We start from the raw sequence: 57,671 nt of genomic DNA on the forward strand, positions 1-57,671 counted from the left end.
CTTTGCCGTTCGTAACTCTGGAGCGAAGGTTGTTGTAGAAGGCGTGGGCGACCACGGCTGTGAATACATGACTGGAGGCCGTGTGGTTGTCCTTGGCGAAACAGGTCGTAACTTTGCGGCTGGGATGTCTGGCGGTATCGCTTATGTCTACGACCCAGATAGATCCTTCGTCGGCCGCTGCAATCTCGAAATGGTACTGCTCGAAAGAGTAGAAGAGCTTGAAGAGATCGAAGAGCTGCGTGGGCTGATTAGCCGTCATGTAGAGCTTACAGGCAGTGAGGCAGGAGCGCGGGTGCTGGATCAGTGGGCAGATAGCTTGCCGAAGTTTGTTCGTGTTATTCCGAAGGATTACAAGCGGATGATGGAGCAGATTCGCAAAGTGGAGCAAACCGGATTGACCGGAGAAGCTGCTTTGATGGCTGCATTTGAAGCGAATATGCGTGAGCTTGCACGCGTTGGTGGCTAATTAGTTGCTACTGAAATAACGAAATATTGAATGATGTGAGATAAGGGACTTGGTCTTTTCCGTTTGCGGGAGGCCAGGTCCTTTTTTTTCAAATCGAATCGAAGCCTCGGTTTAAACAACGTTAGACTGTTTCTTTTTTGTAATTTTCTGAAAAAAACGGTATGGTAAACTTGTTTGTAAATGAAAGGGAGTGATACTGTGTCAAATACAGAAATGATGTCTGAGCCTGTTGCACGTTTGCAGGGAGTTACCAAAAAAATAGGCTCTAAGACGCTTGTGAGCGATTTAACACTTGATATCCCACCGGGTCAAATATTCGGTTTTTTGGGACCAAACGGAGCAGGGAAGACGACAACAATACGGATGATGGTAGGATTAATTTCCATTAGCAGTGGGGACGTCCTGATCAGTGGTCATAGTATTAAAAATAATTATAAAGAGGCTATCGCAAGTGTTGGGGCTATTGTAGAAAATCCTGAAATGTACAAGTTTCTGTCCGGGTATCAGAATCTTAGACAATTTGCACGGATGGTACCGGGGGTCAGTAAGCAACGGATTGATGAAGTTGTGGAGCTGGTCGGGCTTGGTCAAAGGATTCATGACAAAGTAAAGACTTATTCCCTAGGGATGCGCCAGAGACTTGGAGTGGCTCAGGCGCTACTAAACCGGCCGAAGCTACTGGTTCTAGATGAGCCAACCAATGGGCTTGATCCACAAGGCATACGTGAGCTTCGTGACTATCTTCGCCTACTCTGTCGTGAAGAAGGAACAACTGTATTTGTCTCCAGCCATTTACTTTCCGAAATGGAGCTCATGTGTGACAGTGTAGCCATTATTCAGAATGGGCAACTGCTGGAGGTAAAACAACTAAAAGAGGTTGGCAATGTTACAATGCCTATCGGAGAAACCTTGTTTGAGGTTGACGATGCCGAAGCTGCACTTGCGCTCATTGGACAAGGAACATTAAAGAGCGGTGGGCTTGTAGTTGAGGCGGCACGTGAAGATATTGCTGAGTTTAATGCCAGACTAGTGGCTGGTGGGATTAAAGTGTACAGTATCAAATCACTTGCCCGTACGCTAGAGGATCAATTCTTAGAGGTTACAGGAGGTGAAGGAATTGAGTAATTTTACAGCGTTGATACATAATGAGAACATCAAGATATATAGTCGTGCCCGCACATGGGTGATGCTGATTATTCTAGCAGTGTTTAGTGCGTTTCTTCCGGCTCTTATGTATTTCACAACGGATAACCCAGCATCACGCTTAGGCGTTTGGGACAGCTTCCAAATGATAGTGAGTGTTGTATTCTTCCTGAATACGATCTTCGTTGTTGTTATAGCCGCTGACTCCGTAGCGGGCGAATTTACTTGGGGAACCATCAAAATGCTGCTGATTCGCCCGTGGAGTCGTTCCCAGATCTTGCTCTCAAAATACATTAGTGTTGTGCTCTTTAGCTTGCTTTGTACTGTGGTATTGATTGTTTTTGGTTTAGTTTCATCGTTTATTTTCGCCAACCCAGCTGGAGATGCACTGTCTTCAATTGTAACTTGGAGCCCTGCTGAGTATTCCTTTTTAGATCTCCTATGCCGCTACGTCACTCTTTTCTTGACGGTTACGCTTGCTTTTATGATTTCATCCGTATTCCGTGCAAGTGGATTGGCGATTGGTTTATCCATGTTTATCATGTTCGCCCAGAGCATTTTCGCGGCTTTGCTTAATCCTGATGTGTTCGAATGGGCCAGATACTTAATTTTCACTCATATGGATCTAAGGGTTTACATTGGATCTGATATTGGCCCAGGTGGTGCTACACTTGGCTTCTCTATTGGTATACTAGCAGTGTATTATGTTTTATTCTTGGCTGTTTCCTGGTTTGTCTTCCGTAAACGGGACGTTGCTGGATAAAAATAAACTTAACCGGCTTCAAGCGTTTCTTCTGCTTTGGAGGAACGTTTGGCTGTCTTGTCCTTTTTCGTATTACTTTTGAGCTCACCTGCTTGTTCAGAGGTGGGCTGTTCTTGCATGGCGATGGACCCATTAAGCAGGCTGCCCTCCATAATGCTGAGTGCTCCTGCAGAAATATTACCGTGTAGCTCGCCGGTACCAGTCATAATGAGCCTACGATCCGCAGTAACATCTCCATATACTTTACCAGCGATAACGATTTCTTCTGCTCTAATACTGGAGCGCACCGTGCCTTCCTCACCTACAGTGACTACACCACTGCATATAATTTCACCGCTAAAGGTACCTTCAATCCGCAGGTTCGTATCGCAATGCACTTTACCCTCGAGCGTACCCCCGTGCCCGATCAGAGAGTCAGTAGACTTGAAAGGGACTCGTTGCTGCCGCTTGTTCCACATGTATATATTCCTCCTAATCATATTGTTATGACATTAATGCTTAAGGTTTAACATAATTCAATGGATCCACAGTTTTATTCTGCTTCACTACTTGAAAATGAAGATGAGGTCCTGTGCTGCGGCCCGTGTTTCCAAGTAGCCCGATCTTCTGGCCTTTGCTAACCTTGTCCCCTGGAGATACAATCATTCCCTTCAGATGCATATACCAGGTTTCAAGACCGTTGGAATGCTTAATCACGATATATTTGCCTCTTGCGCCCATCTGCTCGGCGGTAACGACCTCTCCATCTAAGGCGGCATATACAGGATCGCCTAAGTTCCCGGCAATATCGACACCCGAATGGAACGCGGATAAGCCCTTAAAGGGATCTGTTCGATAGCCGAAGCTTGAGGAGATGACCCTGGAATCAGTAGGCCAGAGCACTGCTGCATTTAGTCTGGCTTGTTCTGCCTTAGCCTTTTTTGCTTGTTGATTTGCTTGTACGTTATTTTCATGCTCCGCTTGAGTGATGGTCTGCGTAATACTTTCCACCATTTCATCGAGCATACTGTGGATCTCTTCAAAGTCGTCTTTTGTTTCTTCCACCAGATTTAGCGATTCGTTCTGATAGGCCGCGATATATTCTCCGCCTACCTGTGGTGTTATTGCACTTTTAAAGGATGTTTCATTAGGTATGGGTATAGCATTACGGTTTGATAAGCCTAAGGTTGAATTTGAAGCGGTTGAATCAGTTTTTGATTCATTGGTTTCTGCGGCGGAGCCTTTGCTTTTGTTAATCAATGACTGCAGCTCCTGTTCCAGCGCGTTTACACTCTTCAGCTTGTCTTTAATACTGTCTGCCTCTTCTGATAGTTCGCTGACTTGATCACGTAGCTGCATAAGATCTTTATCCTTATCAGCGACCTTCATTTCCATGCGGAGATTGGTTAGTGATAGTGCGGCTGCCTCAGCTTCCAGTTGTGAGATCGACTGCGAGGCATGGAAATGCATAGAGGTGACCAGACTGGAGAGGGACAGAGCTGCTGCTGCCGGCAGGGCGAACGCAAGTGGCTTTGAGATCTGGAGTTGTTTGACGGGGCGCCCGGCATCCCTTACGACGAGCAGCGTAATCCGGTTATGATCTGGCTGACTCTTCATGGCTTCTCCTTTCTGCGGCATATGGCAGCCGCCTTACGATACACGAAGCTAACGACCTTACTTCCATTAGGCTCATCCCGAATTGTCTTACTACTCTATGTATTCCATATCTTTCGGGAACATGACAACGGTTTGTATGAATAAAGAAAGAGAGTTACGGCAAAACCTGTACTAGAGTCGTCGCAGCGAGTCTATTGCAACTGTTTTATTAATGGAGGAGGTAGTGAATTGAAGACCTTTGCGATAATTCTAAGTCTTTTTATTATACAGATCGCAGTAATTGTATTTATGGAGTTCCGTCGCCCACAAAGAGCTATGGCATGGCTGTTCATTTCATTCTGTTGTCCACCGCTTGGCCTTGCATTCTATTATTTTCTGGGCCGTGATTATAGACAGAATCGAAAATTAAATAAAAGATGTATTTCACTCTTTCGTGAAATTCGTTCGCATGTCTCTGGCAATATTAAGGTAGTAAAGGATGTTACTGAGAGTGGAAACGCTCAGTTTGAGAATAATAAAGGTCTATTGGATTTGCTCTCGAAAATCGCAGAAGGACCGATTACTGGTCACAATAAGAGCAGGGTATTATCTACTGCTAGAGAAGCATATGATGCTATGCTTGAAGCAATGGAAGAGGCGAAAGAACATATACACATGGAATTCTATATTTATCGGGATGATGAAATTGGGGAGCAGTTTCAAGATGTTATGATTCGGAAGGCGCGTCAGGGCGTTAAGGTGCGGTTACTTTGTGATGGTCTGGGCAGCCATCATTTAAGCCGAAGATTCATTCGTGTGTTGAGAAATGCGGGAGTAGAGTTTCACTTTTTTTTACCTCCGATTAGTTCTTTATTGGAGCGTCGTTTTAATTTCCGCAATCATCGGAAGATTCTGGTGGTGGATGGGCTCGTTGGTTTCACGGGTGGAATGAATATAGGGGATGATTATTTGGGGAAGGATCTCAAAATGGGATATTGGCGTGATACCCATCTGCGTCTAGAAGGAGACTCGGTATATTATATTCAGCATGTCTTCTTAAAGGATTGGAGATTGGCCTCTGGCGAAAGTATGAGCCATCCGCGTCTGTTCCCAAAACATGCTTGTGAGGCGCAAGAAGCCGTGCAGATTGTTGGGAGTGGCCCAGATGCTGCAATTGACGCTTCTCAAGAGATGTATTTTGCCGCTTTATGCGCAGCAAAACATCGGATTTGGATCACATCTCCGTATTTTATTCCTGATCCTTCCATCTGCCGGGCTTTGAAAAGCGCAGTACTTCGTGGAGTGGATGTAAGAATTATTATTCCGGCGAAGCCTGATAATATGCTTGTCTATCATGCTTCTTTGTCTTATTTAGAAAATTTACAAGACGCAGGGGTGAAATTCTACCGCTATACGAAAGGATTTATGCATGCCAAGATCATGATTATCGATGAGCTGATCGCTACGGTGGGGAGTGCAAATCTGGATATGCGCAGCTTTTATTCTAACTTTGAATTGACTGCTGTGCTTCTGCATCCGGATGCTATATCTCCACTTGTCAGAGGATTTGAGAAGGATCAAAAGCACAGTGAATTTATTGATCCTGTAAAGTTTAAGGAGAGAGGGAGAATTGTCAAACTCGGTGAAGGGCTGTGTCAGTTGTTATCTCCGCTATTATGACTGGAAAGGGGACTTAATCTGAATTTTTCGAAGGATATATCGTGTTCCATTCATTATTAGGGCTTATTTTGTGATATAATAATTGTATAAGAAGAAATGTAAGAAAGTATAGATAATAATTATACTTCCGAATGTTTCAAAACTATACTGTTAAATTGTAGGGGGAGTTCTATGAATGTGAGTCCACAAATGATTGCCAACGAGGAACAGAGCAAACTCCAGAAGACTGGAACACATAAAATGGCTAAGTTCGCCCAGCGAATGATCATGTTATCCATCGGGGCAGCAATGATGGCCGTTGCACTAGAAATATTCCTCGTACCGAATGAAATGATTGATGGTGGAATTACAGGTATCTCCATTATTTTATCATATCTTTTCGATATTCCTCTGGGGATTTTATTGACGCTGTTAAACCTTCCGTTCTTGTTAATTGGTTATAAGCAAATCGGTAAGACCTTTGCTTTATCTACCTTATATGCAATCATACTTATGTCTATTGGGACTTCATTGTTGCATCATGTGAGTGCCTTTACGGTTGAGCCCATGCTTGCTGCCGTGTTTGGCGGTATTATTCTTGGTGTTGGTGTAGGGTTAGTTGTACGTTTTGGCGGATCTTTAGACGGTACAGAAATCGTTGCTATTCTAGTAGCAAAGAAGCTTCCCTTCTCTGTAGGTGAAGTTGTTATGTTCTTCAACCTGTTCATCTTATCCGGAGCTGGATTTGTGTTCGGTTGGAATAATGCGATGTTCTCACTAATTGCTTATTACATTGCATTCAAGGTAATTGACATTACACTTGAGGGTCTCGATCAGTCGAAATCGGTATGGATTATCAGTGATAAATTCCGGGATATCGGTGAAGCTTTGACGGAGCGTCTTGGACGTGGTGTTACTTATTTAGATGGAGAAGGCGGATTTTCCGGGGAGAACAAAAAAGTGATCTTCGTGGTTATCACCCGTTTGGAAGAAGCTAAGCTTAAATCCATTGTTGAGGATTGGGATTCAGGTGCATTCATCGCAATAGGTAACATTCATGATGTTAAAGGCGGCCGCTTCAAGAAGAAAGCAATTCATTAGTTTAAATTATGTTAGCTTGGCACTTTAGTATTATTATCTGAAAGAAGGTATTTTTACGAATAATGGAGCAATAAATACGGTGAACAAGACTCGATATGCCGTATTCTTATACAATATACCTTCTGTCCTTGAGTGGGACGCCTGATAAGCCCGTAGCGTGAATTGATGCTGCGGGCTTATTGCTGTTTTTGGGGTTTATTATTTGTGGGGTTTTCCCCTATGGAAGCTTAGCGATGAGCTGTTGGACAGGCTGCGGCGGTACTTTTTCCAGAAGATCCCCCATACGTTGCAAGCGTTCCTCAATATTGAGCAAATGAAAATCAGTAGGGGATACGTTCTGCCGAACCTCCTCCCAGAGCAATGGTGTGGATACAGTAGCGAGCGGCCTAGCGCGTGGTGTATAAGGTGCAGCTAATGTTTTGCCACTGTAATGCTGGAGGTAGTCAAAATATATTTTATCTCCGCGATTTTTCTTCAGACGCTCTAAGGTGAATAAATTGGGGTGCTTCTCGGTGACATAACGACCGACAAAGTGTCCGATTTTTCGCAATCCGTCAAAAGTAACACCGGTCTCGATAGGGACTATGATCTGCACCCCCGTAGCGCCGGAGGTTTTGGGCACAGAAGATAAACCAAGAGAGGTTAAGACCGTCCCTACGATTGCAGTTGCTTCCATGATCCGGGGCTCGACTTCACGTGACGGGTCTAGATCAATCATCCACTCACAAGGCAGATCGCTGCCTACATAATGCAAAGAAGGGTGAAACTCCAGAGCAGCCAGATTTCCCAGCCAGATCAACTCAGCTAAACCTTGCAGCTTGATATAATTAATATTCTCGTGAACAGCGGTCTGGACAAAGGCAGGCAGAGGATCAGGGGCATTTTTCTGATAAAAGGACATTCCCGAGACACCGTGCGGATAACGAATAACGGTAAGCAGCCGATCGCGGCAATAGCGCAGCAGGTAGGGAGAGAGGGCGGCGAGCTTTTCCAGATAGATCCGTTTTGTAATTCCGCAATCCGGCCATAGCAGCTTCTCTGGGTTGGTGATGGTTATCTCTTGGCCGTCTACGGTAATTGTGCCTTTGATGGCTGCTGGCATCCGGAAACTCCTTTCTGTTATAGGAATGAGGGTATTATGTGCCAGTCTGTTTCTTTTCATGAAAAAAATATTTCCAAAGTGTCCCTTTTGGATGATCATAAGAGTTATAAGGTTATACGGTTATGTGAAAGGGGAGTTTGCTGATTTTGGACGGGATAGAACACACCGTCGTTCGGGTACAGGCAGGCGAGGTAGAGTCCTATGCCCTTATCGTCGAAGCTTTTCAAAAACCGATTTACCGCTATTGCAGCCGGCTGCTTGGGAGCCGCACGGAAGCGGAGGATGCGGTGCAGGATATTCTGGTGAAGGCATATCAGCATATAGGCACGTATCGTCCCATCGCGAGCTTTTCTTCCTGGTTATATAAAATTGCCTATCATCATTGCCTCAGCCTGATCCGCAAACGTCAAAGACATTTGAGACTTATGGCGCTTTTTCAACCAGATCCGCCTGCAGAAAGCCCGGAACAGTTGATGGACCGTTACATATTTAACGAACATCTGACTTTTGCCCTCGCGAAGCTGAAGACAGAGGAGCGAAACTTGTTAGTGCTGCGAATCTTTGAGGAACAGAGCTTCCCGGAAATTGCGGAGATCCTTGATAAGAATACGGATGCTGTGAAGAAGAAATACAGGCGTACGATTGCGAAGCTTGGCAAAACGATGAATGCTCAGAAAGGGGGGACGGAATGGTGGGGCAACGAAGCTGTGTTGAAGAGAAAATGATAAAGAAAATGGACGCATTGGGGAACTGCGACGAACTAGATGTAAAAGCAGCAGTTATGAATCGGGTAATGGCAATTCATGATCAACAGAAAACGATGGGCGGAGAAATGACGAATCTCAGAGACGAACGGGAGCCATTCTCAGAGACGGGAGATCCCGTTATGCAGAAGCAAGCGAAGATACTCCCGCATCCATCTAAATTTAGAAAAAGACTTCTCTCAGGGGTCTCCGCAGCTGTATTGCTGGGGATGCTCGGATTTGGTGCCCTTCAGCTGTCTGGACTTGGAGATTTAACGGAACATGGTAGCCAGTCTACAATTGATATCACGCAACCTCCGGATGGAGCTATTACGCTAGTGAACAGCGGAGGGAAGGCTATTGTACAGACGGTGCACTATAATACTCCTATTCCTTCGACCTCTCCTGCGATAGAGAAGTATCTGAGTTTATTGGCGACTTATAAAGAGCAGGTGCTTGCTCACTTGAATGCTGGAGAAATGGCTGCTTATTATGTGAATGATACTGAGTTTACTAAGTTGGCCAAAGGTTTAGGCTATGGAAATCAATTGCAGTTCGCTTTCAGTTCTCCGGTGTATTCTAATCATCAAGATTTCGTGAAAAAATTAAAAGGGACTGGGGATTTCTGGCCCGAGCTGCCTTCCATACTCGCTAATGGTTATGAATTTGAGTACGCCACTTTTAAAGCTGCTCCTCCTTACTGGCCGATAGACAAGGAATATAAAGAAATGCTTGAACAATTTCAAAAAAAAGCAAAGGTCGATAAAACAGGCCAAAAGCTATTTATAGAGAAGATAGCTGTGAATGCCATAGAGAGTGCTGAGCTTACCTACCATAAGGGGGATCAAACAATTGAACTATCCTTAAATCAGAGCGCCTATATGGGTGGTATATCGCAAGTGTCTATCTTGGAAGGTCAGACTGCCGAAAAATGGTCAATGACAGGTACTGGTAAAGAAGCAGTTTTTATCGCAGCGAGTACAGAGAAGGGGGAGCAGACTTGGTCTTCCCGGAATCTTTTGTATTGGTATGATGAAGCCAGCCAGACGATTCGTAGTCTAAATGATGGACTGAATGAGAGTTTAACCCGTGAACAATGGCAAGTGATTGCTAACAGTTTTATTCGCTAGCTACTGTTGTTCTATTCGTACAATATGAGAAGCTGTCTCAAAAGTAGTGAAATCTACTTGGGAGGCAGCTTTTTTTATGGAATAGGAAAAGTAATGGATTTTACTGTACCATGTGACAATATGCCACGCGTAGTGTTCTATGCTACTGGTTGGGGCGGTGGGCGATGTGCTATGTATGATTTACTTGCGGCTTGCAGTAGATGATTTGTGGATTACTGATATATGTGACGGTGGACTATGGGCGATACGTTCTGTGTCTATGCAATGTATAGAGTCCTTTAAATTAATTAGGGAAAAACTCCCTAAAAATAACCGATATTCGCTCTAAATGAACGGAATCAGGGAATTCCTCCCTAATAATCATAGGAATTTCTTTATTCGTTGCCGAATAGGCCAAATTTCAGGGAAGTTTTCCCTAATTATAAGTCCGATGAACAGAAATTTCTGAATTTTAGGGAGGAATTCCCAATTACTCTATAGGTGCTTCACATATTGCATCCCTTGGCGCGTCACTTGTAATGTTAAGAACAAAAAAAGAGGCTGTCCCAAAAGCCATGATGGTTGCTTGGAGCGGCTTCTTTTTTTTGTAAGAAAATGTCCCTTTTTCTCATGCTGGAGTGTTATAGAAGTGTAATTAGAAGGAGGTGATTTAGAAATTGAAGCTAAATGATGAACTCAAAAAAACACTGATCGTGCTCTCGGCAGCAACCTTGTTAGGAACAGGAGTAGTTGTGAGTGGGGGTGCGTCTGGCTTGTCCCTTTCGATCGCAGCTGCCTCTGGACAGCTGACTGCAGTACCAACCGATCAGAAGCTCCAGAAGGAACTGCAGACCCTGGTTGCAGGATTGAAGGAAGGTACGTACTTGGCCTACTACGTACGTGACAAAGTCTCTAACCCTCAGGATACGATCAGCTTCTCTGGCAAAGGATTTGTTTTTAAAGACTACAAATCCTTTGCTGCTAAATTCAAAGCGTTGAAGGGCCCGGCTACTCCACAGCCCGGAAATCTTCCTAAGGGCTTCGCTCTGGCGACAGCCATCATTTATCCACCGTCTGTAGCAAACGATTCAGAGCTGTATTTACAATTAGAGCAGGAACTAAAGGCAGCGGCGGCAGGTGATCCCAACAAACAGTTGTTTAGCAAGATCATCAGTTGGAGCCAAACGAACTTGTCTATGCAGCTGTATGCCAAAGGAAAAGCCAGTTTTAGCATTGTAACTGGAGTGCCGCCCGCCAAACTCCCCGAAGGAGCTGTGCCTTTTGTACGAGCTTCAGAAACTAAGAAAGAACTGACGGTCAACGGTAGGAAAGTAATTCTTACAACCGATTCGGCTAAAGATGCAAGCTTCAACACTAAGCTAGTGTGGCTGGATAAATCAGGCGCGATACAATATACCCTTTCAGACAATCGGGTCAGTAAACTGACGACAAATGAAATGTTGGCTGTAGCTAAAAGCATGATCAAGTAACCAAGGGGTTAAAGGAGGATATTATAAAGATGATTAAAAAAAGTGCGGCCATCACGGGTTTGAGCCTGCTAGTGTTAATGAGCGCGGTAAGTGGAACGGCAGGCGCAGTGCCTTCAGGGAGTAATAATAAAAGCAAAGCTACTGCACCCATTGAACAGAACACGCCGGTATCGCCAACGATTGAAGCTTTGATTGCCAAAGAAAATATAGTTCCCTTAAAAGCGGGCGAAGTTAAAGTCCTTTATGTAAACGACAAGAAATCTAATCCAGATGAAACCTTGAGTATAAGATATATGCCGTACAGATTCAGTTCTACAAATGAAGCTGCGCAGAAGTTATCCTCATTAAGCGGAAAGTCACTCTTGATACCAGCCTCACTCCCGGAGGATTATAAGCTGCAGGATGTCGTGTTAAATCCAGTGCTTCCGAAGTTTTTCAGTGCAGAGTATAAAGTCCTCAAAGATCAGGTAAAAGCTAAAGCACAAGCTGCTGGTAAAAAAGTGATTTCACAAAGTTTTAAGTGGAGTGATACAGAAACCTCTATCACTTATCTGCGAAATGGGGAAAGATTAAATTTAAAATCAGCTCCAGCATATACGCTTCCGGAAGGGGTTACTTTAGCGCAGCTGCCTGGTGACCAGGATGAAAATTTGACCATCAACGGGGTTGAAGCAGTCTACACGGTGTTTGGTCCTCACCATGGAGATCTAAAAGTTCAGCTTGTATGGTCCAGTGCGGATGGAAGTATCGATTATACGCTGACGAATACGAAAAATACAACGCAGACTAAAGCAGAGCTGGAGGCTATTGTGACGACTCTTACAGCGCAATAAGAAACGTCCTCTCGATAAGTGAAGTGCACCCCTTAGAATAGACATTGGAAAAAACCCCTGGTTTATCCGATGAAATTCTAGGGGGTGCATTTTTATGGCGATTAAAGGACAGAAGTTTAAAAATTACTCAGATGAGATTAAAAAAGAGGCCATTCGTTTACATGTGGAGGAAAGATGGACTTATCGGAAAATTACGGAGCATTTTGAGATACAAGATCAAGGACGGGTAAAGAGATGGATGAAGAAATACCGAGAGCTAGGGGAATTTGGGCTACTAGATCAACGGGGGCGTCGTATTGAATATATCGATCAAGATAGGTATGTTCAAAAGCTCAAACGGGAAAATGAAATGCTAAAAAAGTGTTTGGAAATCTGGATGCAGGAGGTGAAACGCACAAATATAGAGTCATTGAGAACGCTGCAAAAGAGTATGCCGTTAGCAACCTGTGTAAACTCTTTAGGGTCTCTAGAAGTGGATACTACGCTTTCATGAAGCGCAAAGGAACAGATCGGGATCAGGAAGCAAAGGCGCTCATTCAGAAGGTCTATGAAAGGTATGAAGGAGTCTACGGTTATCGCCAAATTCAATTGTTCTTGCTACAAGACCACGGGGTTTGGATGAATCATAAGAAGGTACTCAGAATTATGCAGGATTTAGGCATTCGTTCGAGGATCCGCCGAAAACATCGTTGTAATTATGCTACTTCTGAAGGAGACCGTGTGGCGAAAAATATTTTGAAACGGGATTTCAAAGCGGATGCTCCCAACCAAAAATGGGTGACAGACATTACGCAATATCGTGTAGGCGAAAAGTGGCTCTATCTTTCTGCGATTAAAGATTTATTCAATAACGAAATTATCGCTTATCAAATGAGCGCTAGGAACGACAACGAACTGGTTCTCCGGACCTTTGAGCAGGCGTGGAGTCAGCAAAAAGACGTGACTGGACTGATCGTTCACAGCGATCAGGGATTCCAATACACGTCTCATGCATACCACGACATGCTGCCAAAGGTTGGGGCCCGAATCAGCATGTCTCGCCGAGGCAATTGTTATGACAACGCCTCTATGGAGAGCTTCTTCTCGCATCTCAAAACGGAAGGACTCTATCCTTATGATATCCGAAATATGGATGAGGCACAAAGGAAAATTGAAGATTACATTCGATTTTATAACCAACATCGGCCACAACGAAGGTTAAATAAGCTGCCTCCGGTAGAGTACCGGAAACAGCTTATTGCCTAGGGTCTTTTTTCAGTGTCTATAAAATGGGGGCTTGACCATAAATTCGGGAGGACGTTTTTTTGGGAAGAGTTTATCCTTTTTGTTCCATGGTACATGATTCGGGAGGAAGATCTACCCTCGCTTGAGTAACCGGCTGACGAAGAGTGCCTGAGGTATTCCATTCCAAAAAATGAACTTTGAAGACAAGCTTCGGTTTTATCCAAAAAGCACCCTTCCCTCGCTGGGGATCAGCTGTAAAGGGCATTTGATCTATTTTTAAATGCTGTACCTCTGCAGTTAAGTCGCGTTTATCCTGTACAGTCAATTTGCCTGGCCCGGCATGTCCGATATAATGCAAATTCCCTTTATCATCATACAGCCCAAGAAGTAGCGCATTGACGATGCCGTCACGGAAGGTTACACCCCCGGCTACTGCCGTAATATCCGAAATGATTTTGCGTTTCTGCCAGCGCTTATCTTTTCCACCTGGAGCATAAGTACTGTTGATGTCCTTACAGACGATACCCTCCAAGCTCTGACTCTGAGCAGCCGCGAACAGTTCTGTAGGATCGGTATAACTGGGTACGGCCTGTACATGGGGGTGCGGCAGCAGAATATCGCTTAGTAGCTGCTGCCGCGAGAATAAAGGTTGATCCATCGTCGATTGACCATTGTAGAACAGAATATCAAAAATCATATAAATGACAGGAACCTGATGCCTAACGACGGAAATCGTGGAACCATTCTTTAAACTGTCCCTCCGCATTACTTCATGGAATGAGGGCTTGCCGTCTTTGAGTGCAATGATCTCACCATCAAGAATAACGGAATCAGCCTTGCAGTAAGCAGCTACATCAGTAAGCTCAGGATATTGCGTGGTACGGTAATTGCCACGTCTGTTAATTAGCTGAGCATTGCTTCCGTCGGAATAGGACAACATGCGCACGCCATCCCATTTAATTTGTGCGATCCACTGGTTGCCTGCTGGAAGCTGCTCAGCCAGTATGGGTTCAAAAGGAATAATGGGCTGAAGCTTCATGGGCAGAGCCTCCTACGATACGGTGGTTTTGCTTTTTGGACTGCGGCGTTTCGGTTTTGGGGTGATGACTGGAATTGGTCCGGAAGCTTCGTTTTGCTGATCGGCAGGCTCAGCTGCTGTCTTAGTCTTGGAAGTTTTTCTTTTGGCAGCCGGAGCCGCTTTAGTCTTGGTCTTCTTGGTACCTGCTAAGGAAGGTCCAGGATCTGTAGGGATATGCTGTACAGCCTGAATACTGGCCTGCAATGCAGCCATTAGATCAATCACATTGCTCTCCTGTTTAGCGGGAGCGATATGAAATTCCTCGCCTGCTATCTTATGTGAGATTAGATCAAGCATGCGCTGACGATAATCATCGGTATATTTTGCCGGATCAAAAGGCGTGGATAGCTGTGAAATGAGCAACTTGGCCATATCCAGCTCTTTATCATTCACCGTCCCTGCTTCGGGCAGGCCAGGCACTTGCGAGACCGGTCGCACTTCATCAGGATAAAAAATAGTCTCGATGGCGAGGCAATCCTCCAGCACACGAATAGCTGCCAGACTGCTCTTAGAGCGAATCGAAATTTTGGCGATGCCAATTTTACCAGTTTGACGCATGGCCTCCATAAGAAGGCGATAGGCATTTGTGCCTGCCTGATCGGGGGATAAGTAATAGGTTTTTTGAAAATAAATGGGATCGATCTCCGTCAGGTCAACAAAGTCGAGAATGGTAATGCTTTTGCTGCTTTCGTCAGTTAATTGATCCAGTTCCTCCTTGTCGAAGAGAACGAATTTCCCTTTTTCATACTCATAACCCTTGCCGATTTCTTCCCAAGCCACCTCTTTGTCACACACCGGACATTTACGTACATACGACAGTGGGCTGCCGCATTCCTTATGGATATAACGCAGAGAAATGTCCTTGTCTTCTGTAGCGGAGAACATCTTAACTGGAACATGCACTAGCCCGAAGCTGATGGCTCCTTTCCAAACGGTATGCATGAGTAACGCCTCCTGATCTAAGTTATTCTGCTTTGGGTTAGTATGAGGCAGGAAAGGCTTTTCTAGCCGGGTGCATTTTTTGAGAAGCATGGGAAAATATAAAATCAGGCCTTTAAAGCTGAGGAGGAGAATACAAAGGGATGGAACCAAGAGGTAATGATTGGAGCGATGCGCTGAGCGAGCAGGATATACCGGCAACAGTAGTGGATTGGGACAGCATAATTGCTCCCCCGGAGGCTAGTCAGGTATCCGATTCGGAGAAGCTGGATGCAGAGCGAACGATCGAAGATACATCACCCTTAGAATCGTAAACTTTGAGAACAATAAAGGAGGAGAACAGTGGTGGACGTCAAACGAGCACAGGATATTTATGCTTCAAAAGAGACGGTAAGTGTACATTTGGATGGAGAACCTGTATGGATTGAGCATGTGGATGCACAGAACGGAATGGCTACGGTGCAAGTAGGCTCAAGACCAACCAATACGCATACAGTAGGCGTGGAACGGTTAGAGGAGCAAGAACATTAACGAATGACTACTCAGAGTGTGTGAATAAGCGGAATCAAACCTGTATAAAAGAGACTCTTTATGCTTATTTTTGCGTAGAGGTCTCTTTTTCTATTGTAAGCATACTGACATGTAAGATTGAACAGGGACAGTTGTTGCGGTGGATGGAGCATACCGATATAATTAAATGTAATGGTTTTTGGCAGGTATATATTAAAAGGTGGTAGTTGTAGTTGGACAATACAGACGAAACGGTGTTCACTTACCGTTCATACAGCCTCCAGGATACAGAGTTGCTTGCAGCTGCTCTAGCTACTGCTTCGTCGCCTGGGATGGTTATAGGTTTGGATGGCGATCTGGGCGCAGGAAAAACGGCATTCTCGCAAGGGTACGCTCGGCATCTCGGCGTAAAGGGGATCGTAAACAGTCCTACTTTTACAATTATTAAAGAGTATGAGGGCCGTCTACCGCTATATCATATGGATGTATATCGGATTTCGCTTCAGGAAGCGGACGAGCTTGGACTAGATGAGTATTTCTACGGGCAAGGCGTCTGCTTGGTGGAATGGAGCAGTATTATTACGGATTTAATGCCGCCGCGGCATATGCACATATACATGGAAACAGTCGGGCCGGATGAAAGAATGATTACGGTGACCGGAATTGGGGAGCCGTATGGTGAGCTTTGCCGGAAGCTGATCCAGAAGTGGGGTTAAGGAAGATGACGAATCAGAATACAGAGCCGCGCAAGCGGCTTTTAGCGCTGGATACATCAACTGCAGTATTAGGCGTGGCAATTACAGAGAATGGGGAACTACTGCATGAAATTAATGCTTCCGGAGAACGGAATCATTCAGTACATTTACTGCCGATTATAGAGCAGGCGCTGCAAGCTACGGGAACTACTGCTGCAATGCTGGGAGGGATTTCTGTAGGTGTGGGTCCTGGATCGTATACGGGAACACGTATCGCAGTTACTGCAGCCAAAACGCTGGCATGGGCATGGAATGTCCCGGTAGTTGGTATTTCGAGTCTACATGCAGTGGCATGGGGCGGATATCAAACAGCCCTCAAGAATAAGGCGCAAGAAGAGTTAGGACAAGCTAATGAGAACAGTGGCTTCGGGCCTGATTGGATCATTCCACTGATGGATGCACGTCGAGGACAGGTATACACCGGACTTTTCGCAGCTGAGAGAAATAACGCTCCTAGCCGTCTTGAACCTGATGCCATCCGTCTGATGGCAGACTGGGTAGATTATTTAGCTGAACGTTTAGAACAGGCGTCAGTTGAGGGTAATAAGCCCGCTGTTCTTTGGTTTGTTGGGGAGACTGCTGTGCATGGCAGCGAGGAATCGCTTCGTCCATTGAAGGATCTTGGTGCTTCTATTGCAGTTCCTTATGAAATGGAAGGCCGCTGGACAGGATTTCTTGGAGAAGCGCGGATTCTGGTAGAGAATGATGATATCCATAGTTTGATCCCTAACTATACTCAGATTTCAGAAGCGGAGGCCAATCTGCGGTTAAGCAGAGAAGGAGGCTTAAAGAAACAATGACGGAAGCGGAATCAATGGGAGCTCAGGAGGCTGAACTTGTTTTTCGTTTGATGAAGTTGGAGGATATTCCTGACATTCTTATCATTGAACGGGAAGCCTTCACGATGCCTTGGACGGAGGAAGCTTTTCGAAACGAGTTGACACATAATCATTTTGCAAAATATATGGTTATGGAGCTGGCAGGTCATATTATCGGTTATGCCGGTATGTGGGCCATCGTGGATGAGGCGCATGTGACGAATATAGCCTTGCTCGAAGCCTATCGTGGACGTAAATGGGGCGAACGCCTGCTCGAAGAGCTTATGAAGACGGCGTCTTATGTGGGGATGAAATCGATTACGCTTGAAGTACGGGTATCGAACGAGGTAGCACAGAATTTATATCGTAAAAAAGGCTTTCGTTCTGCCGGCACACGCAAAGGATATTACTCCGATAATCGCGAGGATGCGCTCATTATGTGGGCGGATCTGCCAGAGTACGAGGAGCATGGCAATATGGAAGGAAGCGTGGAATTAAAATGAAGACAGAAACGGGCGCAGCTCAGCCTGTACTTATACTTGCTATTGAGACGAGTTGTGATGAAACGTCGGTCGCTGTGGTTAAAGATGGCTCTGAAGTGTTATCCAACATTATCTCGAGTCAGATTGAGACGCATCGCGCCTTCGGGGGCGTGGTACCAGAAGTAGCTTCCCGTAAACATGTGGAAGTGATTACGCTGGTGATAGAGGAAGCACTCGCTACAGCAGGGGTTACACCAGATCAATTGTCGGCGGTGGCAGTTACGCAAGGCCCGGGTTTGGTGGGGGCTTTACTTGTCGGGGTAGTAGCAGCCAAGAGTCTTGCTCTCGCATGGGGCAAGCCGCTGATTGGCACTCATCATATTGCAGGACATATTTATGCTAACCGTTTAGTGGCAGAGTTGCAGTATCCCTGCATGACACTAGTGGTATCCGGCGGACATACTGAATTGGTTCATATGGAGCGGGAAGGTCAGTTTCGAATTATCGGACGCACCCGTGATGATGCGGTAGGCGAAGCCTATGATAAAGTGGCACGGGCACTGGGATTCCCTTATCCTGGCGGACCTCATGTAGACCGTCTTGCACGAGAAGCGGCGGAGGTTGTAACGTTGCCAAGAGTATGGCTTGAGCCGGATTCTTATGATTTCAGCTTCAGTGGCCTAAAGTCGGCTGTGCTGAACGTTGTGAATCAGAGTAAGATGAAAGGTCTCACACCAGATGTGGCGGGTATTGCCCGCGGGTTCCAAGAATCTGTGGTTGAGGTTCTGGTTGAAAAAGCAGTACGTGCTGTTAAAGCTACTGGCTCCAAGCAGTTATTGCTGTGTGGAGGCGTTGCTGCTAATGCTGGACTCCGCTCGGCATTGATCTCGCGCTGTGAAGCGGAAGGCATTGAGCTAATTATTCCACCTCCGGTATACTGCACGGATAATGCAGCGATGATTGGAGCGGCTGCTTACGTTAAGTGGCAGCATGATGGCGGTACACCGCTGGATATGGTTGCAGACCCAGGGTTCTCACTGGAACAATGGTCTGTATCCGCCTATTGACATCATTTGGAGCTAGCGAGTATAATCAGTTCAATTATACAAGGAAACGCGATGAGCAGAAGTAGTAAGGATACTCTGGGATAAGAGAGCTGCGGGTAGGTGCAACGCAGTCGAAGGAGACCTGAACTCGTCTAGGAGCGGAGCGGTGGAAACATTGCCGGCAATTGTCGCCGGAACGTTCGTACACTGTTTACGGGTAACCTCCGTGAAAGGGTGGTCGAGTATCTAACATACTGGACCGTAGAGTGGATGTTCAATTGGGATCGGCAGTAATTTAACCGGTACAGAGCATCAACAAGAGTGGTACCGCGAAGGTTAACAGCCTGTCGTCTCTTGAATGAGATGGCAGGCTTTTTTGTATGGATTTAGAGTAGTGAGTAACTTATATACAACACGCTAGGAACGGGAGTAGTAGAGAAAGATGGTGAACAGAGAGCTGCGGGGTGGTGCGACGCAGTCACCGGATGTCTTGAATCTCGCCCGGGAGCGGAGCGGCGGAAAGAAGAGTACGCTGCCTACGGCTGTCCCCGTTATCGGACCTTTCCGGTCCATCCTGATATCCTCAGGATGGACCGGGAAGAAGAGCTGGACGCAGCTTAACGGCTTGAATTATTTTAATAGCCTATGCGTCAAAAAGAGTGGTACCGCGGAGGGGTAACCCGCCGTCTCTTTATTAGAGACGGCGGGTTTTTGCGTTCTTATAGAAGCGGTTCCGGTTACGGACTCAGGCGCTACATAAGACGCCAAGAGTGAACCCTCAGCACATTCCAAATTGTGCAGTGGATTCATTCGTATCAGCTGCCGGCAGCAGTGGGTGGGGAATTTAGCAGGACTACAAGTCGACGTGTGGATCTGCGCTGAAGCATAGGCTAGGGTAAGGAATCTAATAAGAGGAAAACAGGAGGAATTCAGATGATTATTCCAGTAAAGAAACGTATACAAATTTTCGATACGACTCTGCGAGACGGTGAACAGGCTCCGGGCGCAAGTCTGACCCCAGAGCAAAAAATACTGCTGGCCTATAAGCTCGCAGATCTGGGTGTTGATGTGATGGAACCTGGATTCCCGATATCGAGCCCTGGTGATTTTGCAGCAGTACAGACGATTTCACGTAAGGTGCGAAATGTGGAAATTTGCGGTTTTGCACGGGCGGTTAAAGGGGATATTGACGCGGCAGTCCGGGCAACCCAAGATGCTGAACGGCGGCGGATTCACCTGTTCATCTCCTCTTCTGATATTCATTTGCAGCATCAATTGCGTATGAGCAGAGCTGAAGTCGTAGCCAAAGCCCGCGAGATGACGGCTTACGCGCGTCAATTCTCTGATGTCGTTGAATTCACGGCGATGGATGCTGCGCGAACAGGAATCGATGATCTGATTGAAATGGTTGAAGCTGTCATTGAGGAAGGCGCTTCTATTATCAATCTGCCCGATACGGTCGGTTACGCCTTGCCACATGAATACGGGGAAATGTTCCGACGAGTGCGGCTGGGAGCAAGAGGCGGGGACAAAGTAAGCTATAGTGCCCACTGTCACAATGATTTGGGGCTGGCTGTAGCCAACAGTCTGGCGGCGATTGATGGAGGCGCGACACAGATCGAAGTCACTGTGAACGGAGTAGGTGAGCGTACCGGGAACTGTGCACTAGAAGAGCTTGTGATGGCGCTCGAAACCCGCGGGGATGCGATTGGGGCAGAGACAGGCATTGTGCTAGATAAGTTGTACGATACTTCACGGATGATCAGCGGGGCAATGCATTTTCCAATCGCCTATAACAAGCCAGTCGTTGGAAGAAATGCTTTCCAGCATGAGTCAGGGATTCATCAGGACGGTTTGCTGAAGGATCGCAGCACCTATGAGATCATGGATCCGGAACGGCTGGGCATCCCACGTAGCATGATCATTCTGGGCAAGCATTCTGGCAGACATGCGCTGAAGGACCGGGCGGCGAAGTATGGCATTACGCTTGAGCCTGCGGAGCTGGATGCATTGTATGAATCGTTTAAAGAGACGGCTGACCGTCAAAAGGTTGTCAGTGATGACCAACTGCTGCAAATGGTAAGCACTACTACTGGACAACAAGCTCAGGTTTATGAATTGGGCGAGGTTCAGGTATTGGCAGGTAGCGCCCAGCGCCGGGTGGCCGCTGTTACGGTTCGCCATTTGAAATCTGGACAGGAAACTTCACATACTAGTACTGGGGATGGTCCGCTTGAGGCCATTATCGCTGCTATTGGCCAAGGGATAACAGAGGACATAGATTTTGCGGGACTTGAACTGCATTCACTTGGAAGTGGAGAGAATGCCCAAGCGGAAGCGGCTGTGATGGTAGAGTGGGAAGGTCTTAAATTTAGAGGCACAGCTACGCATCAAGATATTATCATGGCAGCAGGAATTGCTTACATTGCAGCCTGTAACGCTGCGCTGCTCTCTACACAAATTGTTTAATATATATAGACCCGCTGTCTGATTTAGAGGTAGCGGGTTCTTTTTTATCATAAAATGAAGGGTTTTTGGAGCGGTTACGTCTTTTGTCAAGTTGTGGACAACGTTATCCACATATTCTGTCTGAGTTGTGTAAAAAGTGCGTAAAATCAGCAATGTCGGCGTTTTTTTTAATGCCTCTATAACCATTTTTGTTAGCAGTGAAACCTTGTGGGAATTGTGGATAATGTGGATAATTCAGTGGATAATAATTCCTGGGAATTGAAAATACCGATTTATCGCATAAAAAAAGCCCCTAAGGGGCTTTTTTAGTAGGTAGTTATACACGAAACCTGTGCATAGAGCTGTGGATAACTATTTATGAACAAATCGAGAAATATGAAAAAATATTTATGAAGTGGATTTTACATTATTCGTCAGCAAGGATTTCCCATTCGTTAAATAAATCTGTAAGCTGCGTTTTTTTGTTTTTTAGGTCCTCTTCATAACCTTGAAGTGCTAAATAATCCTGATAAACTTCAGGTTTAGTCATTTCATTTTCTATAAAAGCGATCGACTCCTCTAGTGAGGCAATGCCTTCCTCGAGCTCAGCGATACGCCGCTTCCGGTTACGCTCTTCACGCTTGGCTTGCTTATCCGCTTCGAAGGAGGAAACAGTGCTTTTTTCAGGAACTGCAGCATCCTTGTTGACGTTCTTGGAGGCTAACTCGGCGGCATCTTTCGCTATCTCTTCTAATTCTCGTTTTTTCTCGATATAGTCATCGTAGTTACCAAGGTATTGGTCGATCCCCTCGGGATGAAGCTCCAGCACGCGTTCAGCCATTTTGTTGAGGAAATAACGGTCATGAGAAATGAAGAGCAATGTACCTTCGAAATCGATTAAAGCTGATTCCAGCACCTCACGACTGACCAAATCTAAATGGTTGGTTGGCTCATCGAGAATGAGCATATTTGCGCCGCGCAACATGAGCTTCGATAATGCCACGCGTGCTTTTTCGCCGCCGCTCAGCGCGGAGATCTTCTTAAGAACATCTTCACCACTGAAGAGGAAATTGCCAAGAATTGTACGGATTCTGGCTTCCTCAATCATTGGGTATTCACTCCATAGCTCTTCCATTACCGTATTTTTCGGATTAAGGCGTGTTTGCTCCTGATCATAATAAGCAACCTTGACTTTCGTGCCCCAATTCACGGTTCCAGCGGACGGCTCCCGGGTTCCGGTCATACACTGCAGCAGTGTAGATTTACCGATACCATTGGGACCGATGAGTGCCGCGGTTTCTCCACGCCGCAGTTCAAAAGAAGCATCCTTAAACAAAGGTGGACCATCATTAAAGGAAACGGCTACATTTCGAACTTGCAGCACTTCTTTACCAGACATGAAGTCGGGCTCAAAGGAGAAGCTGGCTTTCTTCAGATCGCCCATCGGTCGATCTATGCGGTCCATCTTCTCAAGCGCTTTGCGTCTGCTCTGCGCACGTTTCGTGGTAGATGCTCGCACTATGTTTTTCTGTACGAAATCTTCCATTCTTGAAATCTCATCCTGCTGTTTCTCATACTGTTTCATTCGTGCTTCATATTCAGCAGCCTTCAAATCTACATACCGGCTGTAATTGCCTGTATAACGTCGAGATTGATGACGTTCGATCTCTACAATAGTAGTCACAAGCCGGTCCAGGAAATAACGGTCATGAGAAACAACCAGAATTCCGCCAGCATAACTGCGAAGATAATCCTCAAGCCAAGTTAATGTTTCAATATCCAGATGGTTCGTAGGCTCATCCAGCATTAGAAGATCGGGAGCCTGAAGCAAAATGCGGGCTAATGCGAGCCGAGTCTTCTGGCCACCACTAAGTGTGGCGATGGGTGTATCCGGTGGGAACTCGCCGAAGCCCATGCCGTGCAGGACACTTCGGATTCGTGTATTCATTTCATAACCACCGTGATCCTTGAACCAATCTGATCGGCGGGCATATCGTTCGAGCAGCTCTTCGTACCGTTTTGGGTCTTCTGCCAGCTTAGGATCAGCAATGCTTACTTCCATCTCTCTTAGCTCAGCCTCGGCTTCGATTAACGGTGCGAAAACGGCCATCATCTCTTCATGAATGGTTTTGTCGGATTGAAGTCCGCTATTTTGGGCTAAGTACCCGATTGTAGTTTCTTTTGATTTATGAATTTGACCGCTGTCGTAGGACATTTCACCAGCCAGAATTTGTAGAAAAGTTGATTTTCCGGCACCATTAACACCTACGAGTCCAACACGTTCCTTTTCATTTACCTGGAGGCTTATGCCGTCTAGTACGTTCTGTATACCATATGATTTTGTAATTCCTGTCGCTTGAAGAAGCATAACGATGAAACCTCCACCCTTGCATATTTCGCCTTGGTATTTATACCTCAGCCGTATGAACAACTTATTCTATAGTTTACATGAAAAGCGTTTCCCAAGCGAGAGCTCGATATATCGGAAGCAAGGAATAAAGACCTGGCTCGGAAACACAGTCCTATCCACCTTGGCGAACCGGGGAGAAGAGTGGTAAACTGGATTTACAAACAAGGATAAGCTTGGGATAAATATATGGGGGTGACCGACGATGTCAAGTAAGGGGTCGGTGATCTCCAAAATAAAGCAACAACTAAGAACTGAGAAGACCATCGCCCGAAACGAGCTCTCCTCGGACCAGAAAAGGGAATTGTCTTTTCTGGTCTGCAAGCATGCATCAGAGTGGCTGAAGACGAAGGACATCGCCTCACTGATGGCTTATGTATCTTTCCGTTCTGAACTCGATACCAACGCGCTTCTTACACAGGCGTGGAAGGATCAGCGCAGGGTACTGCTGCCGCGTGTTATTCCGGCAAGTGGTGCAATGAGTGTTCATAGGGTGAGCGCGTGGAGTGAGCTTGAGCCGGGGGCGTTTGGTATCCATGAACCTATTGTATCCGGCAAAGATTCACAAGAAATTGAAGTTGTTACACTACCCGAGGTTGTGTTTGTTCCGGGGCTGGCTTTTGATCTCCAAGGGGGTAGGCTTGGTTACGGCCGAGGATACTATGATCGATTGCGTGCGACATGGGAGACGGAAGAGTATGCCGCTGCGAAGCCGCCTGTCTGGATCGGGCTAGCCTATAGTATGCAGCTGGTTCCGAAGGTGCCCATGGATGAGCATGATGCCTTTATGGACATGCTGATTACTGAAAATGGCATAGTGCACTGCCGAAAAGGAGAGTGAGCCGTGGAATTGACCCATTTTAACGAGCAGGGAAGAGCTCGTATGGTGGATGTGAGTGAGAAGGAGATTACGAAGCGGACAGCTGTCGCGCGGAGTAAGATCAAGATGGCAACGGAGACGCTTAGTGCCATCAAGGAAGGTAAGATCAGTAAAGGAGACGTACTTGCCGTTGCGCAGATCGCTGGGATTATGGCGGCCAAGAAGACGTCTGACTGGATTCCGATGTGCCATCCGCTCCCGCTTACCGGTATTGACATCAGCTTCTCCGATAACAGCGAAGATGAACTTTATATAGAAGCAACAGTCCATACCACCGGAAAGACCGGAGTTGAAATGGAGGCGTTGACCGCTGTTTCTGCCTCAGCATTAACGGTATATGACATGTGCAAGGCTCTTCAGAAGGATATGATTATCGGACCAACGCTATTAGTGTCTAAAAGCGGGGGCAAGAATGGAGATTACGCGCTTGAACCTTGATCAGATCTTATGTTCGATGCGCTGAAGCAAGCGGGCTGCACTGTACAGCTAATTATACATAGAGAGGGAGGACAAACCTATGGCGTGGAAAACAGCAATCCTAACGGCCAGCGATAAAGGGGCCAGGGGCGAACGGGAAGACACGAGCGCCCAGGTTATTCGGGAGCTGGTGGAAGAGGAGCTTGGGGGCGAGATTGTTGAATATCGGATCGTGCCCGATGAACAAGATGAGATTATCGCAGCTTTGATAGAACTGACAGATTATTTTCAGGCGGATCTGGTATTGACGACCGGAGGTACCGATCTAGCAATACGCGATGTGACTCCGGAGGCTACTCGGCGTGTAATCGAGCGGGAAGTACCTGGACTTTCAGAAGCGATGCGAAGTACAGTGATGCAAAAAAACCGTGCGGTGATGCTGTTCCGCGGGATATGCGGCATTCGTGGACGCACGTTGATTGTTAACTTACCGGGTACACCGAAGGGTGTTCATGAGAATTTGGCAGCCATTATGGATCAATTACCGGAAGCGTTACTAATGGTAACTGGCCAATACCGCCAATAACATTGTCATATTCTTGTCACGTCACAAGGATAAACTATTTATAGAAGATAGTGGATGTAACTGTGACAAAAGTTATGGTATTATTAGTTTATCGTAAACGATGCCATGATCGGATAGACGGACAAGGAGGAATAATAATGTTTAGTGGAATTGGAACTCCGGGTATTATCTTGTTGGTTATACTGGCACTGCTCCTCTTTGGCCCGAATAAACTGCCAGAGTTAGGCCGCGCAGTTGGACGAACCTTCCGTGAATTTAAGGAAGGCGCACGTGAAATCATCGGTGATACTGATCCGGTGAAGAAGAGCGAAGCTCCTGTGCCGACGGCCCCGCAGACGGTCGCTGCAGATATTCCTCAGGACAAACGCCTGCCGGAATAATAATAAGTTTAACAATGGGGCTATCTCACAAGTCTAATAGACTTAGGAGACGCCCCTTTTTCAATTTGCTTGTTGCTTTCTGCAGAAACGGGCACAGCTTTACACAAAGCTGGTGTAATGTTTCTACTCTTGTCATGGGATGGTGTCAGGATGTCTCTCGAAACGGAAGAAATGTCGGTGGTGGATCATCTCACCGAGCTGCGTAAACGGATTATTTATGTGCTGATTGTATTTATTCTTGGATTGGTAGGAGGTCTGTTCTGCGCCAAGCCCATTTACGATTATTTAATTAGTACAGATCTAGCACAGGGCTTTGTTCTGCATGCGTTCTCATTCTGGGATGGTATCGGGATGTATATGAAGATCGCGATGGCGGTTTCGCTTGTCATTTCAATCCCTTTTATTGCTTATCAATTGTGGGCTTTTATTAGTCCAGGCCTTCGACCAGAAGAGCGTAGTGCAACATTGCGTTATGTTCCATATGTTTTTGTTCTTTTTTTAATCGGTCTTTCTTTTGCTTATTATGTGGTTTTTCCAATGGCGCTTTCGTTCACGATCTCAATCACCCGGAGTATGGGGCTGGAAGAGACCTACGGAATTGCGCAATATTTTAACTTCATGTTCAGTCTGGTGCTACCTTTAGCGTTGTTGTTTGAGCTTCCGCTGCTGGTGATGTTTCTGACCAAACTGCGGGTTCTTAATCCGATACGCTTGCGTAAAATGCGTCGATACGCCTATTTCACGCTTGTCTTTATCGCCGTAGTCATCACTCCCCCAGATTTCATCTCGGACTTTCTGGTGACAATTCCACTGCTCATTTTGTATGAGTTCAGTGTATTCTTATCTGCATTTGTCTATCGCAAACAGCTTGCTGCAGATGCAGCGAGGGAAGAACAGTATGTTAAGAGTGAGGAAGAGTGATTAAGGGCTGTCGCTAAGTAGATATTTCTACGAAAGAGACAGCTCTTTTATTTTTAAAACGCCTTTAAAGTAAAGATGTGTTTAGTCTTTTTGAAATGTTCAAGCGTAGGTGGTACAGTTGAAACTACTGGGAATCAAACGCATATTTTCACACCCTGTGGATAGAATGTTATAGAGTGTGTGCCTAGGACAACCGGTGAAACGTTGTTTTTACGAAAACAAATGCGAATTTGTGTAAAAGGACTTGAAATTCGGGCTCAAGTTGAGTATCATAAAAATTGTTGTTAGCACTACAGACCGTCGAGTGCTAACGCTTATGGAAAATATGAGATGGACCAGAGATTTGTAGCGTCCAATTGATATTTTTCATAAACATCAGAGAGTTAGAAGTAAGGCCAGCAAGTTCTAAACTATGTTTTGAAGCAAAATAACATAATTTTAAAGGAGGCTATTTTTTCATGATCAAACCTTTAGGTGAACGCGTATTGGTGCTACCGAGCGAGCAGGAGGAAACCACTTCATTCGGGATTGTGCTTCCGGACTCCTCGAAAGAAAAGCCACAAGAAGGAACAATTATTGCAGTAGGCAGCGGAGCTTTGAAAGATGGAGTACGTGTAGCGCTTGAAGTAAAAGAAGGCGACCGTGTTCTTTTCTCAAAATATGCAGGAACAGAAATCAAATACGAAGGCAAAGAATATTTGATTATGAAAGAAAGCGACATTCACGCGATTCTTGACTAAGCGAGATTCGATCATAAGCTAAATCTAAACTACTTAAAGTAACGTGATATACAAAAAATTCTAGGAGGTAATTACACAATGGCTAAAGAAATTAAATTTAGTGAAGAAGCTCGCCGCTCTATGTTGCGCGGTGTAGATGCTTTGGCAAATGCGGTAAAAGTTACACTCGGACCAAAAGGCCGTAACGTGGTGCTTGAGAAAAAATTTGGTAGCCCGCTTATCACTAACGATGGTGTAACTATCGCTAAAGAAATCGAACTTGAAGATGCATTCGAGAACATGGGTGCTCAACTAGTTAAAGAAGTTGCTACTAAGACTAACGATGTAGCCGGTGACGGTACTACAACTGCAACGGTTCTGGCACAAGCTATGATCCGTGAAGGTCTGAAGAACGTAACTGCAGGCGCTAACCCAATGGTTATTCGCAAAGGGATCGACAAAGCAGTTCGTGCAGCAGTTGAAGAATTGCAAAAAATCGCTAAGCCAATCGAAGACTCCCAAGCTATCGCTCAAGTAGCTGCTATCTCTGCTGCTGACGAAGAAGTGGGCCAATTGATTGCTGAAGCTATGGAAAAAGTAGGTAAAGACGGTGTTATCACTGTTGAAGAATCCCGTGGATTCGCTACTGAGCTTGAAGTTGTAGAAGGTATGCAGTTCGACCGCGGTTACATTTCCCCGTACATGATTACTGATACGGACAAAATGGAAGCTGTTCTGGAGAACCCATACATCTTGATCACTGATAAAAAAATCAGCAGCACTCAAGAAATTCTTCCATTGCTTGAAAAAATCGTTCAACAAGCTAGACCGCTTGTTATTATCGCTGAAGATATCGAAGGCGAAGCACAAGCTATGTTGATCGTGAACAAACTGCGTGGAACATTCAACGCTGTTGCTGTTAAAGCTCCTGGCTTTGGCGACCGCCGCGAAGCTATGCTGCAAGATATCGCTGCTCTGACTGGTGGTCAAGTGATCACTGAGAAGCTCGGTCTTGATCTGAAGAGCACTTCCATTGAACAACTGGGTAACGCACGTCAAGTACGCGTAACTAAAGAAAACACAACAATCGTAGACGGAAGCGGCGACAAAGCGGACATCAATGCTCGCGTAAGCCAAATTCGTGCTCAACTGGAAGAAACAACTTCCGAGTTCGACAAAGAGAAATTGCAAGAGCGTTTGGCTAAATTGGCTGGCGGCGTAGCCGTTGTCAAAGTTGGCGCTGCAACTGAAACTGAATTGAAAGAGCGTAAGCTTCGCATCGAAGACGCCCTGAACGCAACTCGCGCTGCGGTTGAAGAAGGTATCGTTTCTGGTGGTGGTACAGCTCTTGTGAACGTATATAGTGCTGTTGCTGCTGTAGATGTAACTGGCGACGAGAAAACAGGCGTTAACATCGTGCTTCGTGCGCTTGAAGAGCCAATTCGCACCATCGCAGCTAACGCTGGTCAAGAAGGTTCCGTAATCGTGGACCGCTTGAAAAAAGAAGCAGTAGGTATCGGCTACAACGCTGCTACTGGTGAATGGGTGAACATGTTCGAAGCAGGTATCGTTGACCCTGCTAAAGTAACTCGTTCTGCTCTTCAAAACGCTGCATCTGTAGCGGCTATGTTCTTGACTACTGAAGCAGTAATTGCTGACAAGCCAGAACCAGAAAAACCAGGTATGCCTGACATGGGCGGCATGGGTGGAATGGGCGGCATGATGTAATAAGGCTGATTAAGCCTGTAGCATCATCTGAGAAATAGTTAAGGCTATTTTTTGCTCAGTTTGAGAACTGGTCACGTTAAAAACTATTTTCTAAAGTATAGACTACTTCCTAAAAACAGGAGGTAGTCTTTTTTATGTTATTAAAATTTGCTTTTCAGGATTTTCTCGATGACAGACGGTTTAAGAATACAACGGAAAAGAATATAAGGAACTATCAAACTATGCTTGGCGAGTTTGTGGAGTATTGTAATCAGCACGAGGTTGTAAGTGTGGAGGACATAACATATAACCATGTGCGTCAACATCTTATGGAATGTCAGGAGCGGGGTAATAAGTCAGGTTCTATTAATACAAAACTTATGCGAATCAGAGCCTTTTTGAACTATATGGTGGAATGTGAAGTTATAGCGAAAAATCCAGCTAAAAGAGTCAAAATGCAAAAAGAAGATGTTAAGATTGATGTTTTCACAGATGAGCAAATACGTCAGATGCTTAACTTCTACAGACGTATTAAGCAACGGGAAAAGAGTTACTTTGCTTATCGGGATTATATGATGATAGTGACTATACTCGGAACAGGGATTAGAAGAGGTGAGATCATTAATCTAAAATGGACTGATATTGATTTAATTAATCAAAACATTGCGGTTTTCGGTAAAAGCAGAAGAAGAGATACACTTCCGATAACTGATAAGTTAACTAAGGAATTAGCAGCATATCGTACTTATTGCTCTCAGCATTGGGGAGATTTAAGTGACTATGTTTTTGTGAAAAGAGATAATACTCAAATGACTGAAAATGCATTGATGTTGATTTTTAAGTATCTAGGAAAAAAAATGAATTTTAAAGATGTTAGGGTATCTGCTCATACTTTTCGTCATACATTCTGTCATCGACTTGCAATGTCAGGAATGAGTGCCTTTGCCATTCAAAAGCTAATGCGTCACCAAAACATTACGGTTACGATGAGATATGTTGCTATGTGGGGTAATGAACTGAGGGAGCAGAATACGAGGTTCAATCCACTTAACGATTTGGATATATAAGCAGTTCAAGTGATGAAGAAGGAGAATAAAACCTTGTTCTTTTGACTCTTTCATTACAGCTACAAGCATCGTTAACGTACTGGGGTATTGTCTATGACCATAATCAGCAGTGAACAACTATAAAAAAGTTCTTTTCAATTACCGTGGGATTTTCGCTCCCAGTCATATAACTATATATAGAGTAAATGACAAGCATAAGTTTGAAAGTGAGGTGAAGGGGATAGGTTGAAAGATGATAAATTGATATGATCTTGTGTAATCGGCTATTCACATACCCGTAGAAACCCTTATTTAGTTTTTGACGAAACGAAAGGTACAACTGCTCTCAATTGTCATTATCAGAAGAATCGTCAGAGATGCTTATCTGATGCTTTAATGGTGTTTTTAAAAGAAATTTTAATCTCTCAACCTTTGAAAGCTTTAAAAGATTTTTAAACACTTTTAAACAATTTCAAAGATATTTGATGATTTGAGCGATGAATTTCTAAAAGACTATAAAAGACTTTAAAAGACTATAAAAGACTTTAAAAGACTTTAAAAGACTTTAAAAGACTTTAAAAGACTTTAAAAGACTTTAAAAGACTTTAAAAGACTTTACAAGACTTATATAGCTTATCCGAATGTTTATGCACTGCCAAATTAGTAGAATCAACTTCCCGCTTATCACTATATGAAGTGAACCACCCTCCGAGAGATACTCGGAGGGTTTTATTTTTGCTGATTACATCACAGGTTCACAAACTCACGAAGGAGAGATGATGAGAATGAATGATAAGGAATTACGTGGAGAATTATTTGGATTACAGAAGAAATATGGAACGCCAACAGTTTTCATTGCAACAAAGTGTGGGGTTTCTAGGGAGCATTTATCGAGATGGCTACACAATGAGTCATATGTGATCTCAGATGAGCTAAAGACAAGACTTAAATTATTTTTCAAAGGGGAAATGTAGAATGACAAATGTTAACGTAGTAGATGCTCCCTGTGGTTATGGTAAAACATCATGGGCAATCCAATACATGAATGAAATGAGTATTGAATCCCATAGATTCATTTATGTCACTCCCTTTCTAGATGAAGTAAAAAGAGTCCAAGAAGCTGTGTATACTCGGAATTTCCATGAACCTATATCCATAAAGGGGGAAACAAAACTAGAGGACTTACATCGTCTATTGGGACAAGGGTATGACATTTGCACCACACATGCCTTATTTCAAATGGCAAACACAGAAACAAGGGAACTAATAAAAAGTAATAACTACACCCTGATTCTAGATGAGGTAATGAATGTAATTGAGCAAGTTCCTCTCAGAAAAAATGATTTAGATTTCTTGTTTGAAGCTGATGCCATTGAATTTGATGTTAGAGATAATCGATTGAAGTTCATTAAATGGAAAGTAGATAAAATCGGCTTAGACACAAAGTATAATGACATCAAAAAAATGGCATTAACAAACAATCTTATGTACTGTGATAATTCTGCTTTAATATGGAATCTCCCTTGTGAACTGTTTTTGTTGTTTAAGGACGTATTCATTCTAACGTATTTATTTAAAGGGCAATTTCAACGCTATTATTATGATTTGCACAAAATTAAATATAGATATTTATCTGTTGCTAAAGGACAACAGGGTTATAGCTTAGTTCCATATGTGAATAGGCAAATCCATGATAAGACAGTACTCAGTGAGAGAATATCTATTTATGAAGGGCAACTCAATACAGTCGGAGAGAAAAGGAATGCACTTTCAACAAGCTGGTTTGAGAAAATTGATAATAAGGATTTGATAATTACGTTAAAGAGAAATACTTATAACTATCTATCAAATATGTGCAAGGCAAACAAAGACACAGCCCTATGGACAACTGTTAAAGGGAACAACGATAAAATTATGAAAAAAGTAAAACCAAGAAGCTTTGCTAAATGCTTTATTCCAATGAATTTAAGAGCAACTAATACTTACAAAGATAGATTTCATCTCGCTTACTTGATTAATAGGTTTATGAATCCTATCGAGAAAAAATTTTTTGAACAATATGGTGTTACAGTTGACCAAGACGCTTGGGCATTGTCAGAACTTATACAGTGGGTTTGGAGAAGTCGTATTAGGGATGGGGAACCAATTGAGATTTACATTCCCAGTAGTCGAATGCGGGGACTATTTCAACGTTATTTAAGAACTGATGAATTTGAAAGTCTACCAGACAGCACTATTACTAATGAAGTACCTAGTGACTGGCATCTTTGATATTTAGGCAAACAGATTGCCTAAGTACATCGAATAAACCCAGTGAATATAAGGAATTTCAAAGTGTTTCCTTAAAGAAAAAGATTAAAAATATTAATATATTATTCATTCACTACTTGTGGGAGAAAAAAATATTACTTTTTGCCATCGCACAACTTCGTTGTGCAACGTCTTAAAAGTAACATTTTGTTTCCCCACTTTTCTAAATAAATAGTTGTGTTATGTAACAATCACTCACAGTAAAGATATTATTTTATGCAATGTAACCCAAACGATTCGAAAAGCAGAGCGTTCGAATCGTGGACAAGGACATGGAGCGAAGCGGTGTCCGCGTCAGGCACTTTGAATCCTAATTAGAATAATACTTTATTCGGCTTTCGTAAGTATAGCAACTAACAAATAGGTTGTGAAAATGAGCGGATCATGGTATCATACCAATATATATAATTCTCAACGAAAGAGATGATCCAATATGAATCTTCATAGGTATCAGATTCCCAAGACTAACTTAAACGTTTTTGACAAGCAGAGTGGCTACTAAGCTACTCTGCTTTTTTATTTTGAAAAATTGGTAGTGTACTTTATTTAGTACCTTTAAGGGAGGTGGTATGAATGTAGTTTACTGACCCAAAACGATATGAATAACACAATTTAATCAGAGAGGATTGGTTTAAGCATGAAAACCACAAGATCAATAGACAACAAGGGTGATAACTTCCCTGTTAGTGAGAATCAAATGTTTATAGGACAAATAGCATCTTCTCCTGCTGTTGGGAAAATATTTGCTAAGAGAACTGAGTATTTGTCTGTAGTTAAGGAATTTAAGGAAGCAATTGAATTTCTCGGATTATCTAATCAAAGAAAAAACTCTACCGCTATCTTAATTTTAAAGAGTAATACTTATATTGAGATTGTTGAAAGAGAAGACTGTATTTTCCTAAATGTAAGCTTTAAAGGAGATAAAGCTGGATTCTCTGGATTAACTGATACAAAGGGATTCGGTTATAGAAAATTCTTGGAAAGTTACAAGCGACAACCCTCTATAATGGTTGCTCTGATTTGTGAAGAGACTAACGAGGAAACACTTTTTTTAGGAGTGAAAAATGTCAAACTAACGACTCTATAGGCATAGTAGGTAGCTTGATACTTTAAAGATGAGTCTGAATAAAACATCGGTTTTATTTATACCATAGGGGGTCTTTAAATGGAGAGTGAAGAACGTAGTAAGCAAATAAATGCGAAGTTCGAGAGTATTCTTCCAAAGTTATGGCAGAAGTCTCGAGAAAACGTTGAAACTTTGAAAATTGAGTATATGAAGACCCTGCATACGAAGCTTTTAGATGTTATACGAAACCAACTCACTATTCCAGCATTCTATAATTACTTCACAGGTTTTAGTATAGAAGATATATCAAGTGATGTAAGCATCATATTTGGAACCAATACTACTCTAAAAAAGGAAATATTGGAGTTTGAGTATTTGTCATTGCTAAGAACAGCGTTGACAAGCATAACAGGAGTTGATTATGAGATTTCGATTGTAGTCAATGAGGAAAACTCTGTTCCCGAATCCCTTGAGGGCAAGACTCTTGAAGAACTATGGATAATGGCATACGGAGAGAAGGATTTAGAAGAACGGAAAGCATTACATCAGAAGAGGAAGTTAAAGTCAGATTACGGTGAAGGAGAGATTAATTTAACTGATTGTCTTATGTGCGGTTGCAATGAGGTTCCAAATACTGATATAAGTATTGAACTAAAACTTGGAGGAGCATTGTTTATTGACTCCACTTTCAGGGGAGCCAAATGTACACAGTGTAATGAAATGTATTTTAATACTCCCACATCAGATTATATATTAAAACTCGCCAAAGTCTTTGATGAACTATTTCCTGAGCAGATTTCAAGAGAGGTGAAATAATGCACGAAGCACAGATGATTCAGGAGCGACTTAATCAACTTAACGAGAGTGTCAATGAATTGACTGACAATGTACTTTCAATTGTGTCTTATACAGATGAACGACTCAAAGCAATTGAAAAATTGATGTGGAAGATCGAGAGTAAATTGGTTGACCAAACTACAATCTTAAATTTGTTATCTGAAAATGAATTGATAGATCAGTTAGTAACACGGAAATATCATATGGATCGAGTTATACCTTTTCATCTCATGAGCCAAAAAGACAGATTAGAAACCATTGAAGCAATGAATGATGAGCTTTAAACAAGAATATGCCTATGAGCCGATTTGAGATAGTTTTTGGTACGAAACCAACTTATGCCTTGGAGAATGTTTTCGGAGCGGATACAACAACAGGGAAAGATTGGCTTGAAGTTCATTATGAATCAAGGATTAGAACTATATTGAAGACTATAACGAATATTGACTATAAGGTTTCATTTGTACTTAGAAGTAAAGAAAACAGAAATGAAGGGGATAAGATGTATAAAGACGTGGTTCTGGTAAGACCAGCCAACAATTTTAAACTGTTGCTCGAATTTGAAGGCAGAGAATTTCGAGTGTTTGATTTTCTAGCATATGGAAAAACTAAAAAGGGATTACCTTTGGAGATTTTAAATAACATAAACTTGTTTGAGAGCGTCAAGCTTGACGGAACAGGAACTATCTATTGGGACAATAAGTATGATCTTGCAATTGAATTTTTATATAATACAAGTGTTTTGGTATCAGAACTACTCTAAGGAGCAGAAGGTTAATGACTTCAATGGAGATTAGCTAAACTGTTATATGATAGTTGTGTAAACGTCAATAGCCCTAATCTTGTTATTAAGATTAGGGCTATTAAAGTATAATCACTTTCTAAGCTCCATCATTGACTTTTCTAGCTTCTTTAGTTCAGCGTACAATGTAGCTTTAGGTATGCCAGTGGACTTGATGATTTCGCTTACTGTCAGTCCATTTGTCTCGCGTTCGGCATACAGATTCAAAGCACGTTTGATGATGCTTGCATCCTTTGCAGGACGACCCATATGAGTACCTTTAGCTTTAGCTCGTTCTCTGCCTTCTGTTGTGCGGTCTACTATCAAGTCTCTCTCAAATTGTGCAAATGAGCCTAGCATGTTAAACATTAGTGTTTGCATAGGACTAGCCTTTTCAACAGCTTCAAAGTGTAGATTGTCCTTCAAGAACTTCACATTGATACCTCTAGCAAGCAAGTCATTGACGATCCTGTTCAGGTCGATGATGGAACGCGCTAAACGGTCGATCTTGGTTACGACTAGCGTATCGCCTTCTGACATGTCTTCTAATAGTTCTTTCAATGCAGAACGCTTCTCTGTGGATGTTCCAGTCACTTGCTCATGATAGATGTTAGCGCATCCTGCTTCTTTAAGAAGTAGCTTCTGAGTCTCTAGTCCATTGTCCTGCCCAATTGTCGATGTTCTAGCATATCCGTACATTGTCATTGTAATTACTCCATTCGTCTAAAAGTTTATTAACTTCTATACAATACATTTTAGACTATCTTCTAGACTATTACAAGTACAAATGTTTCAGACTTCTAAATTGTTTTCACCCTATGGCAAAAGTCGAAACTTATGGACAAATATACCAATAGATAATATGATTCGTAATTAAATATTTTTTCAAAATAAACAATAACATGATTTTATTGGCAACATAAGGAATGAAGAATATTACTCGAATAAAAGTTTCAGTAAAAGAATTTCAAAATAGAGTAACCAGAGTTGGATATGGGAGAAACTTATGACATACAGGAGTTTAAAACTCCGAACCAATATAAACAACAACAAGGGGATACAAAATTATGAAGAAATTACTTGCATCAGCTTTTCTTTTATTGGCTCTTACTGCTTGTAGTACCAATAATTATGCCAATACAAATACTGATATTGAAGAAGTTGTCGTTGAACCGAAGGCAAGTTGCGATACAGGAACATTAACAGATCAAATTTTCTGTTTGCTAGATGAGTCGGAATATTCAGAAGTATCATTCCGCATCGGTTACAATAACAAGCAAGATGAAAAGGTGTATAAAATGTTTAGGGATTATTCAAAAATCATGGAGAGTCCTGATGCAAGTTCCTCAGATGAGGATTTAAGAGTGCAATTATTAATGGGTAATTTGGTTGAGCAGGGTGTCTTAGATGCAAATAAAGCACTACCACATATCCAAACATTAAGTGATATGGTAATCAAAAAAACAAATGAGAGTATTGCAAAAAATCAAAAAATACTAGACGAGATGTACTATATTCCAGATATTGGTATGACCGAAGATGAAGTTCTCTCGTCTAAGTGGGGTAAACCTAAAGATGTTAATAGAACAACTACTGCATATGGAGTTAGCGAACAATGGGTGTATTATGGGGGAAGATATGTTTATCTTGAAGATGGTATTGTGACTAGCATTCAAGAATGAGAGAAAAAGAGATACTATGTTCTCAATAAAACTCGTATTTTATTTATACAGAAAGCTCTGAGATTATCTATTAGGGTTTAATATAGACAACAAGTAATGCTCTGTACAGGGGCGTTCTACTTCTTGAATTGGTCATAAGAAAAGCCCAAGGATGCTTCCTTTGGAATGTTTAGATATAATTTCAAGACATTCTATGCTATACGAGGAAGATAAGTGGAAAGCTGTAGATACAATATACAAGGATTAGTCACTCAATATGAGTGGCTTTTTGTTATGTAGGAAAGGGAGGGGATGGTTTACAGTTGGAAATTGATTGTTGTTGTAACGAAAAACTGGTACACATACAGCCAGATACTCAATAGTGTTTTGAAGTACTATTTTAGTGTTTTGATTTTCCCAACTTTCCCAAAAAAACATAAGCTGAGGGCATAGTGATACCTATAGATATAGGTGTAAGATTATATAGTGAAAAACATTATTCAAGACGGTAAAGCAAAGAGATAACAGCGGTACAGTTCATTGGTATGTTGGAACATAAAATGAACACATTCTGTAAGAACGTGAAGGAATAATGGAAACAAGCATAATAAAAAGCTGATTCCACTAGAAGCATTTTTGGTATTCTTCTTTAATTTGTCAGGCTTGGTTTTAGAGCGATATTTGGTTATAAGTGAATTTCGACAGTTTGTAAATAGTGAGAACAAAGGTACTATAAGTACCTCTTCACCTTAGCCTTCATTAAGAAAGCATTGAAGCCTGATATTCAAAATGTGTGTTAGAAAAATAATGTGAAGAGAGTGGAACAAGTGTTCTACAAACAGTATACCTGGTATAATCTATTAAACTCTTTATTTGAAAGTGTGTAAGTGATACAATAATATAGCCGTTCCATATAATAGAAAAGTTGGGAGATAGGGTTAATGAGCAATTTTCTTAAAAACCTTAACTTAGATAGGTCTAAGATAAAAGAACAGGTAGTAGAGTATTGTACAGAGGAGTTTACAACTTACTCTGTTTCAGATATTAGGCATATGAACAATACATTGTATAGATGTGATGTGAGCGGGGATACTAAAGAAATAGTGGTCGACTTTTACTTTAAGGGTAATGGAACCACTACAATTAAACCTGTTGGACAAAATCCTGATGATTCATTTAAAATTGGATTGTATCTTAAAACAAATCTTTGTAATACTAATACTGCAGGGGCGTCGTATTCAATTCAAAGTGTAGAAAATGAGGTTGTAACTGTTCTCATAGAATATCTTCTTGAATTAAATGGTGTTGCAAAAATAAATGAAGACGTAACTGATTTATATACACTTTATAAGTTTAAAAGTTTACATGGAGATAAAGTAGTAATTAAATATTTTATAAATAAGCGACTACAAATACAAGGCAAGCCATTATATTTGTATCAAGAGATTACGTGCTTCTTAGCTGAGTATTTCCCTTTTGAAGATATTGTAAAAGCACAATCCGATTTTTTTAGTGTATCAATCACAAAAGAGGATATACAAGAGGAGTTTGACAACTTACTTCCAAGTTCTAAAGACTTCTTAGGTGAACGGTTAAAATCTATTTTATCTCCTGCTTTAGCTTATAGACAAATTGACATCTCCCTTCCCGACTATACTGGTTTTGTATTTCCAGTATTGCGTGCTTTGGAGGGATATATAAAATTACTCTTCCAAACGAAGAACATAAGAATTAAAAAGAGAAATGGTTTTGATGAATATATATTTTTCGATGGTCAAAAACACTTCCTTCGACCTGAAACAACTATTCAAATAAATTGTCCTGATACTTGTCACGCAATCGAAAGGTCTTTTAATTACTTCAACGAGCATAGAAATGAACTATTCCATGCAGATGGAATAGATGCTAATATAAGACTTGTGGAAACAAAACAAGAAGCAGTACGTATAATAGATAAAACTTTTCAAATTATTGAAGAGACCTATACATCTATTCCAGTCCAATCCTCAGTCTAACTCAATCAAAGGGAGGGTTTTAACTTGAAGACATTTAAACTTCAAAAAATAGAGGACCAGTCAGTATACTCATTTTTAATCTTGTCCACAAGTTATCTCAATCCTTTAGACGACTTGGATGAACTTGAAGACACACTGGGAAATGAATTTTGCGGAAAGATTCTGTTTGATTTACTGCTCTCTAATGGAAACTCCTCTAATAGATATATTGAAGCTAACTATAATGGGAAGTCTTTTGATTACGCTAGCTTTAAAATTCCGAATACGATCGATAAGAAGGTAAGGGATATCTCAACGTATTTTTATTCTAATAATGAACAATTTTTGAATAGTAATGTCGTTAGTAATGCATTTAAGTTCCTTCTCAAAAAGGGGCTTGTATAAATAAGAAGGTCTCTAGTCTCTTTGTAACTTAGAAGAGATTAGGGACTTTTTATTTCGGATAATGACTTTATTAATAATTGTCGATGCAAGAAATAATCAGGGATTCTCACGTCTGAATTTTTCCTTGTAATGATTAAATATGCTTAATTATTCGGTTTACAGAACTATATCATATGACTACTTTACATAAACATATCACCACTTTATAATTGAAATTGCAACATTAATACGAGAAGTAGTCTATATTCTTTAGATAGTGAATAAACGTGATTATACCAATAGATGAGCCGTTCTGCTCTTCAAAACGCTGCATCTGTAGCGGCTATGTTCTTGACTACTGAAGCAGTAATTGCTGACAAGCCAGAACCAGAAAAACCAGGTATGCCTGACATGGGCGGCATGGGTGGAATGGGCGGCATGATGTAATAAGGCTGATTAAGCCTTGAAATAGGGATGGATTAGAGGCTTCTCATGAGTTCATTGAACTTGTGGGAAGCTTCTTTTTTTGTGGTGTGCCTAGAAAAAACACTTGTAAATGGCTGCATCATAAAGCAGTTTGATTTAATTTTAAGATAGAGAATAGATTAATTTAAGAAAGTTAAATAAATGCACTTGAGCTTTCACTCTAGTGAATATATAATAAATGTAAGAGGTCGTTTCAGACCTGTATTTTTTTTAATAATTATTTAACTTACTTTATTAATTAAATTAAATAAAAGTATGGAGGACCTATGAAATCATTTCTGCCCAATGATATTAAAGATGAGAACAGGAAAATAGTCTTCGATATTTTGCTTCAACATCCTGAACTGGCGAAAGTCGAGATTTCAGAAAAAACAGCAATGAGCTTTGTTACTGTAAGCAAGATTGTCACTTTTTTTGAACAGATTGGTTTATTGACTGCCACTGGTGAAAGTCGAGAAGGCTCTGGCGGCTTGGGAAGAAAACGTACGGTTTACAGATTTAATGAAAACAGCTATACGACAATCGGAATACAGATTATTGGCAATACGATTACGGCGTTACTTATTAATCTACACGGCAAGATCATAGATTCGTATTCGATTGAAACAGATATTCCGTTCCATAGTCAGCAGTTCACTTCGGTATTTATAAAGCTTGTGGAAAATTTGAAGAGTAAAGCGAAGGAAACAAATAGTGTTGTTTTAGGGATTGGTATTGGCGTTGATGGCGCGATCAATATAAGAAAGAAAACGATTCGGATGAGAACTCATCACAATAAAGAAAACGATTTTGAGTATGAGTCTATTATTGAAAATCTCAAGCGTGAAGTGAATTTGCCTATTCTTCTGGAGAATGATGTGAACGCAGCGACTGTGGCGGAATTTCGGAATCTTGAAAACTCAGATCAAGCACCGACGAGTCTCGTTCATGTAGCTGCAGGTGATGGGGTCGGGGGCGGTTTGATTATCAACAAAGAGCTGCACCGCGGCGTTAATGCAAGAGCAGGCGAGCTGGAGTATATGTGCTTTGATTCAGAATACAAGCGGACTCCATCATCAGTTGGTTGGCTGGAAAGCAGATTAGCCATTAAGTACTTGCTAAGCGCATATGATTTGAATTCAGCTAATGACGTAGAAGCTTGCATTGATTATGTTTCGAAGAATCTGGCTTTAACGATTACAAATATAATCAGCATTCTGGATATCGATCAGGTCATTATTAGCGGTAAAACGGTAGCGCTGTTCCCGGAACGTATATTGGATCGTACGAAAAGCTATGTCGAGCAATATACGGAGTGGACTCCACAAATTTCTGTGAGTGACTTACATCAATCAACAGCAATGGGAGCAGCGATACTTATTCTCCAGCAAGAGATGATGAACGTCATTTCGGATTAAACAACAAGGAAGTGAACAATATGATCAGAATCTTTGATAACGAAGAAGAAGTAGCAAATGAAATTGCCAGAGAGATGAAAGATCGTTTAATTAACGATCAGCATCCCGTGTTCTGCCTGGCTTCAGGGAGTACTCCACAAAAAAGCTATCAGAAATTTTCCAATGATGCGGACCTCCAATCGAAAATCAAAAGGCTTCACATCGTTAGCTTGGATGAGTGGGTTGGTATAGATAAAAGCTCTGAAGGAAGCTGCTATCAGATGTTGAATCAAGATCTATTTTCGCAGATTTCACTGGATGGTAGCCAGATTGAATTTTTTAACGGAACATCGCCGGATATAGAGCAGGAATGTTTACGAATGGATCGCTTTATCGAGCAGCACCCGATTACCTTCAGCTTGATGGGCGTAGGTATGAATGGACATATTGGATTAAATGAACCTGGCGGCCCAGTATTGAATCGTAGTAGTGTTGTGGAATTGTCGGAAACGACTAAGATAGTCGCCCAAAAATATTTTCTTAAGCAGACTGAATTAAAGCAAGGCATTACATTAGGTTTGGAACAGATTGCAAGTAGTAAAAGAGTTGTTGTCGTCATAACTGGAGAGCGCAAAGCCGCTATCGTAAAGGAGATTCTCACAAATCCTGACGCACAACTGCCTGCCCAGCGATTGCTTGGTTATGAGCATATAGATTTCTATTTGGATGCTGCAGCAGCTAAATATATTGATCAGTCATCATAGTTGAGGAGCGTAAATATGGGTAGCTTCGTTATTGGAGTAGATATTGGAGGAACAAATATTAGGGTTGGATTAGTGAACGAGCAACTTGAACTTGTTCGGAAGGCGTCGGCATTAACAAGAGATTTCCAAGACGCTGACGAAATTTTCAAAGCTGTCAAGGAAATGACCGCGAAAGTTGATTATGAACAGCAAGCAAGTAAGATAGGCATTGTATTGCCGATTCCTTGGAATGATCAAACACAGATTATTCGAGATATAACCAATATTCCTTGCCTAGAGAATGTGAGTATCGAAACTATCAGGGCGTTCTTTCCAAATTATGAAGTGTCTTTTGAGAATGATGTAAACGTGATCACCGTGCTTGAATCGGATCATGGAGCTGCCAAGCCTTATAAACAATCCATTTATATAACGGTTAGTTCAGGAATTGGATGCGGCATTATACTTGATAAAAAAATTATTCAAGGCGCTCATGGATATGCGGGTGAGATCGGAAGCATGATTATTTCCGACAGCAAAAGAAACCATTCAACGTTGTATAACGGTACATTGGAATCTCTATGCAGCGGCACAGCTCTTGAAGCGGAAAGTAAGCTTTTATATGGTAGCGATGCCACCTCGGGTTTGCTGTTTGAACGCTATCATAGGGGGGACCAGCAAGCGATTGAAGTGATTGATAGATGGGTGGAGTACTTTTCCAACGCAATAGTTAATTTGATGCAAATCATTGATCCGAACATTATTGTTGTCGGAGGAGCGGTCATTCATCACAACCAGTGGCTGATTGATAGCGTTATTGAAAGCGCTAAAAAGAAAGTTCTTCCACACTTAAAAGAGAACATTAAAATCGTGTTGACTGAATTTGGACCTGATGCCGGAATGATTGGTGCCAGCTATAGCATTTATAAAAAAACAAAAGGAGCTTGAAGACCATGAAAAAGTTGAAGGTTGCGTTAATCGGAGCAGGAAGTGTTTCCTTTGGACTAGGAGCACTTCAAGATCTCGTGTTATCAGAACGTTTGAGAAATCAAGTAGAACTCGAAATCGCACTTATGGATATTGTAGAAGAGAATGTGAATAGAACGTACAAGTATGCAACCGAAATGTTTACGGCATTTTCTCATCCTGCGAAGATTTGGCAAACGACGAATTTGGAAGATGCCTTAAGAGAGGCTGACTTCTCCATCGTTGCGATTGAGGTAGAAAGATATCATTACTGGTCACAAGACTTCCACATTCCGCGCCGTTACGGTAGCAAACAGCTATATGGAGAAAACGGCGGACCAGGATCAATGTTCCACACCTTGAGAAATTTAGGTCCGATGCTGGAAATTGCAAAGACAATGGAGAAGGTATGTCCAGATGCCTGGCTGATTAACTATACGAATCCGGAAGCGAAGCTAGTGGAAGCCATCTCCAAATTAACTTCAATCAAAGTGGTGGGCTTGTGCCATGGTTTAGACATGGGGATTCATCAGCTAGCTGAATTCCTGGAGATGGATAGTAAAGATATTGCAGTTGAAGGCGGCGGATTGAACCACTTTGGCTTCTTTACGAAGATCTGGAACAAGAGTACGGGAGAGGATTTATACCCTCTATTCCATGACAAAGAAAAGCAAGCTAACCGTTTGGCACATTTCGATCATATTGGATTGTCCAGAACCTTGTACCATACGTATGGCTACTACCCTTACCCCGGGACTAACCATTGTGGAGAGTATATTTCTTGGGCAGAGGATTTCTATGCTGGACTACCTTTGCAGTTCCGTTACAATCCAATGAGCGAGCAGCTGTGGAAGAAGGACTCCAGAACACCTGAATTTGTATACTGTGCAAGTGGCAGTACTTTGGATAAAGGCTTATTCGAGAATACGCTGAATCAAGAGCAGTGGTCTGAGCAGGCTTATCTATTTGATAAAGATAAGGTTCAAATTAGTAATGAATATGCAATACCAATTATTGAAGCGATTTTCTTCGACGATGAAATCGAGTTGAATGCTGTTAATATGCCAAACCACGGCGCTATTAAAGGACTTCCAGAGGATATGGTTGTTGAAACACAAGCGATCGTTAATAAAAAGGGTATCGTATTTAAGCCAATGACGGTTGAACTGCCAACTGCCATTATCGGAATGATCCATATTCAAGGTACAATCCATAAGCTGTTACTTGAGGCGTTTCTTGAAGAGTCGAGAACAAAATTGCTGCAAGCGATCCTGCTTGATCCGCAAGCACCAACCTACTATCAAGCTTGTGCGATGATCGATGAAATGTGTGAGCTGCAAAAAGAAATACTGCCAAAGCTGGAGTGGAAGTAAGACATCTTTAATAAAAACGGCCTCAGTCTGATGAAATTCAGAACTGAGGCCATTTATTTTGCATTACATATTATTCAGAATCTGCATCCAGAAAAGGTTGTACTAAACGACGTACCTCATCGGTTGCATTCGTCTCCATCAATTGATTTCTTAGTTCGTCGGCTCCGTCAAATCCACGAATATAGATTTTGAAGAAGCTTCGAAGTGGATTAAACAGACGTGGTTCAACCTCTTTTGAATATTTATCGTGAAGATCTAGATGGAAAAGTAGAAGGTTAAGAAGCTCCTCCACACTATGTTCTTTAGGTTCTAGTTCGAAAGCATATGGATTTTTGAAAATACCGCGGCCAATCATGACTCCATCAACCCCGTATTGCTCTACTAATTTCAAGCCCGTTGCACGGTCAGGAATATCCCCATTAATGGTTAGCAACGTATTTGGGGCGATCTCATCGCGTAATTTTTTGATTTCGGGGATGAGCTCCCAGTGTGCATCTACTTTGCTCATCTCTTTTTTTGTACGGAGGTGTATGGACAGATTCGCAATATCTTGTCTCAATACATTTCCTAACCAATCGCGCCACTCATCAATTTCGCTATATCCTAATCTTGTTTTAACACTAACCGGCAATCCACCAGCTTTAGTCGCTTTAATAATTTCTGCTGCCACTTCAGGATGTCGAATTAATCCAGCACCTTTTCCATTGGTTGCGACGTTTTTTACTGGGCATCCCATGTTTATATCGATACCACGAAAACCAAGTTTTTTCATATCCATGCTCATTCGTTCAAAATACTCCGGGTTATTGCCCCAAATATGAGCGACCATCGGTTGTTCATCTTCCGTGAACCTTAATCGAGTAAGCACACTTTCCTTTACCTTTAATTTAGGGTGACAGTAGTATTCTGTATTTGCGAATTCCGTGAAGAACACATCGGGTTTTGCAGCTGCACTAACCACGTGACGAAATACAACATCTGTGACATCTTCCATAGGTGCCAATATAAAAAACGGCTTCGGTAAATCAAGCCAAAAATTTTGTTCGTTACTCATAAGCTCTCCTTCTTTTGCAACATTTTGCCCATCATACATAGTATCATTTCTTTTCGTTTAATGCACAGAATTAAAAATGAAAAGCCTCTCGTAGGAAAACGAGAGGCCTTTCATTCTGTTAAGCATTAGATAGTTTTGTACTGTCTAATTGACGGACGGGGCAATTCACAGTTTAATATGCCTCATTCTAATTCTTGTTCTAAAACAGTTTTTACTAAACGACGTACTTCATCTGTTGATCTTGTATCCATTAATTGGTTTCTTAATTCGCTTGCGCCTCTAAATCCACGAACATAGATTTTGAAAAAGCGGAGAAGTGGTTTAAATGAACGTGGCTCGAGTTCATTTGAATATTTATCGTGAAGATCCAACTGTAATAGAAGTAAATTGAGAAAATCCTTTGGACTATGTTCTTTAGGTTCTTTTTCAAAAGCAAATGGATTGGTGAAGATGCCGCGGCCAATCATGACACCATCAACGCCGTATTGTTCAACTAGCTTTAATCCTGTTGCGCGGTCCGGGATATCTCCATTTATAGTTAATAACGTATTTGGAGCAATTTCATCGCGTAATTTTTTGATCTCAGGGATTAGCTCCCAGTGTGCATCTACTTTACTCATTTCTTCTTTTGTACGAAGGTGAATGGAAAGATTCGCAATATCTTGCTTAAATATATGTGTTAACCAACCCCGCCACTCATCAATCTCAGAGTAACCCAATCTTGTTTTAACACTAACCGGCAATCCACCGGCTTTTGCTGCTTGAATAATTTCTGCTGCAACCTCAGGATGTAGTATTAATCCAGCACCTTTTCCATTGGATGCGACGTTTTGTGCGGGGCATCCCATGTTTAAATCGATACCGCGAAAACCAAGTTTTTTCATATCAATACTCATCTGTTCAAAAAATACAGGTTTATCACCCCAAATATGAGCGACAATCGGTTGCTCATCTTCTGTGAACGTTAATCGACCACGTACACTGTCTTTTCCTACAGGGTGACAATAGCTTTCTGTATTAGTGAATTCTGTGAAAAACACGTCGGGTTTGGCAGCTTCACTAATCACGTGACGAAATACAACATCTGTGACATCTTCCATTGGTGCTAATATAAAAAACGGCTTCGGTAAATCAAGCCAAAAGTTTTGTTCGTTACTCATATTATCTCCTCTTGTTGCGATATATAAAAACATATAAGTTATAGCAAAGACCTTTTACCCAACATACATAGTATCATTTTTTTTCGTTTATTGCACAGAAGAAAGGAGAATACATATAGCGAAATCAATATACATAGCTTATAGCTTGAAGTGCTAAAATAAGATGTATAAAGCTTTATTAATGGCAACATGAGATAACAATACAGTAGAAGTGGTGAAGATATGGGGATAACTGTAAAAGATATGCTGCAACTTCCTTCCTTTCGAGGAGCAAAGGTGCTAACTGGAAATAATAATCTATACCGCACCATTTCTTCTTTATCCGTACTAGAGGTTTCAAATGCGGATTATTCTTCTCAAATTGTCCATTCCATTCAAGAAGAGTGGTATGCGGAAGAGATAGTGATCAGCTCTTTTTACTCCATTAAGGACAGTGTAGAGAAACAGTGTGAAACGATTGAGTACTTGCACGAGCTTGGAGAAGTAGGGTTGATCTTATACTATGTAGGAATTATCATTCCTGAAGTAGCTGACGAGGTACTGCAATTAGCAGAGTCCAAAAATTTCATCATCATTTGTATGCCGGAAAATGATTTTTCACTTCGTTACAACGAAGTGATTTATGAAGTGATGGAAGCGATTGTTCTGAACAATCAGACGATCAATGATAATTTTGTAAATGAAGCGTTAGAGAAAGTATCCCTTTTGCCAGAACACTCACGGAGCGTCGAAATTACGCTGAAAATATTGTCTGATCGGCTGAAAGCGAACGTCATCCTGACGAACACCCAGTTAGATATCGTAAATCAAGTAATGTGGCCCCGTAATTCATCGTTAAACGTGGGGTATATTATTGAGACCTACGCCCCCTATTTGAAGAATATGACGAAAGGACAAGCAGAGCCTGTTTCAAATTGCTATGTGGAATACAAGAGTATTCATCAAAAAAACGGAGAAGCGCTGCATTTATTTTTGATTAAAGAGAACTCAAAATTACCTGCGAAGACCATCGATAAAATCAGCGAGGTTGTACAAGTAGCGATCAATTTGTGGGGGGATAAGCATAACGAGGTTAGCGAATATGCCTTGGTAAAAGCAATTATTAATGATGAAAGCGAAAAAATGCGAAGACTAGCTCATTTTCTCCACATTGATGTCTCTTCCATTCAGATGATGTGGTTAGTATATATTCACGATTTATCGCAAGAGAAACAAATTCGTGAAGAGCTGGAAGAGCATTTGTTCAAATATTATAAAACGGCGGTCATTCAAACTATCGATCATTGTATAATAGCCCTCATGGGAAATTGCTCTTACAAGTACAATGAGTATGAAATTGCAGCGGAGTATATTGACACGACGAATTCAGCTCCGCTTATATCCGAAATGGTCTATGCTCCCCGAATGAGAAATACACAAGACGTACGACGCATGTATCGGCTGGTGAACAGTGTGGGACGGAAAGTTCATCTGATGTATGAGCATCGTAAATTGTACACAGCAGCCGAGATGCGTTCTATGAAACAAGCTATTGAGTTAAGTGAACAGGGAGAAGAAATCCTTGAAGAATGGATGTCTGTGATTGATCCCATTCTAGGTGATCCAGAGTCGATAAAAACACTCATAACCTTCTTGTTAGATGCAAAGGGGAATTTTGATAACTGTGGGAAAATGCTGTTTGTTCATAAAAATACAGTAAAATATCGTATTAGAAAGATCAGTGAATTAATAGGTTATGATGTAACCGTCAACTCTGAATCTTACGATGTGTATATCGCTTGCATGATTTATCGACTCACACATAGCTAGTATAATCCGTAGTTTTTGTCGAATAAGACAAAAATCACGGATTTTTTTTTATTTTAGAAAAAGACGTAATCCCATGGTTCCTTCTATAATAAGAAAAATTACTTTTCGAGGAGGAGAACTAACATGAGAAAGGACGGAGCACCTCAGTCTTGGTTCACTCTGGGGATGGTATGGGCCGGAGCGGTGATCAGTATACCTGGCCTCCTGGTTGGGAATACGTTGATATCTGGTATGAGCTTACCTATGACATTATTGATCGCATTTTTAGGGTACGCCATTATCGTTGTCCTTATGATACTTCAGGGGATTCAGAGTACGGATCTTGGGAAAACAACCGTTCAAGTCGCAGCCCAAGTCTTTGGCAAAAAAGGCTCGCGAACGATTTTATCCATTATTCTCGCTATTGCTTGCCTCGGTTGGTTCGGGATTCAGGCTAATGTATGCGGGGCGGCACTGGCGAACCTGCTGGCGGAGTATGGAGTGATAGTCCCAGTTCCCCTTGCTTCTTTAATTAGCGGTTTGGTTATGGTGGTCTCAGCAATGTACGGAATGAAAGTGCTGAGAGTACTTAGTTATATTGCAGTACCTTTATTAATCGTGATTTGCATATATGGTTTAGTTGAAGTGTTCACTATGGATTCCGTGCAGAACATTTGGAGCTACCAGCCTGAGAAGCATATGAATTTCATGGATGGCTTAGCTGTAACAATAGGCTCATTTGCCTTAGGGGCTGTCATTGCAGGCGACTACTCTCAGTTCTCAAGAAAACGTTCTGACGTATTAAAGGCAGCATTAATCGGAATCGTTCCTTCTGGCGTACTGATGATTAGTGTGGGTGCTATTTTATCGATTGCTTACCAGACTAGCGATATTGCGGCCGTCTTTATAAATATTACAACGCCTTTTATCGGGGGTACTGTTTTGATTCTGGCTGCTTGGAAAACGAATATGGTCAACGCAATCTCGGGTGGATTTGCGCTTACCAATGTATTGCATATTTCCAAAGAAAAAGAGAAATGGGCAGTAGGGATTGCTGGACTCATCGGGACTGTACTCGCTGTGATCGGTATCTTGAATTATTTCACGCCAGTGATGTCGATCTTGTCAGCTATGGTTCCGCCGGTAGCAGGGGTAATGATTGCATCCTATTGGATCATGAATAAAGGCGATAAGAACCGTTGGAAGGAAACAGAGGGCGTTAATCGTCTAGGGGTATTTTCTTGGCTGGTCGGATCCATTATTGCTTGTATGCCCGTTGTGCTGTCCTTTTTCCCAAGCTTACCTCAATTATCAAATCAGCCATTACTCGGTATCGTCATTTCATTTGTCTTATATATTGTCTGCTACCGATTTACTGCCTCAAAAACTGTCATAATGGAGGGAAATAAATGAGATATTTAGATGAACAATCAATTGAACATATTGCCGTAGGCGCTGCATTTTTAGGCACAGGTGGAGGAGGAGATCCTTACATCGGTAAACTCATGGCTCTTTCGGCTATTGAAAAGTACGGACCTGTAAGACTTTATTCTGTGGATGAAATCGAGGATGAAGACTTTTTCATTCCTTCCGCCATGATGGGTGCGCCTTCTGTATTAGTGGAGAAATTTCCGAAAGGCGATGAGTTTGTTAAGGTATTTCAGATGCTGGCCAAATATTTGGGCAGAGATAAAATTACAGGCACGTTTCCGATGGAAGCAGGCGGAGTCAATTCGATGATTCCGATCGTCGTTGCAGCACAGCTGAATTTACCGCTTATTGATTGCGACGGGATGGGTAGGGCATTTCCTGAATTGCAGATGGTGACGTTTAACCTGGATGGCATTTCGGCTGCGCCGCTCGCAATTTCGGATGAAAAAGGAAACATTGGTATTTTTGAGACGATCGATAATAAATGGACCGAACGGTTAGCCCGTACAGCTACAGTGGAGATGGGAGCTAGTGCTTTGGTAAGTCTGTATCCAACGACTGGGGCTCAAATCAAGAACAGCGGTGTCCATAACATCGTGACGCTATCTGAGCAGATCGGAGAGATCATTTCTTCCAACAACAGAGATGCAAAAGACAAGCTTGAAGAGCTTCTAAACCTGACATCCGGTTACGAGCTGTTTCAAGGGAAAATAACAGATGTCATCCGGGAAACCAAAGGCGGCTTCAATTTTGGGGAAATGAACCTAGAGGGCATTGAAGGAAATAAAGAGGAGCAGATGAAGGTATATTTTCAAAATGAGAATCTGCTTGCCAAGAAAAATGGCCAGGTTGTAGCCATGACCCCGGATTTAATATGCTTAGTCGATTATGAAACTTTATTGCCTGTTACAACAGAGAGCTTGAAATATGGAAAACGCGTACGCGTCATTGGCTTACCGGCACATCCTAAATGGAGAACGGAAAAAGGAATCGAAACGGTAGGACCGAAATACTTTGGGTATGATTACGATTATGCTCCTATTGAAGAATTGGTGAGTAAGGCGGTGGCTAAACATGTTTAGAATTGGAATAGATGTAGGTGGCACGAATACCGATGCTATTATTTTGGACGAGCAAAGCCGATTAATTCATAGTGTTAAATCCCCAACGACACTGGATATAAAAACGGGGATTGAGACGTCACTGCGTAATGTATTGAAGGAAGCGAGCATTGATAAAACGAAAATTACACATGCGATGCTAGGGACAACGCAGTGTACTAATGCTATCGTAGAACGGAAGAAATTAGCCAAAGTCGGTGTGATTCGATTAGGATTCCCTGCTACCGCTTCTGTTCTGCCATATACGGCTTGGCCTAAGGACATGGTAGAAAAACTATCAGGAAACTTTGCATTAGTTCATGGTGGGTATGAATATGATGGTAAATTACTCAGTGAGCTTGATGAGCAGGAGATCAAAGAGCTTCTAGTCGAATGGAGAGATAAAGTAGAATCTATTGCCATCATTGGTGTTTTCTCATCCATTAAAAATGATCAGGAGCTCAAGGTTCGAGACTTAATCTGGAAAGAATACGGGGAAACTTATCCGGTTTCTTGCTCCTCCTTGATCGGATCTGTTGGCCTGATTGAACGTGAGAATGCAACCATACTGAATGCGGCTTTATGCAAAGTCATCGAGACCACTAGCACAGGTTTTGAAAATGCGTTAGAAGCAGAAGGGATTCAAGGCGCTGAAGTGTACTTATGCCAAAATGACGGTACGCTTATGTCCATTGAATATGCTAAGCAATTCCCAATTCTTACAATTGCCTGTGGACCAACGAATAGCATCCGGGGAGCTTCTTATTTAGCGAACATTAAAGATACAATGGTACTCGATGTTGGCGGCACCACATCGGATATCGGTGTCTTGCAGGATGGATTTCCAAGAGAGTCCTCTGTAGCGGTGGAAGTAGGAGATATTCGCACAAACTTTAGAATGCCGGATATCATCTCTGTAGGACTTGGCGGCGGAAGCATTGTTCGCGTAGACAATGGTCAAATTACAGTAGGGCCGGATAGCGTGGGCTATAAGATCGCAGAAGAAGCGCTCGTATTTGGTGGGAGCACCCTGACTACGACGGATATTGCGGTTCGCCTCGGGTTAGCTGACGTGGGAGACAAAAGCTTAGTAAGCCACATTGATGAAGAATTTGCCAAACAAGTCCTGTCCGTCATTTCTTCGATCATAGCCAAGGCGATTGATAAGATGAAAACTTCTTCCGAGGATGTACAGATTGTACTCGTAGGCGGGGGCGGTGTTATTATTCCAGATGAGATTCCCGGCGTAGCCAGCATTATTAAAGTAGAGAACGGTGGAGTTGCCAATGCCATCGGTGCATCAATTTCTCAAATTAGCGGACAGTATGAACAAATATATATTTATTCACGAGAGCCGCGAGAGCAGTCATTAAGAGATGCTGAGGAAAAAGCGGTGAAACAAGCGGTAATGGCAGGAGCCGATCCAACGACGATTAAATTGGTTGAGGTTGAAGAGACACCACTTGCTTATCATCCCGAAAATGCAACCCGGTTAAGAGTTAAAGTTGTAGGTGAAATGAGCTAGAAAGCATTTAAAACAACTCCATGATGTAAAACTAGAAGCTTCTCATGAGTTCTTTGAACTTGTGTGAAGCTTCTTTTTATGAGAAATAGGATTGATCAATATAGTCTAAATGAGTATTATGAGTAGGTATGTTCTTATAAAAATAGAGATAAATAGGATGGAGAGCACCATGAAAACATCACGTCAGAGCGCATTGATTTTCTCGTTTACTTTTATGGCTTTTATTCTGGGTACAACGGAGTATATTATTGTTGGTTTACTCTCGGAAATATCCTCGAGCCTCGGAGTAACGCTAGCGACAGCCGGGGGCTTGGTATCTGGTTTCGCGATCGCTTATGCCATTGGCACACCGATTATGATGTCCTTGTTCAGCCGTGTTCCGAAACGAACTACGATTCTTGTGTCACTTGTATTAATTCTGCTACTGAATTTATGGAGTGCTATAACAGGAACCTACAGTATGCTGCTGGTGACTAGAATAGTTACTGCCGTGCTATGTGGTTTTGTTCTTTCTGTAGCCATTACAGTAGCGAATGAAGCGGTTGATCCGGAGAAGAGAGGCAAAGCGATTGCTACCATTTTGAGCGGCTTCGCTGTGGCGAATGTATTTGGTGTACCGATCGGCACTTTTGTAGGGCAGTTCTTCAACTGGCCAGCAGCATTTGTTCTAAATGGGGTATTAGCCGGAATTGCTATAGCGCTAAATTATGCTTATATTCCACGCAAACTACCGAAGCCTGTGCCCAGCTCACTCAAGGATCAGATCGAACTACTCACGAATGGGCGTATTATTCTCGCCTTTCTCATTCCGGTTACGGCAGTAGGAGCGGTATTTGTGATGTACACTTACATTACACCATTGCTGGAGCAAGTGATGAATATTCCTAAGAGCTCGGTTAGTGGCGTACTGTTTGTTTACGGAATTGCCACGATTGTCAGCAACTGGATCGGGGGCAAGGTTGCGACTGGAAATGCGGTAAGTAAGCTTAGATTCGTATTTCTTATCCAAGCTGTGGTCTATATCGTCTTTAGTATGACCGCATCAATCTCGATTCTAGGAATGATTGTACTAATGATGCTAGCCGTAATGTCGAGTATTGTGAGCGCACCGGCCCAGCTCTATTTGATAGATTTGGCCAAGCAGTACTCACCACGCTCGAAGGATCTTGCTGCATCGTTGAATCCAGTAGCGTCTAACCTGGGAATCGCAGGCGGATCTGCGATTGGTGGAGTGGTTGCCGGGCATGGAGGGTTAATTTCCCTTCCTATGGCTGCTTCTATCCTGGCGATATCGGCATGTGTGATTGCGTTGATATGCTATAAGTTGGATCAACAAAGCCAGGCAACGGTTATTCATCGTGAGGTAGCCTAGGCTATTTCAGCTCATCGTAAGAACTGGTCACATTAAATACTCTTATTTAAAGATAAGACTACTTCCTAAACAGGAGGTAGTCATTTTTTAACGCTTTACGTTATCCTACAGGATTGTCTAACGGAATTATCAAATTATGCTACGCCCGTCATTGAACTCGTCTCTTGGTCTGAAGCCTGTAATCGCGTGGAGTTAGATTACAGCTTCGGCGGAAGCTTTGTGAGAAATAGCTTTGGGAAAAAAAACCAGTAGATTCCGCAATTTGAGAGATGGAGAGATCCGTGGTTTCCAGTAACTCCTTACTGGCACGAAGCCTGACCTCAATTAAATAATTGATGGGTGACATCCCATAATATTTTGCAAAGGTATGCACCAGATAATACTTGCTGAAATGTGCTTTTTCTGCCAGATAGTCAAGTGAAATTTCCTCTGAATAGTTAGAGTCAATATAACGTTTGATCCTGCTACATACCTTGTTAGCCTTTTGAGTAGCCACGACGGAAAATGGATGGCCAGAGTTTCTCATTAATATAGTGACTACAACCTCTAGTAAGTTTTGACAAATGGCCTCATAGTTTGCATCTTTATTTTCCGTTTCCCGAAGCATAGCGTTGAAATAGAAGGATAGCTCATCCCTCTGATTACGATAATTGATGATCTCATGATTACGGCTAGCACTTCGATCGCCAAAGTCAAAGCTCATCCCCTCAACCGCAAGCACGACATATTCAAGTGGATCACTACTAACCGATAGCTCGGTATGCTCGACATTCGGGTTCACAATAACTAGATCGTCTTGCTTCACTGGATAGATTTCATCCTCTACAATGAAGTTTCCCCGCCCGCTTCGGACATAAAAAAGCTCGGAAAAATTATGAGAATGACGCATGCTGTACCAATCACCTTCATAAATAGAGGAACTGACATAGATTAACTTGGCGGGAATTTCTCCACGTCCTTTACCAGGTAACGAATAACGTACATTTCCCAAATAAGGTCAGTCCTTTGCGTTGATATAAGCTTACTTTACCACAATTACTAGACTGCATAACAATAAATTGAAATAGTCAATAATTTATAAATAAATTCTAATAAAGCAAGATATATAAAATGAACGGCAACATGTTTGTTGAAAGAAACTCGAACGATCAGATAAGATAAGGGAGTAAGAAAGCTCCTACGTACGCGGATTACAGCACCAATAAAAAGATAAATATGGAGGGTTATTATGAGAAAAGTTCTTAGCCTTGCACTTACAGCTGCACTGTCTCTAAGTCTTGCGGCCTGTGGTGGTAATACTGAAAGTAATTCTAGTTCCACATCTCCAGATGCCACCAACACATCGAAGAATTCTAATTCGACTGCCGAAACTCGTACTCTTAAGCTAGCCGCTTTAGAAACCGCTTACGGATCTGATGTATGGAAAGAGATTATATCTGGATTTGAAAAAGCTAACCCTGGAGTAAAGGTTGAATCAACCATCGACAAAAGTCTTGAAGATGTTATCGGACCGGGTATGAAATCAGGGGATTTTCCTGACGTCATCCATCTTGCCGTAGGTCAGCCTAAGGGTTTGACAGAAACCTTCATTAAAGACAATAACCTCACTGATCTCACAGACGTGCTTTCAATGACAGTCCCAGGTGAAAGCGTTACTGTTAAGGACAAGCTCATTCCTGGGTTTACGGATACAACCATTACGAACCCTTACGGTGATGGAAAAACCTTCCTGATGCCGATGTTCTATAGCCCAACAGGTCTGTTCTACAATGCTGACTTACTTGAGAAGAAAGGCTGGGCGGTCCCTACGACTTGGGATGAAATGTGGGAATTAGGAGACAAAGCTAAGGCTGATGGAATTGCATTGTTCTCCTATCCAACGACCGGTTATTTCGATTCATTCTTCTATGCTTTGCTTAACGAAGTTGGGGGTCCTGATTTCTTCACCAAAGCGACGCATTACACAGAAGGAATATGGCAAACACCAGAAGCAACACAAGCATTTGATATTATTAATAAGTTAGCTTCCTATACTGAAAAAACAGTTCCGGCGAATGGAAATAAAGACAACTTCACTAAGAATCAACAGCTTATTCTTGATAACAAAGCTATCTTCATGCCAAACGGTACATGGGTTGTTGGTGAAATGGGTCAAGCACCTCGTGCTGAAGGATTTAAATGGGGATTCACTGCTCTACCAGCTGTAAAAGCTGGTGGTGATAGATACTCCTACACCTTCTTTGAACAAATCTGGGTTCCTGCGAAAGCTAAAAATGCAGATCTTGCAAAACAATTTATTGCTTATCTTTATTCAGATGAAGCAGCAGGCATTTTTGCTAAAGTAGGTGCAGTCCAACCTATTAACGATATGGCAGGCAAATTGGAAGGTGACAATAAACTCTTCTATAGCATCTATGATGGTGGTGCAAAGGCAGCTATGGGGGCATTTGCTACAACAGATCCGGTTGAAGGGGTAAGTATTTCGGATACCGTATTTGGTACCGTGGATTCCCTTGTGACTAAGGCTAAGACACAAGCACAGTGGGTTGAAGCGATTACGAAAGCAAGCGATCAGTTACGTGGAGCGTTGAAATAATTAAAGGCAATGCTGGATACCAATTCAATCTGTGAACAATGGTGGCATGCGCGAAGCTGCCACCATTATTTTTACCTTAAGAAGGAGATGGACCAATGGAAATCAAGAAAGGACAAGGGCGTTTTATTTTCTTCTGTATTGCTCCCGCCATAATCCTATTCGTTGTTTTTCTAATTATACCTACAATCAATGTATTCCGTATGTCCACGTACAAATGGGGTGGATACACAGATGACAAAACCTTTGTAGGGCTGCAAAATTTCGAGAAGCTTTTTCAAAGTGATAAATTTTATCAAGCGTTTCAGAACAGTCTTCTACTGATCATTTTAGTTACGATCATTACGTTTGCTTTTGCGCTAGTGTTCGCGTCCATGCTTTCACGAGAAAATCTAAAAGGACAAAATGTATTACGAGTTATCTTCTACATCCCGAACATTCTATCTGTTGTTGTTATCAGTGCAATATTCTCTGCAATTTATGATCCAAATAGTGGGCTGCTAAATGCATTCTTAAATTTATTCCGCGGAGCAACATCAGACCCAACACTTTGGTTGGGTGATCAGAAGATCGTTATTTTCTCACTCGCAGGCGCTATGATCTGGCAGGCTATCGGTTATTACATGGTTATGTATATGGCAAGTATGGCAAATATCCCTGAAAGCTTATATGAATCCGCTGACCTTGAAGGTGCAAGTAGGATACATCAATTCTTCACTATTACGATCCCTTTAATCTGGACAAATATCCGTACAACCCTTACCTTTTTCGTCATCAGCACAATCAATATGAGCTTCCTATTTGTTGTGGCGATGACCGGAGGCGGGCCTGACGGTTCTACTGAGGTATTCTTGAGCTATATGTACAAAGAGGCGTATACCAACTCTTCGTATGGTTACGGTATGGCAATCGGTGTAATTGTGTTCCTGTTCTCATTCGCACTAGCTGCTATCCTAAACGCAGTCACTAGACGTGAACATTTGGAATATTAAGGAGGGGACAACTTGAATAATAATAAACTCACACATCATGGAGCCGGCGATAAGTTGTATAAGGTCCTCATCTATGTTGTGCTGATCCTACTAGCGATTATCATCATCGTCCCTGTAGCTTGGGCGTTTATGGCCTCCATCAAACAGAATGTAGAATTTTATGCTAATCCTTGGGCTCTTCCAAAAGGAATTTATCTACAGAACTTTGCGGATGCTTGGCAGAAAGCTAAGATGGGCAGTTACATGTTCAACTCCGTAATCGTAACTGTGATTGCGATCGCGCTTCTGCTGGTCATTGCCTTACCTGCTGCATATGTGCTTGCACGTTATAA

Annotated in this window: 57 protein-coding genes, 1 pseudogene and 1 other annotated feature (2 of these 59 running past the window's edge); of the genes and pseudogenes, 48 read left to right on the top strand and 10 right to left on the bottom strand. The window is 42.3% G+C overall.

Translation table 11 applies throughout. The features are described from left to right. The 3 genes from gltB to NSU15_RS04785 all read left to right on the top strand — a co-directional run. A protein-coding gene (gene gltB, locus NSU15_RS04775) for a glutamate synthase large subunit (protein WP_339289406.1) crosses the window boundary here: on the top strand, positions 1–466 show its 3' portion. The gene continues 4,130 nt to the left of window position 1, outside the view; only the last 466 of its 4,596 coding nucleotides appear in the window; its start codon lies off the left edge, out of view; the stop codon is at positions 464–466. Positions 467–679: 213 nt separating this feature from the next. Continuing rightward, positions 680–1,591: an ABC transporter ATP-binding protein gene (locus NSU15_RS04780; RefSeq protein ID WP_139328552.1), complete on the top strand. Its 912-nt coding sequence runs from the start codon at positions 680–682 to the stop codon at positions 1,589–1,591. After that, positions 1,584–2,372: a DUF2705 family protein gene (locus NSU15_RS04785; RefSeq protein WP_076119890.1), complete on the top strand. Its 789-nt coding sequence runs from the start codon at positions 1,584–1,586 to the stop codon at positions 2,370–2,372. The genes NSU15_RS04780 and NSU15_RS04785 overlap by 8 nt, the downstream gene beginning before the upstream one ends. 8 nt (positions 2,373–2,380) lie before the next feature. Here the strand turns inward: NSU15_RS04785 and NSU15_RS04790 are convergent, their stop codons facing one another. Continuing rightward, positions 2,381–2,830, bottom strand: coding sequence for a polymer-forming cytoskeletal protein (locus NSU15_RS04790; protein ID WP_076119891.1), 450 nt, complete (start codon positions 2,828–2,830; stop codon positions 2,381–2,383). A 40-nt stretch (positions 2,831–2,870) separates the two neighbouring features. Continuing rightward, complete coding sequence (locus tag NSU15_RS04795; RefSeq protein WP_339289407.1) at positions 2,871–3,989, bottom strand: peptidoglycan DD-metalloendopeptidase family protein; 1,119 nt, start codon at positions 3,987–3,989, stop codon at positions 2,871–2,873. 207 nt (positions 3,990–4,196) lie between these two features. Between NSU15_RS04795 and cls the strand changes: the two genes are divergently transcribed. Continuing rightward, positions 4,197–5,627, top strand: a complete 1,431-nt coding sequence (cls, locus tag NSU15_RS04800) for a cardiolipin synthase (RefSeq protein WP_081953996.1) — start codon at positions 4,197–4,199, stop codon at positions 5,625–5,627. Positions 5,628–5,867: 240 nt separating this feature from the next. Next, positions 5,868–6,707, top strand: a complete 840-nt coding sequence (locus tag NSU15_RS04805) for a YitT family protein (protein ID WP_231574223.1) — start codon at positions 5,868–5,870, stop codon at positions 6,705–6,707. Positions 6,708–6,924: 217 nt separating this feature from the next. Here the strand turns inward: NSU15_RS04805 and ligD are convergent, their stop codons facing one another. After that, positions 6,925–7,809, bottom strand: coding sequence for a non-homologous end-joining DNA ligase (ligD, locus tag NSU15_RS04810; RefSeq protein WP_076119893.1), 885 nt, complete (start codon positions 7,807–7,809; stop codon positions 6,925–6,927). Between the two features lie 146 nt (positions 7,810–7,955). On the opposite strand from ligD, the gene NSU15_RS04815 reads away from it, so the two are divergent. From NSU15_RS04815 to NSU15_RS04840, 6 genes are all read left to right on the top strand, one after another. Further along, positions 7,956–8,534: a sigma-70 family RNA polymerase sigma factor gene (locus NSU15_RS04815; RefSeq protein WP_052414466.1), complete on the top strand. Its 579-nt coding sequence runs from the start codon at positions 7,956–7,958 to the stop codon at positions 8,532–8,534. Then, positions 8,498–9,682, top strand: coding sequence for a hypothetical protein (locus NSU15_RS04820; protein ID WP_339289409.1), 1,185 nt, complete (start codon positions 8,498–8,500; stop codon positions 9,680–9,682). Before NSU15_RS04815 ends, NSU15_RS04820 begins: the two co-directional genes overlap by 37 nt. Positions 9,683–10,338: 656 nt before the next feature. Next, positions 10,339–11,151, top strand: coding sequence for a hypothetical protein (locus tag NSU15_RS04825; protein WP_339289410.1), 813 nt, complete (start codon positions 10,339–10,341; stop codon positions 11,149–11,151). Positions 11,152–11,180: 29 nt separating this feature from the next. Continuing rightward, positions 11,181–11,984, top strand: a complete 804-nt coding sequence (locus NSU15_RS04830; protein ID WP_339289411.1) for a hypothetical protein — start codon at positions 11,181–11,183, stop codon at positions 11,982–11,984. 94 nt (positions 11,985–12,078) lie between these two features. Then, the gene (locus NSU15_RS04835; RefSeq protein WP_042123336.1) at positions 12,079–12,477 is read left to right on the top strand and encodes a helix-turn-helix domain-containing protein; all 399 of its coding nucleotides are present in this window, start codon (positions 12,079–12,081) and stop codon (positions 12,475–12,477) included. Then, complete coding sequence (locus NSU15_RS04840) at positions 12,429–13,229, top strand: IS3 family transposase (protein ID WP_339291250.1); 801 nt, start codon at positions 12,429–12,431, stop codon at positions 13,227–13,229. The genes NSU15_RS04835 and NSU15_RS04840 overlap by 49 nt, the downstream gene beginning before the upstream one ends. A gap of 70 nt (positions 13,230–13,299) precedes the next feature. Here the strand turns inward: NSU15_RS04840 and NSU15_RS04845 are convergent, their stop codons facing one another. After that, positions 13,300–14,247 (bottom strand): RNA ligase family protein, encoded by a 948-nt coding sequence (locus NSU15_RS04845; RefSeq protein ID WP_076118054.1) that lies wholly within the window; start codon positions 14,245–14,247, stop codon positions 13,300–13,302. Between the two features lie 12 nt (positions 14,248–14,259). Continuing rightward, positions 14,260–15,228 carry a Ku protein gene (locus tag NSU15_RS04850; RefSeq protein ID WP_076118052.1) on the bottom strand — a complete coding sequence of 323 codons (969 nt, stop codon included), beginning with the start codon at positions 15,226–15,228 and terminating at the stop codon, positions 14,260–14,262. Positions 15,229–15,368: 140 nt separating this feature from the next. Between NSU15_RS04850 and NSU15_RS04855 the strand changes: the two genes are divergently transcribed. From NSU15_RS04855 to NSU15_RS04885, 7 genes are all read left to right on the top strand, one after another. After that, positions 15,369–15,539 (top strand): hypothetical protein, encoded by a 171-nt coding sequence (locus NSU15_RS04855; protein WP_156114724.1) that lies wholly within the window; start codon positions 15,369–15,371, stop codon positions 15,537–15,539. 31 nt (positions 15,540–15,570) lie between these two features. Continuing rightward, positions 15,571–15,756 carry an H-type small acid-soluble spore protein gene (locus tag NSU15_RS04860; RefSeq protein ID WP_042131867.1) on the top strand — a complete coding sequence of 62 codons (186 nt, stop codon included), beginning with the start codon at positions 15,571–15,573 and terminating at the stop codon, positions 15,754–15,756. A gap of 272 nt (positions 15,757–16,028) precedes the next feature. Then, on the top strand, positions 16,029–16,451 hold the full coding sequence (gene tsaE / locus NSU15_RS04865; protein WP_231574234.1) for a tRNA (adenosine(37)-N6)-threonylcarbamoyltransferase complex ATPase subunit type 1 TsaE: 423 nt from the start codon (positions 16,029–16,031) through the stop codon (positions 16,449–16,451). A gap of 5 nt (positions 16,452–16,456) precedes the next feature. After that, positions 16,457–17,290, top strand: coding sequence for a tRNA (adenosine(37)-N6)-threonylcarbamoyltransferase complex dimerization subunit type 1 TsaB (gene tsaB / locus NSU15_RS04870; RefSeq protein ID WP_042124514.1), 834 nt, complete (start codon positions 16,457–16,459; stop codon positions 17,288–17,290). Next, positions 17,287–17,811: a ribosomal protein S18-alanine N-acetyltransferase gene (gene rimI, locus NSU15_RS04875; RefSeq protein ID WP_076118049.1), complete on the top strand. Its 525-nt coding sequence runs from the start codon at positions 17,287–17,289 to the stop codon at positions 17,809–17,811. The genes tsaB and rimI overlap by 4 nt, the downstream gene beginning before the upstream one ends. Further along, positions 17,808–18,857 (top strand): tRNA (adenosine(37)-N6)-threonylcarbamoyltransferase complex transferase subunit TsaD, encoded by a 1,050-nt coding sequence (gene tsaD, locus NSU15_RS04880; RefSeq protein WP_042124518.1) that lies wholly within the window; start codon positions 17,808–17,810, stop codon positions 18,855–18,857. Before rimI ends, tsaD begins: the two co-directional genes overlap by 4 nt. Before the next feature lie 389 nt (positions 18,858–19,246). Next, positions 19,247–19,530 (top strand) — a binding site (T-box leader). Between the two features lie 239 nt (positions 19,531–19,769). Next, entirely contained in the window at positions 19,770–21,305 is a 1,536-nt protein-coding gene (locus NSU15_RS04885) for a 2-isopropylmalate synthase (protein WP_042124522.1), read from the top strand. Positions 21,306–21,711: 406 nt separating this feature from the next. On the opposite strand, the gene NSU15_RS04890 is transcribed toward NSU15_RS04885, so the two are convergent. Then, entirely contained in the window at positions 21,712–23,652 is a 1,941-nt protein-coding gene (locus tag NSU15_RS04890; protein WP_042124525.1) for an ABC-F family ATP-binding cassette domain-containing protein, read from the bottom strand. Positions 23,653–23,896: 244 nt separating this feature from the next. On the opposite strand from NSU15_RS04890, the gene NSU15_RS04895 reads away from it, so the two are divergent. The 14 genes from NSU15_RS04895 to NSU15_RS04960 all read left to right on the top strand — a co-directional run bounded on the left by NSU15_RS04895 (position 23,897) and on the right by NSU15_RS04960 (position 35,323). Continuing rightward, the gene (locus NSU15_RS04895; protein WP_042124527.1) at positions 23,897–24,532 is read left to right on the top strand and encodes a 5-formyltetrahydrofolate cyclo-ligase; all 636 of its coding nucleotides are present in this window, start codon (positions 23,897–23,899) and stop codon (positions 24,530–24,532) included. A gap of 3 nt (positions 24,533–24,535) precedes the next feature. Next, complete coding sequence (gene moaC / locus NSU15_RS04900) at positions 24,536–25,009, top strand: cyclic pyranopterin monophosphate synthase MoaC (RefSeq protein WP_042124529.1); 474 nt, start codon at positions 24,536–24,538, stop codon at positions 25,007–25,009. A gap of 79 nt (positions 25,010–25,088) precedes the next feature. Continuing rightward, positions 25,089–25,574 carry a MogA/MoaB family molybdenum cofactor biosynthesis protein gene (locus NSU15_RS04905; protein WP_020429419.1) on the top strand — a complete coding sequence of 162 codons (486 nt, stop codon included), beginning with the start codon at positions 25,089–25,091 and terminating at the stop codon, positions 25,572–25,574. Between the two features lie 137 nt (positions 25,575–25,711). Further along, positions 25,712–25,954: a twin-arginine translocase TatA/TatE family subunit gene (locus NSU15_RS04910; RefSeq protein ID WP_042124532.1), complete on the top strand. Its 243-nt coding sequence runs from the start codon at positions 25,712–25,714 to the stop codon at positions 25,952–25,954. Between the two features lie 150 nt (positions 25,955–26,104). Then, entirely contained in the window at positions 26,105–26,875 is a 771-nt protein-coding gene (gene tatC, locus NSU15_RS04915; RefSeq protein WP_042131868.1) for a twin-arginine translocase subunit TatC, read from the top strand. Between the two features lie 458 nt (positions 26,876–27,333). Next, positions 27,334–27,615 (top strand): co-chaperone GroES, encoded by a 282-nt coding sequence (gene groES / locus NSU15_RS04920; protein ID WP_036676506.1) that lies wholly within the window; start codon positions 27,334–27,336, stop codon positions 27,613–27,615. 78 nt (positions 27,616–27,693) lie between these two features. Next, complete coding sequence (gene groL, locus NSU15_RS04925; protein ID WP_042124534.1) at positions 27,694–29,322, top strand: chaperonin GroEL; 1,629 nt, start codon at positions 27,694–27,696, stop codon at positions 29,320–29,322. A gap of 134 nt (positions 29,323–29,456) precedes the next feature. Further along, positions 29,457–30,368 carry a tyrosine-type recombinase/integrase gene (locus NSU15_RS04930; protein WP_042124537.1) on the top strand — a complete coding sequence of 304 codons (912 nt, stop codon included), beginning with the start codon at positions 29,457–29,459 and terminating at the stop codon, positions 30,366–30,368. Positions 30,369–31,132: 764 nt separating this feature from the next. Then, complete coding sequence (locus NSU15_RS04935) at positions 31,133–31,321, top strand: hypothetical protein (RefSeq protein WP_042124540.1); 189 nt, start codon at positions 31,133–31,135, stop codon at positions 31,319–31,321. A 1-nt stretch (position 31,322) separates the two neighbouring features. Beyond that, complete coding sequence (locus NSU15_RS04940; RefSeq protein WP_052414467.1) at positions 31,323–32,618, top strand: DEAD/DEAH box helicase family protein; 1,296 nt, start codon at positions 31,323–31,325, stop codon at positions 32,616–32,618. A gap of 676 nt (positions 32,619–33,294) precedes the next feature. Then, the gene (locus tag NSU15_RS04945; RefSeq protein ID WP_042124542.1) at positions 33,295–33,744 is read left to right on the top strand and encodes a hypothetical protein; all 450 of its coding nucleotides are present in this window, start codon (positions 33,295–33,297) and stop codon (positions 33,742–33,744) included. 78 nt (positions 33,745–33,822) lie between these two features. Next, a complete protein-coding gene (locus NSU15_RS04950) occupies positions 33,823–34,539 on the top strand; it encodes a hypothetical protein (protein ID WP_042124544.1) in 717 nt (238 codons plus the stop codon). Continuing rightward, positions 34,539–34,844, top strand: coding sequence for a hypothetical protein (locus NSU15_RS04955; protein WP_042124546.1), 306 nt, complete (start codon positions 34,539–34,541; stop codon positions 34,842–34,844). The genes NSU15_RS04950 and NSU15_RS04955 overlap by 1 nt, the downstream gene beginning before the upstream one ends. 14 nt (positions 34,845–34,858) lie before the next feature. Next, positions 34,859–35,323, top strand: a complete 465-nt coding sequence (locus NSU15_RS04960; RefSeq protein WP_197069745.1) for a DUF2442 domain-containing protein — start codon at positions 34,859–34,861, stop codon at positions 35,321–35,323. Between the two features lie 111 nt (positions 35,324–35,434). Here the strand turns inward: NSU15_RS04960 and NSU15_RS04965 are convergent, their stop codons facing one another. Continuing rightward, the gene (locus tag NSU15_RS04965) at positions 35,435–36,046 is read right to left on the bottom strand and encodes a recombinase family protein (RefSeq protein ID WP_042124551.1); all 612 of its coding nucleotides are present in this window, start codon (positions 36,044–36,046) and stop codon (positions 35,435–35,437) included. 362 nt (positions 36,047–36,408) lie between these two features. Between NSU15_RS04965 and NSU15_RS04970 the strand changes: the two genes are divergently transcribed. The 8 genes and pseudogenes from NSU15_RS04970 (at position 36,409) to NSU15_RS05005 (ending at position 44,324) form a co-directional block, all read left to right on the top strand. Next, complete coding sequence (locus NSU15_RS04970) at positions 36,409–37,023, top strand: hypothetical protein (protein ID WP_042124553.1); 615 nt, start codon at positions 36,409–36,411, stop codon at positions 37,021–37,023. A 920-nt stretch (positions 37,024–37,943) separates the two neighbouring features. Continuing rightward, positions 37,944–39,017 (top strand): type II toxin-antitoxin system RnlA family toxin, encoded by a 1,074-nt coding sequence (locus NSU15_RS04975; RefSeq protein ID WP_042124555.1) that lies wholly within the window; start codon positions 37,944–37,946, stop codon positions 39,015–39,017. A gap of 24 nt (positions 39,018–39,041) precedes the next feature. Continuing rightward, complete coding sequence (locus NSU15_RS04980; RefSeq protein WP_052414468.1) at positions 39,042–39,401, top strand: type II toxin-antitoxin system RnlB family antitoxin; 360 nt, start codon at positions 39,042–39,044, stop codon at positions 39,399–39,401. Positions 39,402–39,677: 276 nt separating this feature from the next. Continuing rightward, positions 39,678–39,827: pseudogene (locus tag NSU15_RS04985) on the top strand (molecular chaperone GroEL); the annotation flags it as partial. 305 nt (positions 39,828–40,132) lie between these two features. Next, entirely contained in the window at positions 40,133–41,263 is a 1,131-nt protein-coding gene (locus tag NSU15_RS04990; protein ID WP_042124556.1) for an ROK family protein, read from the top strand. A gap of 20 nt (positions 41,264–41,283) precedes the next feature. Next, the gene (locus NSU15_RS04995; RefSeq protein WP_042124558.1) at positions 41,284–42,006 is read left to right on the top strand and encodes a 6-phosphogluconolactonase; all 723 of its coding nucleotides are present in this window, start codon (positions 41,284–41,286) and stop codon (positions 42,004–42,006) included. Between the two features lie 15 nt (positions 42,007–42,021). Beyond that, positions 42,022–42,933, top strand: a complete 912-nt coding sequence (locus tag NSU15_RS05000; protein WP_042124560.1) for an ROK family protein — start codon at positions 42,022–42,024, stop codon at positions 42,931–42,933. A 5-nt stretch (positions 42,934–42,938) separates the two neighbouring features. Further along, the gene (locus NSU15_RS05005; protein ID WP_042124563.1) at positions 42,939–44,324 is read left to right on the top strand and encodes an alpha-galactosidase; all 1,386 of its coding nucleotides are present in this window, start codon (positions 42,939–42,941) and stop codon (positions 44,322–44,324) included. A gap of 70 nt (positions 44,325–44,394) precedes the next feature. On the opposite strand, the gene NSU15_RS05010 is transcribed toward NSU15_RS05005, so the two are convergent. After that, complete coding sequence (locus tag NSU15_RS05010) at positions 44,395–45,378, bottom strand: tRNA-dihydrouridine synthase (RefSeq protein ID WP_042131871.1); 984 nt, start codon at positions 45,376–45,378, stop codon at positions 44,395–44,397. A 182-nt stretch (positions 45,379–45,560) separates the two neighbouring features. Next, positions 45,561–46,538, bottom strand: a complete 978-nt coding sequence (locus NSU15_RS05015) for a tRNA-dihydrouridine synthase (protein WP_339289416.1) — start codon at positions 46,536–46,538, stop codon at positions 45,561–45,563. 222 nt (positions 46,539–46,760) lie between these two features. Here NSU15_RS05015 and NSU15_RS05020 point away from each other — a divergent pair, with 222 nt between their 5' ends. From NSU15_RS05020 to NSU15_RS05040, 5 genes are all read left to right on the top strand, one after another. After that, the gene (locus NSU15_RS05020) at positions 46,761–48,347 is read left to right on the top strand and encodes a PucR family transcriptional regulator ligand-binding domain-containing protein (protein ID WP_339289418.1); all 1,587 of its coding nucleotides are present in this window, start codon (positions 46,761–46,763) and stop codon (positions 48,345–48,347) included. Positions 48,348–48,470: 123 nt separating this feature from the next. Beyond that, positions 48,471–49,739 (top strand): cytosine permease, encoded by a 1,269-nt coding sequence (locus tag NSU15_RS05025; RefSeq protein WP_339289420.1) that lies wholly within the window; start codon positions 48,471–48,473, stop codon positions 49,737–49,739. After that, positions 49,736–50,839: a DUF917 domain-containing protein gene (locus tag NSU15_RS05030; protein ID WP_339289421.1), complete on the top strand. Its 1,104-nt coding sequence runs from the start codon at positions 49,736–49,738 to the stop codon at positions 50,837–50,839. Before NSU15_RS05025 ends, NSU15_RS05030 begins: the two co-directional genes overlap by 4 nt. Then, positions 50,832–52,382, top strand: coding sequence for a hydantoinase/oxoprolinase family protein (locus tag NSU15_RS05035; protein WP_042124573.1), 1,551 nt, complete (start codon positions 50,832–50,834; stop codon positions 52,380–52,382). The genes NSU15_RS05030 and NSU15_RS05035 overlap by 8 nt, the downstream gene beginning before the upstream one ends. A 169-nt stretch (positions 52,383–52,551) precedes the next feature. Beyond that, positions 52,552–53,754, top strand: coding sequence for an MFS transporter (locus tag NSU15_RS05040; protein ID WP_339289423.1), 1,203 nt, complete (start codon positions 52,552–52,554; stop codon positions 53,752–53,754). 148 nt (positions 53,755–53,902) lie between these two features. Here the strand turns inward: NSU15_RS05040 and NSU15_RS05045 are convergent, their stop codons facing one another. After that, a complete protein-coding gene (locus NSU15_RS05045; RefSeq protein ID WP_339289425.1) occupies positions 53,903–54,745 on the bottom strand; it encodes an AraC family transcriptional regulator in 843 nt (280 codons plus the stop codon). Positions 54,746–54,982: 237 nt separating this feature from the next. Here NSU15_RS05045 and NSU15_RS05050 point away from each other — a divergent pair, with 237 nt between their 5' ends. From NSU15_RS05050 to NSU15_RS05060, 3 genes are all read left to right on the top strand, one after another. Beyond that, positions 54,983–56,350, top strand: coding sequence for a carbohydrate ABC transporter substrate-binding protein (locus NSU15_RS05050; RefSeq protein ID WP_042124577.1), 1,368 nt, complete (start codon positions 54,983–54,985; stop codon positions 56,348–56,350). A 95-nt stretch (positions 56,351–56,445) separates the two neighbouring features. After that, positions 56,446–57,339 carry a sugar ABC transporter permease gene (locus NSU15_RS05055; protein ID WP_339289427.1) on the top strand — a complete coding sequence of 298 codons (894 nt, stop codon included), beginning with the start codon at positions 56,446–56,448 and terminating at the stop codon, positions 57,337–57,339. 12 nt (positions 57,340–57,351) lie between these two features. Next, positions 57,352–57,671: the beginning of a carbohydrate ABC transporter permease gene (locus NSU15_RS05060; protein WP_042124581.1), read on the top strand. Its footprint extends 574 nt past the window's final position; only the first 320 of its 894 coding nucleotides appear in the window; the start codon lies at positions 57,352–57,354; its stop codon lies off the right edge, out of view.

This window comes from Paenibacillus sp. FSL E2-0201, assembly GCF_037963325.1.
In the GTDB taxonomy this organism is placed as follows: domain Bacteria; phylum Bacillota; class Bacilli; order Paenibacillales; family Paenibacillaceae; genus Paenibacillus_AQ.

What these genes read in the sequence shown, in the direction of transcription:
- NSU15_RS04780 (WP_139328552.1), top strand. Translation starts at nt 680, where the DNA reads ATGATGTCTGAGCCTGTTGCACGTTTGCAGGGAGTTACCAAAAAAATA.
- NSU15_RS04790 (WP_076119891.1), bottom strand. Translation starts at nt 2,830, where the DNA reads ATGTGGAACAAGCGGCAGCAACGAGTCCCTTTCAAGTCTACTGACTCT.
- NSU15_RS04795 (WP_339289407.1), bottom strand. Translation starts at nt 3,989, where the DNA reads ATGCCGCAGAAAGGAGAAGCCATGAAGAGTCAGCCAGATCATAACCGG.
- NSU15_RS04805 (WP_231574223.1), top strand. Translation starts at nt 5,868, where the DNA reads ATGGCTAAGTTCGCCCAGCGAATGATCATGTTATCCATCGGGGCAGCA.
- ligD (WP_076119893.1), bottom strand. Translation starts at nt 7,809, where the DNA reads ATGCCAGCAGCCATCAAAGGCACAATTACCGTAGACGGCCAAGAGATA.
- NSU15_RS04820 (WP_339289409.1), top strand. Translation starts at nt 8,498, where the DNA reads ATGGTGGGGCAACGAAGCTGTGTTGAAGAGAAAATGATAAAGAAAATG.
- NSU15_RS04830 (WP_339289411.1), top strand. Translation starts at nt 11,181, where the DNA reads ATGATTAAAAAAAGTGCGGCCATCACGGGTTTGAGCCTGCTAGTGTTA.
- NSU15_RS04835 (WP_042123336.1), top strand. Translation starts at nt 12,079, where the DNA reads ATGGCGATTAAAGGACAGAAGTTTAAAAATTACTCAGATGAGATTAAA.
- NSU15_RS04845 (WP_076118054.1), bottom strand. Translation starts at nt 14,247, where the DNA reads ATGAAGCTTCAGCCCATTATTCCTTTTGAACCCATACTGGCTGAGCAG.
- NSU15_RS04850 (WP_076118052.1), bottom strand. Translation starts at nt 15,228, where the DNA reads ATGCATACCGTTTGGAAAGGAGCCATCAGCTTCGGGCTAGTGCATGTT.
- NSU15_RS04855 (WP_156114724.1), top strand. Translation starts at nt 15,369, where the DNA reads ATGGAACCAAGAGGTAATGATTGGAGCGATGCGCTGAGCGAGCAGGAT.
- tsaB (WP_042124514.1), top strand. Translation starts at nt 16,457, where the DNA reads ATGACGAATCAGAATACAGAGCCGCGCAAGCGGCTTTTAGCGCTGGAT.
- rimI (WP_076118049.1), top strand. Translation starts at nt 17,287, where the DNA reads ATGACGGAAGCGGAATCAATGGGAGCTCAGGAGGCTGAACTTGTTTTT.
- tsaD (WP_042124518.1), top strand. Translation starts at nt 17,808, where the DNA reads ATGAAGACAGAAACGGGCGCAGCTCAGCCTGTACTTATACTTGCTATT.
- NSU15_RS04885 (WP_042124522.1), top strand. Translation starts at nt 19,770, where the DNA reads ATGATTATTCCAGTAAAGAAACGTATACAAATTTTCGATACGACTCTG.
- NSU15_RS04890 (WP_042124525.1), bottom strand. Translation starts at nt 23,652, where the DNA reads ATGCTTCTTCAAGCGACAGGAATTACAAAATCATATGGTATACAGAAC.
- NSU15_RS04895 (WP_042124527.1), top strand. Translation starts at nt 23,897, where the DNA reads ATGTCAAGTAAGGGGTCGGTGATCTCCAAAATAAAGCAACAACTAAGA.
- NSU15_RS04905 (WP_020429419.1), top strand. Translation starts at nt 25,089, where the DNA reads ATGGCGTGGAAAACAGCAATCCTAACGGCCAGCGATAAAGGGGCCAGG.
- NSU15_RS04910 (WP_042124532.1), top strand. Translation starts at nt 25,712, where the DNA reads ATGTTTAGTGGAATTGGAACTCCGGGTATTATCTTGTTGGTTATACTG.
- tatC (WP_042131868.1), top strand. Translation starts at nt 26,105, where the DNA reads ATGTCTCTCGAAACGGAAGAAATGTCGGTGGTGGATCATCTCACCGAG.
- groES (WP_036676506.1), top strand. Translation starts at nt 27,334, where the DNA reads ATGATCAAACCTTTAGGTGAACGCGTATTGGTGCTACCGAGCGAGCAG.
- groL (WP_042124534.1), top strand. Translation starts at nt 27,694, where the DNA reads ATGGCTAAAGAAATTAAATTTAGTGAAGAAGCTCGCCGCTCTATGTTG.
- NSU15_RS04930 (WP_042124537.1), top strand. Translation starts at nt 29,457, where the DNA reads ATGTTATTAAAATTTGCTTTTCAGGATTTTCTCGATGACAGACGGTTT.
- NSU15_RS04935 (WP_042124540.1), top strand. Translation starts at nt 31,133, where the DNA reads ATGAATGATAAGGAATTACGTGGAGAATTATTTGGATTACAGAAGAAA.
- NSU15_RS04940 (WP_052414467.1), top strand. Translation starts at nt 31,323, where the DNA reads ATGACAAATGTTAACGTAGTAGATGCTCCCTGTGGTTATGGTAAAACA.
- NSU15_RS04945 (WP_042124542.1), top strand. Translation starts at nt 33,295, where the DNA reads ATGAAAACCACAAGATCAATAGACAACAAGGGTGATAACTTCCCTGTT.
- NSU15_RS04950 (WP_042124544.1), top strand. Translation starts at nt 33,823, where the DNA reads ATGGAGAGTGAAGAACGTAGTAAGCAAATAAATGCGAAGTTCGAGAGT.
- NSU15_RS04955 (WP_042124546.1), top strand. Translation starts at nt 34,539, where the DNA reads ATGCACGAAGCACAGATGATTCAGGAGCGACTTAATCAACTTAACGAG.
- NSU15_RS04960 (WP_197069745.1), top strand. Translation starts at nt 34,859, where the DNA reads ATGAGCCGATTTGAGATAGTTTTTGGTACGAAACCAACTTATGCCTTG.
- NSU15_RS04965 (WP_042124551.1), bottom strand. Translation starts at nt 36,046, where the DNA reads ATGACAATGTACGGATATGCTAGAACATCGACAATTGGGCAGGACAAT.
- NSU15_RS04970 (WP_042124553.1), top strand. Translation starts at nt 36,409, where the DNA reads ATGAAGAAATTACTTGCATCAGCTTTTCTTTTATTGGCTCTTACTGCT.
- NSU15_RS04975 (WP_042124555.1), top strand. Translation starts at nt 37,944, where the DNA reads ATGAGCAATTTTCTTAAAAACCTTAACTTAGATAGGTCTAAGATAAAA.
- NSU15_RS04990 (WP_042124556.1), top strand. Translation starts at nt 40,133, where the DNA reads ATGAAATCATTTCTGCCCAATGATATTAAAGATGAGAACAGGAAAATA.
- NSU15_RS04995 (WP_042124558.1), top strand. Translation starts at nt 41,284, where the DNA reads ATGATCAGAATCTTTGATAACGAAGAAGAAGTAGCAAATGAAATTGCC.
- NSU15_RS05000 (WP_042124560.1), top strand. Translation starts at nt 42,022, where the DNA reads ATGGGTAGCTTCGTTATTGGAGTAGATATTGGAGGAACAAATATTAGG.
- NSU15_RS05005 (WP_042124563.1), top strand. Translation starts at nt 42,939, where the DNA reads ATGAAAAAGTTGAAGGTTGCGTTAATCGGAGCAGGAAGTGTTTCCTTT.
- NSU15_RS05010 (WP_042131871.1), bottom strand. Translation starts at nt 45,378, where the DNA reads ATGAGTAACGAACAAAATTTTTGGCTTGATTTACCGAAGCCGTTTTTT.
- NSU15_RS05015 (WP_339289416.1), bottom strand. Translation starts at nt 46,538, where the DNA reads ATGAGTAACGAACAAAACTTTTGGCTTGATTTACCGAAGCCGTTTTTT.
- NSU15_RS05020 (WP_339289418.1), top strand. Translation starts at nt 46,761, where the DNA reads ATGGGGATAACTGTAAAAGATATGCTGCAACTTCCTTCCTTTCGAGGA.
- NSU15_RS05025 (WP_339289420.1), top strand. Translation starts at nt 48,471, where the DNA reads ATGAGAAAGGACGGAGCACCTCAGTCTTGGTTCACTCTGGGGATGGTA.
- NSU15_RS05030 (WP_339289421.1), top strand. Translation starts at nt 49,736, where the DNA reads ATGAGATATTTAGATGAACAATCAATTGAACATATTGCCGTAGGCGCT.
- NSU15_RS05035 (WP_042124573.1), top strand. Translation starts at nt 50,832, where the DNA reads ATGTTTAGAATTGGAATAGATGTAGGTGGCACGAATACCGATGCTATT.
- NSU15_RS05040 (WP_339289423.1), top strand. Translation starts at nt 52,552, where the DNA reads ATGAAAACATCACGTCAGAGCGCATTGATTTTCTCGTTTACTTTTATG.
- NSU15_RS05050 (WP_042124577.1), top strand. Translation starts at nt 54,983, where the DNA reads ATGAGAAAAGTTCTTAGCCTTGCACTTACAGCTGCACTGTCTCTAAGT.
- NSU15_RS05055 (WP_339289427.1), top strand. Translation starts at nt 56,446, where the DNA reads ATGGAAATCAAGAAAGGACAAGGGCGTTTTATTTTCTTCTGTATTGCT.